Source organism: Nocardioides sp. NPDC101246 (genome assembly GCF_044767415.1).
In the GTDB taxonomy this organism is placed as follows: domain Bacteria; phylum Actinomycetota; class Actinomycetes; order Propionibacteriales; family Nocardioidaceae; genus Nocardioides.
In genome coordinates, this window is the sequence record NZ_JBIWNX010000001.1 from 283,604 (window position 1) to 339,758 (window position 56,155).

Sequence of the window (56,155 nt, forward strand, 5' to 3'; positions counted from 1 at the left end):
GGCCTGCGACAACAGCGGCCCGACCACGATCCAGACCACACCGAGAAGCCACAACCACCGCGACCGCAGCCCGAGGAACGGGATCGCGAGCAGGAACAGCATCCCGTAGTAGGTCAGGATGATCGCGATGTTGGTGCCGAGCGACCCGAGCACCAGCCCGAGCGCGGCGATCAGCACGGCCCGCGCGACCAGCCCCAGCGACCTCGACGCGAGCACCTGCCCGCGCACCGGCACCTGACGTCCGGTCATCAGCGCCAGGCTGACCCCGGCGAGCACCGCGAAGAGCGCCGCGGACCGGCCCCCGGCGACGGCCTGGATCCTGGTCAGCTCCCCGGACGCGTCGACCGGGTCGAGCACGTGCGTCGCCATCATCCCCAGCAACGCCAGGCACCGCGCCACGTCGACGCCGACGAGGCGCGTCGAGAGTCGATCGGACAGCGCAGACATCGCCCCCAGAGTAGAGATATCTCACGTACGCCGTGGCTTCACCCACCCACAACACCTGCTTTACCGTGAGAACGATGTCCGTCGATGCCTCCCTGACCCGCCCCTGGGTCGGGCACGATGCCGGCAGCAGCGGCTACCGCCGGATCCTGATCGGCCTCTTCGCCGCCGGGATCGCGACCTTCGGGCAGATGTACTCCACCCAGGGCATCCTGCCGACCGTCGCGCACGCGCTCGAGGTCAACGAGGCCTCCGCCGCGCTCACCGTCTCCACCGCGACCCTCGGCCTCGCGGTCAGCGTCCTCGGCTGGTCGTGGGTCGCCGACCGCATCGGCCGGGCGCCGGCGATGAAGATCGCGCTCTCGATCTCGCTCGTCCTCGGCCTGCTCACCCCGCTCGCCCCCGGCTTCACCACGCTTCTCGTCCTGCGCAGCCTCGAAGGTCTCGCGCTCGGCGGCGTACCCGCCCTCGCGGTCGCCTACCTGGCCGAGGAGATCCACGTACGCCACGTCAGCCTCGCCGCGGCCATCTACATCTCCGGCACCACGGTCGGCGGCCTCCTCGGCCGGGTCATCACCGGGCCGTTCGCCGACCTCGGCGGCTGGCGCCTGGGCGTCACCGCCGGCGGCGTCCTCTCGGCGATCGCCGCGGTCATCGCGATCACCCTGATCCCGCGTGCGCAGGGCTGGGTCCGACCGGTCGGCAGGCCGACGACGTCGGTACGCGAGGGGGTGCTGGCCAACCTCCGCGACCCGGGCATGCTCGTCCTCTACGGGCAGGCAGCGCTGCTGATGGGCGGGTTCGTGGCGACGTACAACTATCTGGGGTTCCGCCTCGAGCGCGAGCCCTTCGGGCTGCCGGTGGCGATCTCGAGCCAGATCTTCTTCGCCTATCTCGGCGGCACCGTCTCGTCGTCGGTCGCGGGCCGGCTGGCCGCCACCCACGGGCGGAGAAAGGTCATGCTGACCTGCGTCGTCATCACGATCGTCGGCGTCGTGATGACCTTCCCCGACAACCTCGCGATGGTCCTGACCGGCCTCGTCGTCCTCACCACCGGCTTCTTCGGTGCCCACGGCGTCGCGTCGGGGTGGGTCGGCGCCCGCGCGAAGGTCGGCAAGGCCCAGGCCAGCGCCCTCTACAACCTCTTCTACTACGGCGGCTCGAGCCTCTTCGGCTGGCTGCTCGGCTATGCGTACGTCGTCGGCTGGTGGGGCGTCGCCACCGCCGTCCTCGTCCTCGCCCTGACCTCGCTCACCTGGTCCTGGCTCGCCGCCCGCGACTGAGGCCCCGCCGGCTCGACCAGCAGTGACATCAGGACTCGAAGTGCTTGCGCGCGAACTCGAGCGACTCGCGGAGGTCGGCGACGCGCTCCTCGCGGGAGTGGGCGCGGCGGGTGCTGATCTCCAGCACGATCTCGCCGTCGAAGCCGGTGGCGGCGAGATGGCGCAGGAAGCGGTCGGCGCCCATGTGGCCGCGGCCAGGGACGAGATGCTCGTCCTTGGCCGAGCCGGTGCCGTCGGTGAGGTGGATGTGCCGCAGCCGCGGGCCGAGCCGCTTGGCCATCTCGATCACGTCGTCGCCGGCGATCGCGGCGTGAGAGAGATCGATGGTGGTGTTGGCGTACTCCTCGGTCGAGGGGTCCCAGTGGGGCAGGTACATCGGCGTCGAGCGCTTGGCCGCCCGCCACGGGTACATGTTCTCCACGGCGAACCGCAGCCCGGTCGAGCGCTCCAGCCTGGCGATCCCGTCCACGAACCCGGCCGCGTACTCGCGCTGCCAGCGGAACGGCGGATGTACGACCACTACCCCCGCACCGACCTCGATGGCCATCTCGGCCGACCGCTCGAGCTTCCCCCAGGGCTCGAAGCCCCACACCTGTTGGGTGAACAGCAGCGTCGGCGCGTGGATCGCGACGATCGGCAGACCGTGGTGCTCGGCGAGCTGCTTGACCGCATGGGTCTGCTGCGACAGCGCGTCGATGCCGACCATGATCTCGACCCCGTCGTAGCCCACCTCCGCGGCGTACCCGAAGGCATGAGCGGTCGACTCGGGATAGGTAGAGGACGTCGACAGCGAGATCATCGCGGGGCCTCCTAGTCGGGGCTTCCAGGATTGGAACTGCCGATGAAGGACAGGTGGTCGAGGCGGTCGAGGATCAGGCCCTCACGCAGCGCCCATGGGCAGATCTCGAAAGCAGGCAGGTCGAAGATGTCGAGGCAGGCCTCGGCGACCAGCGCGCCGGGCACGATCTGATGGGCCCGTGACGGGCTGACCCCGGGCAGCTCGGAGAGCTCCTCGAGCGACATCTCGAGCAGCTTCGGGATCCAGTCGCGCAGCTCGGCCAGCGGCAGCTCGCGGCGCACCCGCAGACCCTCACCGCTCGGCGCGGCTCCGCAGATGCGCGCCAGCGAGCGGAACGTCTTCGAGGTCGCCACCGCCATGTCCGGCTTGCCGTCGCGCAGTATCTTGCCCGCGTCCTCGGCGATCGAGGCGCGGATCGTCCGGCGCAGCTCCCGCATCTCCTCCTCCGTCGGACGGTCACCGAAGTAGCTGCGCGCGAGCCGGCCGGCTCCCAGCGGCAGCGACCAGGCGACGTACGGCTGCTCGTCGAGACCGGCCGCGATCTCCAGCGAACCGCCGCCGATGTCGAAGACGGCGAGCCGTCCGGCGGACCAGCCGAACCAGCGGCGTACGGCCAGGAAGGTCAGCCGCGCCTCGTCGTCGCCGGGCAGGACCTCGATCTCGACCCCGGTCTCGGCATGTACGCGGTCGAGCACCTGCTGCGAGTTGCCGGCATCGCGCACCGCCGAGGTCGCGAACGCCAACATCTCCGAGACGCCCTTCTCCTCCGCGACCGCCACCGATTCGCGGGTGAAGGCCTTCAGCGCCTCGATCCCGGCCTCGGTCACATCTCCGGCCTCGTCGAGGTGCTCAGCCAGCCGCAACGGTTGCTTGAACGAGTACGCCGGTAACGGGGCCGCCCCGCCGTGGGCGTCGACCACGAGCAGGTGTCCCGTGTTCGATCCGATGTCGAGTACGCCCAAACGCATAGGTTCGACTTTAGTGGCTCGCCATCGCCCACGCGGAACTCCTCTCCAAGCAAGAGATACGCAGGAGGATGACCCCATGAAGGAACTCGACCGGATCCGCCGAGAGATCGCGGCCCATCCGAGCAACGCGTGGGCCGTCGAGGCCGGATACGAACCCCTCTACGTGGCCCATCCGGATGCCCGGTGCCTGATCATCGGTCAGGCACCGGGCATCAGGGCTCAGCAGAGCGGCATCCCCTGGAACGACGCGAGCGGGCAGCGCCTCATCGGGTGGCTCAGCGTCGACGAAGCCACCTTCCGCGACCCGGCGGCCTTCGCGATCCTGCCGATGGACTTCTACTACCCGGGCAAAGGCACGACCGGCGATCTGCCGCCGCGAGCCGACTTCGCGCCGACCTGGCACCCCCGCCTGCTCGAGCTGATGCCACAGATCAGCCTCACCCTGGTCGTCGGCGACTACGCCCAGCGCCACTACCTCGGCGGGAAGAGCTCGCTGACCGAGCGCGTACGCGGCTTCCGCGACTATCTGCCGGATCGGTTCCCGCTCGTCCACCCCTCACCGCTGAACTTCCGCTGGCAGGCCCGCAACCCGTGGTTCGTCACCGACGTCCTGCCCGAGCTGCGGATCCGGGTCGCCGAGGCGCTCAGCGGCCGGCCGTAGCCGCCTCGCGCTCGGGACTGGCGGCGACGGGCGCGGAGGGCTCCCCGATCCGGGCGTTGACCGCGCCGGCGACGACAACCACGAGCGCGGCAGCGGCGGGCAGCAGGAGCGCCGCCTCGGTGCCCCAGCGCTCGGCGACGTTCCCGGTGATCGCGGAGGCGAGCGACTGCCCGAGGATGACGGCGGAGCCGAGCATGGTCATCACGGTGGCGGACCGGCCGACGGGGCTGCGACGGGCACCGAGGCCGTACTGGGTGACCAGGGTCGGCCCGATACCTAGGCCGACGACGAGCAGCGCGAGCACCATCCCGGTCACCGAGGACACTCCGGGCAGGGCCAGCGCGCCGACGAGCATGACCCCGCCGAAGACCAGCCAGCGTGCGGCCGAGGTGAAGCCCGCCGGGAAGAGGGCGACGCCCATCGCCAGCGCGGCCGACCCGACGCCCATCGCGGCGTAGACCAGGCCCGCCTCCTCGGGACGCCCGTGGTCGCCCATGAACGCGGTCAGCGAAGTGAGCATCGAGCCGAAGAAGAGGCCGACGCCGAGGATGCCGACCACGATGACGACCACACCCGGGCGGGCGAGCTCACGCACGGAGCCGGCAGCCGGCGTACGTCCGGCAGCGGCCTGCGCCGCCGCGGCGCTGGGGTGGAGCGCGAAGGCGGAGACGAAGACCAGGGTGAGTGCCGCGGCGGCGACGACCGGGGCCCACGGGTCGATCGTGACGGCGAGGACGCCCGCGACGACCGGGCCGACGATGAAGACGATCTCGTCGGCCGCCGACTCGTAGGCCATCGTCGAGTCGAGCACCCGGACGCGGCGTGCCGGCGGGATGCACGCCGAGATGATCGCGACCAGCCGGGACCGCGACAGCGGCGCGATCTGAGGCGCGGTCGCACCGACCAGGAACGCCACCGCCAGCACGGCCGCGTCCGGCAGCGGGCTGTAGACCACCCAGGCCATCGCGCCCAGCGCCGCGCTGCTGGCGACGCTGATCACCAGCAGCACGCGGCGCTGGCCGAACCGGTCGACGGCGGCACCGAGAAGCGGGCCGCACGTCGCGGCGCCGATCCCGACCATCGCCGAGTTCAGACCCCCGAGCGCCAGCGAGTCGCGGCCCGCGACGACGAGCGTCAGCACGCCGACGACCATCATCGCGTACGGCATCCGCGCGACCAGCGCGAGCGGGAAGTACGTTCCTCCGACGGCGCGCACCAGACTCTGCTCGCGCTGCTCTGACATCTCTTTCGAACCTCCCGCTGCGAACCGCGGCTCTGTGCCGCCTTGGTCCGCCGGCGGGGCCAGCGCGAGGTGATACACGATGGATACGAAGCAGTCGCTTCGCACCTACAAGAATACGCCGCCCGCACCGGCCATCCGGAATCGCCGAGACGTCATCTCCGTCACGGTTCGAGGTCGGTCACCCCGTTGCCACTGAGGATGTCGAACGGCACCGAGACCTGGTCGTGGACGATCCTCCAGGTGCCGTCGATCCGGCGCAGCCCGTAGGTGACCCGGACCCACATCCCGGTCGTCGCGACCCCGTTCTTCATGGTTCCGCTGAGCCGGCCGAAGGCGTACCCGAACGCGACGTCCCCACCGATGGTGAGGGTCAGGTCCCGGAGCTCGTAGTCCACCTTCTCGAAGACCTCGAAGACCCTCGCCCAGTTCGCGAGCTTCGCCTCGATCCCGACGTGCTGGAGCGGCGGCTCGACGTCGAAGGAGACGACGTCGGGGGCGTACGGCTCCCGGAGGACGTCGAGGTCCTTGGCGCGCAGCCCCTCGATGACCTTCCCGATCTGCTGCCGGATCGCGGCCTCCTCGACCGCGCTCATGACCGACCTGCCTCGGCCCCGACGAGGATGTCCTCACGCAGCGGCGCGAGCGCGGTGCTCCACGAGACGACCTGGTCGAGCGTGGCGGTCAGCGCGACTGCGTGCCGGTCGCCGGGCACGAAGGTGGCGTGGTTCTCGAAGTCGGTGAACAGCGAGAGCTCCACCGGACGGCTCACATCGGCCATGCCCAGCGTGCCACACACCGTACGCAGCTGGGCGACCGCGCGAGCGCCGCCGCTGACCCCGTACGAGACGAACCCGACCGCCTTGTTCGTCCACTCCGCACAGGCGTGGTCGATGGCGTTCTTCAGCACCCCGGGCATGCCGCCGTTGTACTCCGGGGTCACGATCACGAACCCGTCGAACGGGGCGATCCGCTCGGCCCAGTCGCGGGTGTGCTGGTTGGCCGAGGGCCCGAACATCGGCGGCACGGGCTCGTCCAGGTGCGGGAGCGGATGGTCGCGCAGGTCGATGAGCTCGAAGGTCGCGTCGTCACGGCGCGAGGCGAGATCATGGACCCAGTGAGCGACCTGCGGGCCGTTGCGGTTGGGACGGGTGCTGCCGAGGATGATGCCGATCCTGATCATGTTCCGGACTCCTTGAAGCTGTCGTGGGTCTGTTGTCCCTCCGACGAAGCAGGCGTACGGAATGTCAGGCGGGTCTCACAGATCGGGTCGCTGTTTCGTCGGATCGGTTGTAGACATGCAGACCGAAGGAGCCGCCATGACCGACCCGCACCTCTCCGAGGTGATCGGCGAACGCCGCCAGCTGATCAACCTCGCCTACCGCCTGCTCGGCTCGCTCGCCGAGGCCGAGGACGTGACGCAGGAGACCTACACCCGCTGGTACGCCCTCTCCGATCGGCAACGGGACGCGATCGAGAACCCCGGCGCCTGGATGACGACCGTCGCCAGCCGGATCTGCCTCGATCTGCTCGGCTCGGCGCGCGCTCGGCGCGAGCAGTACGTCGGCGACTGGATCCCGGAGCCGGTGCCCGGCGGCTGGCTCGACGGCTCCGCTCCGGCCGATCCCGCCGACCGGGTCACCCTCGACGAGTCGGTCAGCATGGCGTTCCTGGTGGTCCTCGACTCGATGACCCCCGCCGAGCGGGTCTCCTTCGTCCTGCACGACATCTTCCGCTACACCTTCAACGAGATCGCCGACGTCGTCGGGCGCACCCCGGCCGCCTGCCGCCAGCTCGCCTCCCAGGCACGCCGCCGCATCGACACCTCGCGCGACCACTCCAGCACCGAGCGGGAGGATCTCGTCCGGAGCTTCAAGCAGGCGTGGGAGGCCCACGACATCGAGGCCCTCGTCAGCCTGCTCGACCCGCAGGCGGTCGCGACCGCCGACGGCGGCGGCCTGGCCCTGGCCTTCCTCGAGCCGATCAGCGGCGCCGAGCAGATCGCCGGCGCCTGGATGGAGATCGCCTCCCGCGCCCCGGCGGTGACCCTGCGGGAGTGCGAGGTCAACGGCCAGCCCGGCCTGATCGGCGAGCTCGACGGCACCACCGTCTCCGTCTACGCCTTCGACATCGCCGACGGCCGCATCACCCGCATCTGGGCCGTACGCAACCCCGAGAAGCTGCGTCCGTGGGGCGTCGCCTGAGCATCGGGGCGTCGATCGACAACGTAGGCTTGCGAGGTGCCCGAGGTACCCCTGGATTTCCCGCGTGCGTGGGTGGAGTTCGTCAATCCCGACGACACCGACGAGCGGATGCGATGTGACCTGACCTGGTTGACGTCGGCGTACTCCTGCATCTTCGGCGACGGCTGCCCGGGGATGTTCAAGAGCTCGCCGGACGTGGGGTGCTGCACGCTGGGGGCGCACTTCGCGGACGAGGAGGACGAGGCGCGGACGGCGGGGTTCGTCGGCAAGCTGACGCCGGAGATCTGGGAGCAGCACCCGGGGCGCGAGGTGGAGACCGACGACTGGGTCGAGCTCGACGAGGACGGCGAGCGGAAGACCCGCGTAACGGAGTTTCGTGGGCAGGAGTCCTGCGTCCTGGCCAACCGGCCGGACTTCGCCGGCGGAGCCGGATGCGCCCTCCACATCCTCGCGCAGGCCGAGGGCCGCGAGCACTTCGAGACGAAGCCGGACGTGTGCTGGCAGCTGCCGATCCGGCGTACGTTCCGTGACGTCGAGCTCACCGACGGGACGACCTACACCGAGGTGACGATCACCGAGTACGACCGGCGCGGCTGGGGCCCGGGAGGCCACGACCTGGACTGGTACTGCTCCGGCAACACCGAGGCCCACGTCGCCGTCGAACCCGTCTACCTCACCAACGCGGCCGAGCTGACCGAGCTGATGGGCAAGGCGGCGTACGCCGAGCTCGTCCGCCACTGCGAGGCGCACGTCCGGTCGAGGTCCGCCCTGGCCCTCCACCCGGCCTCCCCACACTGACGGCCTGAAGAGGTCAGGCCCAGGCCTCGAGCAGATCGGCAGCGGTCCACACATGGTCCAGGACGCCACCTTCGGCTCCGGCCGGGCACACTCCGACCGCGGTTACGCCGGGCTCAACACCCGGAATCGACAGCGCATCGGCCTGCAACTGAGCGGCGTCGCGGGCAGTGAGGGGCTTGTCCGGCCGCCACTTGATGGTGCCGACGAAACCGATGTTCTTGGCCGGACGGGCATCGGCGCCGACGAGGTCGATCTCGGGACGATTCGTACGCGGCCACCAACCGCCGACCTCGGTCACCTGCGACCAGGCACTTCCCGGCATCAGCCGCCAGACGGCCTCGCGGACGACCGGCTCGATGGCTCGACCGCGCCACCGCGAGAAGTCACGTACCGCCGCCGCCTGACCGATGTCGCCACGACCCGCGTCGATCGCGCCGAGATGCGGCTCGACATAGGCAAGCCAGAACCGCAGCGCGGGATCGTCGATCCGATAGCGGCGGTCTTTGGTCGACGACTTCATCGAAAGCGGCTCGTCGGCAGCGACGACTCGCTTGTCCCGAAGCATCCCGAGCGTGCGCGTCAACGAGGTCGACGAGATCGGATCAGCCCCGGACACTGCCTGCTGGATCGCCGTGAACGTGCGTTCCCCGCGGCCCCCGATCGCGGTGAGTACCCGGCGCGCCAGCGAGGTCTCGCTGAACTCAGAGTCCAGGATCCGAAGCCCATTGACGACCATGGCGGTCGTGGAGTCCTCGTATTGATCGCGCAGGAAGTCCGCCAGATTCATCCCTGCCTCCCACGTTTCGGCCACGAGCGGCTGACCGCCCGTCACCAGGTGAGCATCGAAGGCATCGACTCCGCTCGTCCCGGTGAACTCGGCGATCTCGCGGGGATTGAGCGCGCCGAGCACCAGCTCCACAGCCCTGCCGTGGAACGGCTGGTCGTGTCGCGTCAGGTTCTCCATCATCGCCAGATCGCTCCCGAGGAGCAGGAGCAGAACCGGCTTACGCGAGAGTGTGTGGTCCCAGACCCGTTGAAGCTCCCCTGATCCGCCTGCGAAACCTTCGAGGAGCCACGGCAACTCGTCGATCACGACGATCGACGGCGAGTCGTCGGGGATCGCGAGGGCAAGCAGTTGCAGCGCCGCGGTCAAGGTGGTCGGAGCAGCCTCGGGCACCGCGGAGGCATTCGGTAGGTCCGAGGCGGCGGCCACGTCCCGGAGATGACTCAACTCCTCGATCTGTGGGGCATTCCTGGACGCCTGGAAGTGCAGATGAGGCAGTCCGGCGCGGCGTACGAACTCTCCGGCGAGACGCGACTTCCCAACCCGTCGACGGCCGCGGATGATCACGGCGACCCCCTTGTCGAGCCGGCGACCACGGCGCACCCGGTCCAAGTGCTTGTTGAGAATCGACAGCTCCCGATCCCTGCCAACGAATGTCACGGCGACTCCCTGTCACAGGCCCAGTAATGTTAGTGCCAATTTTGGTAGTAACATTCTTGGCACCAAAGTCTGGAGGACGCAAGGCGACTCGCAGGATGGTGTTTCTCTCGACATCAAGAGATAGTGACCCTGGATTGGTCTCCCTCTCAGCGAGAGTTCAGAATCGTTACATGCGCCTGGACCATGTTTCGTACGCTGCAGGACCCGATGGCTTGGTACAGACCGCCAAGCAGCTCGGCGAGCTGCTCGGCCAGGAGTTCGTCGACGGCGGCGTCCACCCCCGCTTCGGCACCCGCAACTACATCCTCCCGATGCGTGGCGGCCTCTACCTCGAGGTCGTCGAGGCACTCGAGCACCCGGCCAGCGACAAGGCCCCGTTCGGGCAGGCCGTCAAGGCCCGCTCGGCCCTCGGTGGCGGCTGGATCGGCTTCGTGATCGGCGTCGACGACATGACCCCGATCGAGGAGCGGCTCGGCCGCAAGGCGGTCCCCGGCAACCGTCACCTCCCCGACGGCCGCGAGCTCCACTGGCAGCAGATCGGCATCAACGGCCTGATCGCCGACCCGCAGCTCCCCTACTTCATCAAGTGGGAGACCCCCGACCTCCACCCCGGCAACGCCGGCTCCGACATCACCCTCACCGACCTGGAGATCTCCGGCGACCCCGAGCGGGTCAAGGACTACCTCGGCGATGAGCTGAAGGAGCGGGTCGACCCGTGGACCGGCAAGCCCGCCGAGAACGTCCACATCGACTGGGTCGCCGAGCACGGCACCCCCGGCCTGCTGGCCGCGAAGTTCGTGACGCCGCGCGGCGAGGTCCGGATCTGACCAGGCTCGACCTGCCGGGGGCGACGGGAGCGATCCCGAGCCCCAACATCTGGAACCACACCGCGACGTACGAGATCGAGAACCGCGCCCTCGACCCGCACGGGCGGCTCTGGGCTGCCATGGCCGAGACCGCGCCGTGGGCCGGGCGCGACGTGCTCGACCTGGGCTGCGGGACCGGTTTCTACCTGCCGAAGTTCGCCGAGACCGCCCGCAGCGTCACCGGGATCGAGCCCCATCCGGATCTGGTGACGTTGGCCCGGCGGCGTACGAAGCGACTCCCGAACGTCACCGTCCACAACGGGATCGCGCAACAGCTCCCGCTGCCGTCGGCCTCCGTCGACGTGATGCACGCCCGCTGGGCCTACTTCTTCGGTCCGGGCTCCGAGCCCGGGCTCGGCGAGCTCGACCGGGTGATGCGCCGCGGCGGCGTGGCGATGGTGATCGACAACGACGGCTCCCGGTCGAGCTTCGGCGCCTGGTTCCGCCGCGGCTACCCGAAGGTCCCGCCGCCGGAGGAGCAGGAGCGGTTCTGGTCGATGCACGGCTGGACGCGGGTCCCGGTCGAGATGGACTGGTCGTTCGCCTCCCGCGCGGACCTGGAGGCGGTCGTACGCATCGAGTTCGACCCCACCACGGCCGCCACGATCCTGGCCGAGCACGAGGGGACGTACGTCGACTACGCCGTCAACCTCTGGTGGAAGACCTTCTGATCAGCAGGGCTAGAGCCGGGTCGCGGTCCGGACGAGGGCGGCCAGGGCGAGCGAGCGGCTGTGCGGCGGCCAGGCGATGACCGTGGTGACCTCGGGAGCGTCCAGGACCGGGACGGTGGCGATGCCGTGGTGCTGCTCGGCACGCGCGGACTCCGGCAGGATCGCGTACGCCCGGCCGAGCCCGATCAGCTGGTAGAGCTGCGTCGAGTCGCGGACCTCCGGACCGGGACCGCCGGCCGTGTCACCGCCCGAGGGCCAGCGCATCGGCGGGACGTCGGGGATGTCGTCGAGGTCGGCCAGCCGCAGGTGTGAACGGGTCGCCCACGGGTGATTGGAGGGCAGCACGGCGACCTGGCCCTCGGTGAGCAGGTCCTCGCTGTCGAGCCCGTCGGTCGAGTCGAACGGTCGGTGCAGCAGAGCCACGTCGGCGCGGCCGTCGCGCAGGTGCGGCCCCTGCTCTCCGATGCCGCAGAGGGTGACCTCGACCTTCACCGAGCCGGGCTCGGCGGCGTACGCGTCCAGCAGCTTGGTCAGCAGCTCGGTCGCGGCGCCTGCCTTCGAGACGAGGACCAGCCCGGGCTCGTCGTCGCTGCCCGCGGCCCTGCGGGTGCGGCGCTCGGCGGCCTCGACCGCGTCGAGCGCGGCCCGGGCCTCGGCCAGGAGCACCCGACCCGCATCGGTCAGCGAGACGCCGCGGCTGTTGCGCTCCAGCAGCGGCCCACCGAGGCGCCGCTCGAGCTGGCTGATCGCGCGCGACAGCGGCGGTTGGGCGATCCCCAGACGCGCCGCCGCACGGCTGAAGTGCAGCTCCTCGGCGACCGCGACGAAGTAGCGAAGCTCCCGGGTCTCCATGGCTTCAACCCTACTCCGACCAGGAAACATACCTGATCGGTATAGGCGGCCACCGAGGTGATATTGGAGTGTTCCGCGGTCGCTGGCCAGGCTGGAGACATGAGCGAAAAGACGATCGCGCTGGTCACCGGCGCCAACAAGGGAATCGGCTACGAGATCGCCGTGGGCCTCGGCGCACGCGGCTGGAAGGTCGGCGTCGGCGCCCGCGACGACGGCCGCAGGGAGGCCGCGGTGGAGAAGCTGCGGGCGAACGGCGTCGACGCCTTCGGGGTGCCGCTGGACGTGACCGACGACGCCGGTGTCGAGGCCGCGGCCCGGCTGATCGAGGAGGAGCACGGCCGCCTGGACGTACTCGTCAACAACGCCGGTGTCACCGGCGGCATGCCGCAGAACCCGACCGAGGTCTCGATCGACCAGATGCGGGTCGCGGTCGAGACCAACGTCTTCGGGGTGGTCCGGGTCATCAACGCGATGCTGCCGCTGCTCCGGCGCTCCGCCTCGCCGCGGATCGTCAACATGTCCAGCGGCGTCGGCTCCCTCGCCCGGCAGACGGCGTCGGACGACCCGCTGGCCGTGGGGCCGATCTCGGGGGCGTACAGCCCGACGAAGACCTACCTCAACGCCGTCACGATCCAGTACGCCAAGGAGCTGCGTGACACGAACATCCTGATCAACCTCGGCTGCCCCGGGTTCGTGGCCACCGACCTGAACGGCTTCCGCGGCGTACGCACTCCCGAGGAGGGCGCCCGGATCGCGATCAGCCTCGCGACACTGCCCGACGACGGCCCGACCGGCGGTTACTTCGAGGACGCCGGCCCCATTCCCTGGTGATTACATTCACGCGAAATCCAAGTACACGACGTCAAAGAAGGCCACTCTAGGGAGCGACTCGGGTCCTCTCGGACCTCTCGGAAAGATAAGGAGCTCCACAGATGCGCCTCACATCACGTCCCGGGCGTCGCCTCGGCACGGTCATCGGTTCTCTCCTCGTCACGTTGGCGACCAGCCTGGTCGCCATCACCTCCACGGCCGCCCCCGCCCACGCCGACGCCTGCTACACCTGGAGCGGCACCCTGCAGCAGGGGGCCACGGGCAACGCGGTCACCCAGCTGCAGATCCGCGTCGCCGGATGGGCGGCCTCCGGCACGATCTTCTCGATCGACGGGTCCTACGGCCCGGCGACGACCACCGCGGTCCGCAACTTCCAGGCCGCCTACGGCCTCTCGGCCGACGGGGTCGCGGGGACGAACACGTTCAACAAGATCTACGCGCTCCAGGACGACGACTGCACCCCGATCCACTTCGCCTGGAGCGAGGTCGACGACGTCTGCTACGGCGGCTGGCCCACGCCGATCTCCGGGGTGACGGTCGCCCAGGTCAAGGCCAACCTCATGCAGGCGATGTGGCGGGCCGAGGCCATCCGGCACCGGCTCGGCGACAACCCGCTGCGGGTGACCTCGGCCTACCGCTCGAGGGCGTGCAACGACGCCGTCGGCGGCGCCTCCAACAGCAACCATCTCTATGGCCGGGCCATGGATCTGGTGCCCGGCAGTAGCGCGACGACCATGTGCGGCATCGGGCGTGCCTCACGCCAGTCGTTCCCGCAGGTGCTCGGGCCGGGCTACCCCGACCACAGCGACCACATCCACCTCGGCATCCAGTCGAGCGTGTTCCACAGCGCCTCGCAGTGCTTCTGATCCGCTGACCAGGACCTAGCGGTTCAGGACATATCGGTGAGCTGGTCGGGATCGGCATCGGTCCCGACCAGCTCGCGGAGCCTGTCGTTGACGTCCCAGATCCCGACGTTCATCCCGGCGGTGACGGTCGCACCGCGCCGCCAGTAGGCGATGAACTCGTCACCCTCGGTGTTACCGCGGAGCAGCACCTCGTCCTCGGGCGCGGAACGGCCGACGTACTCCATCGAGAACTCGAACTGGTCGGTGAAGAAGTAGGGCTGCCAGTCGTAGGCGCCGTCCTGGCCCAGCATCGACCGGGCCGCCAGCCGGCCCTGCTTGATCGCGTTGTCCCAGTGCTCGACCCGCAGCGGGCCGAGCACTGTGTGCTTCGCGAGCGCGACGTCGCCCGCCGCGAAGACCCGAGGGTCAGACGTACGCAGCCGCTCGTCGACCACGATGCCGTCGCCGACCTCGAGGCCGGCGTCAGCGGCCAACTCCGTGGCCGGTGCCGCACCGACGGCGACCAGGACGATGTCGGCGGGGATCTCGCCTTCGCTGGTGCGTACGGCTCCCGGCTCGATCGACTCGACGGTCGTCCCGGTGTGGATCTCGACGCCGTGGCGGACGTGGAGGTCGGCGACGTGCTCGGCGAGGACCGGGCCGAGGACGTTGAGGAGCGGCTGCGCGGCCGCCTCGAGCACGACCGCCTTCCCGCCTAGCGCGGTCACCGACGCGGCGACCTCGAGCCCGATCCAGCCGCCACCGACAGCGACGACCCTGGTGCCGGGATCGATCGCGTCCTTGAGGCGGCGGGCGTCCTCGACGGTGCGGAGGGTCGTCGCATTCTCGATGCCGGGGATCGGCGGCGTCTTCGGCTCGGCGCCGGTCGCCAGGAGCAGCGTGCCGAAGGACAGCTCATCGCCGTTGTCGAGCGTGACGGTCCCAGCGTCCAGGTTCAGGGCGGTCGCGGTGGTGCCGGTGAGGACGGTGACGTCCTTCTCGGCGAACCACGCCTCGTCGTGGGAGAGCTTGAACTCCTTGGCGCCGGAGAGGAAGTCCTTGGAGAGCTGTGGTCGTTCGTAGGGCAGCTCCGGCTCCTTCCCCACCAGGGTCAGGCGGCCGGCGTACCCCTCGTCGCGGAGGGTTTCGATGGCGCTGACCGCTGCGAGACCAGCACCGATGACGACGATGTTCTCAGTTCCCATGACGCCATCGTCGCGCGGATCGGCGCTTCTATGAAGACCCTCGCACCGTCAGGACGGGTTTCAGCATCACCCCGGGCGCGGCGTAGGACGGGGTGGCGAGCAGCTCCTCGAGCGCCTTGACCAGCTCGCGCGCGGCCTCCTCCAGTGGAGGACGTACGGACGTGATGCCCGGCGGCACCGTCTGAGCGACCTGGGAGTCGTCGAAGCCGACGACCGCGATGTCCTCGCCGAGCCGCAGCCGCCGCTCGAAGAGCGCGTGGAGCACGCCCATCGCGAGCGTGTCGGAGGCGCAGACGAGCGCGGTGGGCTCGGTCTCGTCGAGGATCGCGTCGGCGGCGGCCTTGCCGGAGCCGATCGAGTCCTCGGTGCGCGAGGCCAGGCCGGTGGTCGAGAGGCCGTGGGTGTGCATCGCGTGGATCCAGCCGCTTCTTCTCTCCTCACCGAGGAGCGAGTCCTTGTGCCAGCCGATCCAGGCGATCTTCGAGTGACCGCGCTCGATCAGGTGCTCGGTGGCGATCTCGGCGCCGTAGGCGAGGTCGACGTCGACCCAGGGATGCTTGGCGTCGGGCTGGGTCCACGGACGCCCGAAGGAGACGAACCGGGCACGCCGCGACTGCAGCCAGGTCGTCTGCTGGCCGCCGAGGTGGGTGTCGGTCACGACGAACGCGTCGACCGCGGTCGACCGGAGCAGCTCGTCGTAGCCGTCGAGCGGGTCGGCGGGGTCACCGTAGAAGAGGAGTACGTGGTAGCCGGTCTCGGCCGCGGCCTCGACGAAGGTGTGCACGAACCGGTCCATCATCGCGTTGGCCGTGCCCTCCTGGAGGGCGGGCATCCGCAGGCCGATCAGGTGGCTCGCTCTGGTCCGGAGGCTCCGGGCGGCGCGGTTGGGCTGGTAGCCCAGCTTGTCGATCGCGTCCTGCACCCTGGCCAAGGTGTCGGCGCGCAGCAGATCGGGGTTGTTGACCGCGTTGGAGACCGTCTGGCGGGACACGCCGGCCAGCTCAGCGACGTCCGCCAGCGTCGGCGGAGCGGCCGAAATATGACCGCCGGAACGCGGCACCGCCACGCTCTGCCTCCCTTGATGCCGACGTGGAACTCTGGATCGTTCCAAGCCATGGTAACGACTGCCGGTCGCTTGGGATGCTTTCGCCCCTATATCGGTCTCGACCCGCTCGGTGGGGACGATCCTCGAAACCTACCCGGGTCTCGACCCGCTTCGCGGGTTCGCTTCGCTCACCCGGCTGCGCTCGCTCGACCTTCTCCCGTTGCGCCCCCGCTCGTACCTCGCGGGGACGCAGGCTCGAATGTCGGTGCCGTGCTCTAGGTTGCTGGCCATGGCTACCGCTCGTTCGTCCAAACGCGCCACCTACCGCTGCTCCGAGTGCGGATGGGAGACCGGGAAGTGGGTCGGTCGCTGTGGCGAGTGCCAAGCGTGGGGTTCGGTCGCCGAGGCGGCCACCCCGATCGGACGTACGCAGGCGGCCCCCGTCTCGACCGCGGCGGTGCCGATCGGGACCGTGTCGGTGACCGAGTCGGAGCGGCGTACGTCGGGAGTGCCGGAGCTCGACCGGGTCCTCGGCGGCGGGCTGGTGCCGGGAGCGGCGATCCTGCTTGCCGGCGAGCCGGGCGTCGGGAAGTCGACGCTGCTGCTGGAGGTGGCGGCGCAGACCGCGCGCTACGGGCGCCGGGCGCTGTACGTGACCGGCGAGGAGTCCGCCTCGCAGGTGCGCCTCCGGGCCGATCGGACCAACGCGATCCAGGACGAGCTCTACCTCGCCGCCGAGACGGATCTCGGTGCCGTGCTCACCCACATCGAGGAGACCCGGCCCGACCTGATCGTGGTCGACTCCGTGCAGACCATCGGCGCGTCCGGTGTCGAAGGCGTTCCCGGTGGGGTGACCCAGGTGCGCGAGGTGGCGGCGGCGTTGATCCGGGTGGCCAAGACCCGCAACATCACGACCGTCGTGGTCGGCCACGTGACCAAGGACGGGGCGATCGCCGGGCCGCGGGTGCTGGAGCACCTGGTCGACGTGGTCCTCCACTTCGAGGGCGCGCGCGACTCACGGTTCCGGATGGTGCGGGCGATGAAGAACCGCTTCGGCCCGGTCGACGAGGTGGGCTGCTTCGACCTGTCCTCCGACGGCATCGTGGCGGTCACCGACCCCTCGGGACTCTTCGTGGAGACCCATCACGTCTCGGTCCCCGGCACGTGCGTCACCGTGACGATGGAGGGTCGCCGGCCGCTGCTCGCCGAGATCCAGGCGCTGACCGTGCTGGGCGCGGAGGAGCGGGCGAAGCGCACGACCTCGGGGTTGGACGGCTCCCGGCTCGCGATGATCCTCGCCGTGCTGCAACGCCACGCGAAGGTCGGCCTCTCCGGTCGCGACGTGTTCGCCTCGACCGTCGGCGGGGCCCGGATCAGCGACCCGGCCGCCGACCTGGCGATGGCGCTCGCGGTCGCCTCGAGCCACACCGGCACACCGACGCCACGCGGGGTGGTCGCGCTCGGCGAGATCGGTCTCGCCGGCGAGCTGCGTCGGGTGCGAGATCTCGACCAGCGACTCTCCGAGGCGGCGCGGCTCGGGTTCACCGTCGCCGTCGTCCCTGCCGACCCAGGGGCACCGGTGCCCAACCGCCCCAATGAGCGCGAAGTCGACGGGATGCGTGTCTTTGAGGTGCACAGCATCAGTGCTGCGCTGGAATTCCTGCGCTTGGTGTGATCGGCTTGGTGACTCGTGGCCGAACGTTCTCGGCGTTACGGTTGGATCCACGGCTAGAATCGCCCCATCCCACTCCGAAAGGTATCCCGTGCCCGCCGACCGCACCGCGGACTCCATCCGACTGCGCGAGACGCTTGCTCTGATCGCGCCCGGAACACCGCTGCGTGACGGGCTCGAGCGGATTCTCCGCGGCCGCACCGGCGCACTGATCGTGCTCGGCTACGACAAGATGGTCGATGAGATAGCGACCGGTGGCTTCACTCTCGAGGTGCCGTTCACCTCCACCGGCCTGCGTGAGCTCGCCAAGATGGACGGGGCGATCATCGTCGACGACTCGCTGAGCCGCATCGTGCAGGCTGCCGTCCACCTGATGCCCGACCACACCATCCCCTCGACCGAGACCGGCACCCGGCACCGCACCGCCGACCGGGTCGCGAAGCAGACCGGTCACCCGGTGATCTCGGTGTCCCAGTCGATGCAGATCATCGCTGCGTACGTCGGGGAGACCCGCCACGTCCTGGAGGACTCCGGCCAGATCCTCTCCCGCGCCAACCAGGCTCTGGCGACCCTGGAGCGCTACAAGCTTCGCCTCGACGAGGTGGCCTCCACCCTGTCGGCGCTCGAGATCGAGGACCTGGTGACCGTGCGCGACGTGGCCGTCGTCGCCCAGCGCCTGGAGATGGTCACCCGCATCGCCCGCGAGATCGAGGACTACGTGCTCGAGCTCGGCACCGACGGCCGGCTGCTGTCCCTCCAGCTGGAGGAGCTCATCACCGGCGTCGACGCTGAGCGCGAGATGGTCATCCGCGACTACCTCCCCCGCGGCCGGCGCGCCCGTTCGCCCGAGGAACTGCTCGCCGAGCTCGAGGCGCTCAACTCCGCCGAGCTCGTCGACCCCGCCGCCACCGCCCGGGTCCTGGGCCTGACCACCTCGGACGCGTTGGACGGCGCCGTAGCCCCGCGCGGCTACCGCCTCCTCGCCAAGGTCCCCCGCCTCCCACCCGCCGTCGTCGACCGCCTCGTCGACCACTTCGGCACCCTGCAGAAGCTCCTCTCCGCCAGCGTCGACGACCTCCAGGCCGTCGAAGGCGTCGGTGAGCTCCGCGCCCGCTCCGTACGCGAAGGCCTCTCCCGCCTCGCCGAGTCCACCATCCTCGAGCGCTACGTCTGACCCTGCCGAGGCGTCAGCCAGGTCGGCCGAGTCGGCAGTTACGTCGGCCGAGTCGGCAGTTACGTCGGCCGAGTCGGCAGTTGCGTCGGTCGAAGCGTCAGTTACGTCGACCGAGTCGGCAGCCTGTGGCGTCTCGGCCGACGCGAGTGACGCCTCGGCCGACGGGGGTGACGTCTCGGCCGACGGGGGTGACGCCTCGGCGTCTAGTTGGCCGGGGAGTCGGGTTCCGTACGCGACAGGGCGGTGCCCGGCTTGTAGAGGCCGAAGGTGGCCGATGACGGTTCGCCACCGAGGGCGGCGGCGACGATCACGAAGAAGTTCGGCTTCACCCACGGGCCGTGACCGGTGCACTCGCCCGCGACGACACGTCGGCCGCTCCAGGTCAGGGGCAGCGTGGTGACGACGTCGCGGCGTACGACGATCTCCCTGGTCGGCACAGCCTTGGGGCAGTCGACCGTCGACCAGACCAGGTCGCCGCCCTTCTGCGAGATCCGCACCTGGAGCGCGTCAGCGGACAGCTTCCAGGTGCACGCAGACGCCTTCACGGTGCGCAGCTGCAGCGGGATGGTGACGTTGTCGTAGGAGTAGGCGTCGGTGACGGCCGGCTCGACGATGATGTCGGAGGGTGCGCACTCGCCGGTCGGCTCCGGCGGCGCGCTGCTCTTCGGCTTCTTGGGCTTGTCGGGCTTGTCGCCGCCCGCGTTGCCTGCTTCCTTCGACGGCTTCGCACTGGGCGTCGGCGTGACCGTCACGGTCGCCGTGGGTTCGTCGGCCACAGGTGTTGCGGTGTCGTCCGCACCATCGGAACCGCTGAAGAAGAACCGCGAGATCCCGACGATCAGGAGCAGGACGATGCTGAGCACCGCCAGCCGCCGGCGCCAGTAGACCGAGGCCGGCAGCCGTCCTCCAGTCCTTCGCGAGCGGGCCATAGGCGACACCGTAATGATCAGGTGCGCAGGTTTCGGGGTGCCACTCCGTGGCAATACCTGTCGCACGGCACAATCTGGGTGTGACAGTTCTCCACGACGCCGTCCTGGACTGGTACGACGCCAACGCCCGCGACCTCCCCTGGCGCTCCGCGACCGCGACACCGTGGTCGGTGATGGTCAGCGAGTTCATGCTCCAGCAGACCCCGGTCTCCCGCGTGCTCCCGGTCCACGAGGCCTGGATGGAACGCTGGCCGACCCCGGCAGACCTGGCCGCCGAGCCGACCGGCGAGGCCGTACGCGCCTGGGGCCGCCTCGGCTACCCGCGTCGGGCGCTCCGGCTGCACGCGGCCGCCACCGCGATCGTCGAGCACCACGGCGGCGAGGTGCCGGCGATGTATGACGAGCTGATCGCGCTCCCGGGCGTCGGCGACTACACCGCGGCGGCGATCGCCACCTTCGCCTATGGCAAGCGCCACGTGGTCCTCGACACGAACGTACGCCGCGTCTTCGCCCGGACGCTGGGCGGCGTCGAGTTCCCCGCACAGTCGGTCAACAAGGCCGAGCGCGAGCTCGCCGCCGGCGTACTCCCGCAGGACGAGCCGACCGCCGCGACGTGGTCGGTCGCGGTCATGGAGCTCGGCGCCCTCGTCTGCACCGCGGCCAACCCGTCCTGCGCCCGATGCCCGGTCGCCGACCAGTGCGCCTGGCGCGCCGCCGGCCACCCGGCGTACGACGGCCCTCCTCGTAAGGTCCAGACCTGGGCCGGCACCGACCGCCAGTGCCGCGGCCGCCTCATGGCCGTTCTCCGCGACGCCGACTCCCCCGTCCACCGCAGCCGTCTCGACGTCGTCTGGTCCGACGAAACCCAGCGGCAACGTGCCCTGGAAGGCCTCCTGAAAGACAACCTGGCCACCGAGGTGGAACCAGACTTCTTCGCCCTCCCCTAACCACCCGCCGAAACCGCAGAAATGGCGGACGAAACTCTACTTTCGTCCTCCACAACTAACGACTCGGCCGCCAATTCGACCTTCTCGGAAAAGGCAGCGCCCCGGCCGCTACGGCCGGGGCGCTGCTTTGTTGCTTTGTCGGACTACTCGGAATCCGGCTTCGACTTCTCGATGTTCGTCGGCTCGTCCTGGTCGGGGAGCTCGATATCGGAGACGGTCGCACCTTCCAGCGGAGGTACGTCCGGGATGGAGGAGCGCTTCTGGCCGGTGAAGGTGAACTGCGCGGCAGGACCCTCGCCTTCGACGTCGACCAGCACGATCTCGCCGGGGCCGATGTCGCCGTAGAGCATCTTCTCGGCGAGTACGTCCTCGAGCTCGCGCTGGACCGTGCGGCGCAGCGGACGAGCACCCAGGACCGGGTCGAAGCCGCGCTGGGCGAGCACCTTCTTCGCGGCCGTGGTGAGCTCGATGCCCATGTCGCGGTCCTTGAGACGGACCTCGACGGCCGCGATCATGTTGTCGACCATCGCGATGATCTGGTCCTGCGACAGCGGCGGGAACACGATGACCTCGTCGACACGGTTGAGGAACTCAGGCCGGAAGTGCTGCTTGAGCTCGTCGGAGACCTTGGCCTTCATCCGGTCGTAGGAGCCCGCGGCGTCGCTGGCCTGGGAGAAGCCCAGGTTGACCGACTTCGCGATGTCCCTCGTGCCGAGGTTGGTGGTCATGATGATGACGGTGTTCTTGAAGTCGACCACGCGGCCCTGGGAGTCGGTCAGGCGACCTTCCTCCAGGATCTGCAGCAGCGAGTTGAAGATGTCCGGGTGGGCCTTCTCGACCTCGTCGAAGAGGACCACGGAGAACGGCTTGCGGCGCACCTTCTCGGTGAGCTGGCCACCCTCCTCGTAGCCGACGTAGCCCGGAGGCGAACCGAAGAGCCGCGAGACGGTGTGCTTCTCGCCGAACTCCGACATGTCGAGCTGGATCAGCGCGTCCTCGTCGCCGAAGAGGAACTCGGCGAGCGTCTTGGACAGCCAGGTCTTACCGACACCGGACGGACCGGCGAAGATGAACGAACCGCCGGGGCGCTTCGGGTCCTTCAGACCGGCACGGGTGCGTCGGATGGCACGGGACAGGGCCTTGACCGCCTCGTCCTGGCCGATGACGCGCTTGTGGAGCTCGTCCTCCATGCGCAGCAGTCGCGCGGACTCCTCCTCGTTGACCTGCACGATCGGGATGCCGGTCGCGACGGCGAGGACCTCGGCGATGAGCTCCTCATCCACCTCGGCGACCTCGTCCATGTCGCCGGCACGCCAGGCCTTCTCACGCTCGGCCTTCTTGGCGATGAGCTGCTTCTCCTCATCGCGCAGACGGGCCGCCGCCTCGAAGTCCTGGCCGTCGATCGCGGCCTCCTTGCGCTGGCGCACGTCGGCGATCTTGTCGTCGTACTCCCGCAGGTCGGCGGGGGCCGTCATCCGGCGGATGCGCAGGCGCGAGCCGGCCTCGTCGATCAGGTCGATCGCCTTGTCCGGCAGGAACCGGTCGGAGATGTAGCGGTCGGCCATGGTGACCGCGGCGACCAGGGCCTCGTCGGTGATCGTGACCCGGTGGTGGGCCTCGTAACGGTCGCGGATGCCCTTGAGCATCTCGATCGCGACCGCGATCGTCGGCTCCGGAACCTGGATCGGCTGGAAACGACGCTCGAGAGCGGCGTCCTTCTCGAGGTACTTCCGGTATTCGTCCAGCGTCGTCGCACCGATGGTCTGCAGCTCACCGCGAGCCAGCATCGGCTTCAGGATGCTCGCCGCGTCGATCGCGCCCTCGGCTGCACCGGCACCGACGAGCGTGTGGATCTCGTCGATGAACAGCACGATGTCGCCGCGGGTCTTGATCTCCTTGAGCACCTTCTTCAGGCGCTCCTCGAAGTCACCGCGGTAACGCGAACCCGCCACCAGCGCGCCCAGGTCGAGCGTGTAGATCTGCTTGTCCTTCAGCGTCTCGGGAACGTTGCCCTTGACGATGTCCTGGGCCAGCCCCTCGACGATCGACGTCTTGCCGACGCCGGGCTCGCCGATGAGGACCGGGTTGTTCTTCGTACGCCGCGAGAGCACCTGCATCACGCGCTCGATCTGGCCTTCGCGACCGATGATCGGGTCGAGCTTGCCCTCGCGGGCGTCCTGGGTCAGGTTGCGGCCGAACTGGTCGAGCACGAGGCTGGAGGACGGCGCCTCGGTCGAGGTCGTGCCGGTCGACGCGGTGGCGCCGGAGGTGCCGGCCTGGCCCTCCTTGCCCTGGAATCCCGAGAGCAGCTGGATGACCTGCTGGCGGACCCGGTTGAGGTCGGCGCCGAGCTTCTGCAGCACCTGGGCGGCGACGCCCTCGCCCTCGCGGATGAGGCCGAGCAGGATGTGCTCGGTGCCGATGTAGGAGTGGCCGAGCTGCAGCGCCTCGCGCAGGGACAGCTCGAGCACCTTCTTGGCGCGCGGCGTGAACGGGATGTGCCCGGACGGTGCCTGCTGGCCCTGGCCGATGATCTCCTCGACCTGGTTGCGCACCGCCTCGAGCGAGATGTCGAGGGACTCGAGGGCCTTGGCAGCGACGCCTTCGCCCTCGTGGATCAGGCCGAGCAGGATGTGCTCGGTCCCGATGTAGTTGTGGGAGAGCATGCGGGCCTCTTCCTGGGCCAGCACGACCACCCGGCGGGCTCGGTCAGTGAACCGCTCGAACATGTACGCATCTCTCCTAAGAATTCTGGGGCGTCACCAAGATTCAACCCCGCAGACAGCCTACGCGTTCCCGACAACACAACGCGATCCGTGCGCTGAGAGCGAACACGCGTTCCGAAGGCCGGACAGACGCCTCTGCAGAGCCGACCTCACACAAAGGCGGCTGCCGCGCCCCGGAGGGCGCGGCAGCCGGACGTTCGGTGCGGTCAGACCAGTTTGTCAGTGGGCCGCTTCGAAAGCCGCACGGACGTCGGCCGGAATGCGACCACGGTCGGGAACGGTGTAACCGTTGGCCTTCCCCCACTCGCGCATCACCTTCGGGGTCGAGCCACCGGCGGCGGGCGCCTTCTTGGCACTGCCGCGACGGCCGCTCACCTTCTGGGCGTGACCGACGAAGAGCGCGAGAGAATCACGAAGCTTTGCCGCATTGGCATCGCTGAGATCAATCTCGTAGGACGTGCCGTCCAGGGCAAAAGACACCGTCTCCGCAGCTTCCGAGCCATCGATGTCATCCTCGAGGAGGATCTGAACCTTCTTAGCCATGTTCCTACCTTCACTGCTCTTCACCCGGAAACGGGTCGAATATCGCCATCGCCGTAAAGCGAGATGCCCATAGCATTACATACGATCCGGATGAATCAACAGGTCGCCATACTGAAATGACTAACGAATGGCATTTCGCTGGAATATGAGTTCCAGTCCTTGCATCGTCAGCCACGGAGAATGCAACGAGAAACATTTACTCTCGTCGAGAACGAACTCCGCCAGATAGCCGGTCGCAATCACCGTCACTTCGTCGGTGGAGACACCCAGCTCGGCGATGATCCGAGCGACCAGACCCTCGACCTGCGCGGCGACTCCGTAGACCATTCCGGACTGCAGCGCCTCGACCGTGTTCTTGGCGATCACCGACCGCGGGCGAGCGAGCTCGACCTTGCGCAGCTGCGCACCACGCCGCCCCAGAGCCTCCAGCGACAGCTCGATCCCGGGCAGGATCGCGCCACCGACGTACTGTCCGGCGGCGTTGACCACGTCGAAGGTCGTCGCCGTGCCACGGAAGTCGACCACGATCGCCGGACCACCGTGGAGCGCCACGGCCGCGACGGCGTTGGCGATCCGGTCGGTGCCGACCTCGCGCGGGTTGTCCATGAGGATCGGGATGCCGGAGCGTACGCCCGGCTCGACCACGACGCTCTCGACCGAGTCGAGATGGCGGGCGAGCATCTCGCGCCACTCGTGCAGGACCGAGGGCACCGTCGCACACACCACGACACCGGAGACGCCCGCCACCAACGAATCACCCATGGTCCCCCGCAGCAGTGCCCACCATTCGTCGGCGGTGCGGTGCTCGAGCGTGGAGACCTTCCACTCCGCGGACACCACGCCATCGGCGATCAGCCCGAGACCCGTGTGGCTGTTGCCGATGTTGACGGCGAGCAGGGACATGGTGGGCCGCCTCAGCCCTCGGACAGGTCGAAGCCGATGTCGAAGACCTTCACCGAGTGGGTCAGCGCACCGACGGAGAGATAGTCGACACCGGTCTCGGCGACCTCGCGAGCCCGGTCGAGGGTCAGTCCACCGGAGGCCTCGAGCACGGCACGTCCGGCGGTGATCTCGACGGCCTCCTTCATCGTCGCGGTCGACATGTTGTCGAGCATGATCCGGCCGCACCCGGCGTCGAGCAGCGAGGTGAGCTCCTCGAGCGTGGTCACCTCGACCTCGATCGGCACGTCCGGGTAGGCGAACTTCACGGCCTCGTAGGCCTGCACCGCGCCACCGGCGGCGACGATGTGGTTGTCCTTGACCAGCGCCATGTCGGAGAGCGACATCCGGTGGTTGGCACCACCGCCGCAGCGCACGGCGTACTTCTCCAGGGACCTGAATCCCGGAAGCGTCTTGCGGGTGTCGAGGACCTGCGCGCCGGTGCCCTCGAGGGCCTCGGTCCAGGCCGCGACACCGGTGGCGACGCCGGAGAGGTGGGAGGCGTAGTTGAGCGCCGTACGCTCCGCGGTCAGCAGCCCGCGGGTCGGCCCGGCGATCTGCATGATGACGTCCCCGGCCTTCACCTTGGAGCCATCCTTGACGCGGTCGGTGACCGTGACGGAGTCACCCATGACGTACGCGAAGACGAGCTCGGCCACGCCGAGGCCGGCCACGACGCCGTCCTCCCGAGCGGCGAAGACGCCGATCCCGGTCGAGTCGGGGGCGATGGTCGCCACCGAGGTGACGTCCTCGCTGGGCATCTCACCGGGTGCGGACGTGGGCAGGTCCTCGTCGAGAGCGAGTTCCACGGCGTCGTAGACCTCGCCGGCGTCCAGGCCGGCCTTGGTCAGCTCGTCGCGCAGAGACTGCGGGATCTCGTCGAAGGGCACGCGTCGGATGGTCATCAGGCTCCTGCCATGGTTGTGGTCTTCGGGTCTGTCGCCGGGGCCGGGGTGAAGCTGGCGACAGTCTCGCCGTCCCGGAGTCTCAGGTCGAAATGGCCGGCGAACCCGGCGTCGTCACGCTCGGCGAAGTCTTCGCGCCAGTGGGACCCGCGGGTCTCCTCTCGCAGCAGCGCCGACTTCGCCAGCGCGAGCGAGACGGTCAGCAGGTTGGTCGCCTCCCAGGCGGCCGGGTCGATCTCGGTCGCCGGGGTGTCACCGAGCTGCTCGAGCTCGTCGATCGCCTCGGCGAGGCCGGTCGCGTTGCGGAGGACTCCGACCTTGGTCGTCATCGTCTCCTGCAGCTGCTTGAGCGCTGCGCCCGGGACGAGCGGGCGCCCGGCACCGAGACCAGGGGCCGGATCCTCCAGCTGACGCAGCTCGCCGGGCAGGACCTCGGCGATCCGGCGCGAGAAGACCAGCCCTTCGAGCAGCGAGTTGGAGGCGAGCCGGTTGGCGCCGTGGACGCCGCTGCAGGCGACCTCGCCGGTGGCGTAGAGGCCGGGCACGTCCGAACGGCCCCACAGGTCGGTGCGTACGCCGCCGGAGGCGTAGTGGCACGCCGGGGCGACGGGGATCAGGTCGACGGAGGGGTCGACGCCGTGCTGCTCGCAGGAGGCGAGGATGTTGGGGAACCGCTTCTCCCAGAACTCACGACCGAGGTGGCGGGCGTCGAGCCACATGTTGGGGTGTCCGGTCTCGAGCATCCGCTTCATGATCGCCTTGGAGACGATGTCGCGCGGAGCCAGGTCGCGGAGCTCGTGGACACCGTCCATGAGCCGAGCCCCGTCCCAGTCCACCAGGAAGGCGCCCTCGCCGCGTACGGCCTCGGAGATCAGCGGCTGCTGGCCGCGGGAGTCTTCACCGAGGTACATCACGGTGGGGTGGAACTGGACGAACTCCAGGTCGCGCAGCGTCGCACCGGCCCGCAGCGCGATCGCCATCCCGTCGGCGGTGGCGACGGCGGGGTTGGTGGTCTGGGAGAAGACCTGGCCGAGGCCGCCCGAGGCGAGGACTACAGCCCTCGTACGCACGATCCCGACGCCGTCGGCGTCGCCCTCGCCCATCACGTGGATGGTCAGGCCGGCCACGCCGCCGTCGGTGGCGGTCAGCAGGTCGACGACCATGGCGTGCTCGAAGACCAGGATCTCGGGGGCCCGCCGGACCGCCTCCATCAGCGCACGCTGGATCTCGGCGCCGGTCGCGTCGCCGTCGGCATGCGCGATCCGGTCGCGGCGGTGGCCGCCCTCGCGGGTGAGCGACAGGTTGCCGTCGGGGTCCTTGTCGAAGTCGGCGCCCCACTCGATCAGCTCACGGACCGCCTCGGCGCCCTCGCCGACCAGGACGCGTACGGCCTCCAGGTCGCACGCACCGGCGCCGGCCACGAGGGTGTCGACCTCGTGCTGAGCCGGGGTGTCACCCTCGCCGAGAGCCGCAGCGATGCCGCCCTGGGCCCATTGCGTCGACCCGGCCTTGAGCTCGTCCTTGGTGACGACGGCGACCCGCTCGACCTGGTCCTTAAGCCGTAGTGCCGCGGTCAGTCCGGCGATCCCCGAGCCCACCACGATCACGTCTGCCCACTCGGTCCAGCCCGGATCGCGGGCAGACAGGAGCTCCAAGTTCATGACCGCACGCTACTGCGTGAGAACGAGCGGTCCACGCATCTGGTCGGTTCCTGGAACCGGCTCGCTCCGGTCGGAGCCGAGCGCGATGATGTGGTTGGCCTCGTCGACGTGGACGACGTGCGGCTCGAAGGCCTTCGCCTCCTCGGTGGTCATCTGCGCGTACGCGATGAGGATGACCAGGTCCCCCGGGTGGACCAGGTGGGCGGCGGCGCCGTTGATACCGAGTACGCCGCTGCCGCGCTCGCCCGCGATCGTGTAGGTCTCCAGGCGGGCACCGTTGGTGATGTCGACGATGGAGACCAGCTCGCCCGGGAGGATGTCCGCGGCGTCGAGGAGGTCGGCGTCGACGGTGACCGAGCCGACGTAGTGGAGGTCTGCCTGGGTGACCGTGGCGCGGTGGATCTTGCCGGTCATCATGGTGCGCAGACGAGTCATCGGGATGCTCCGATCGTGAGGCTCATGTTGTCGATGAGTCGGGTCGTGCCGACCCGGGCGGCGATGAGGATCCGGGCTTCGGTGGCCGGCTCCGGGTGGGTGGACAGCTCAGCGAGCGCAGGGTCGGTGACCACGAGGTAGTCCACGTCGACCCCCTTGGCCCGGCGCAGCTCGGAACGGGCCGCCTGGAGCGCGGCCTCGACACCGTGCGCTGCCTCGCGCTGCGCGGCGTAGAGCGCCTGCGACAGCGTCGTCGCCTCCTCCCGCTGCTCGGGCGGGAGGTAGCGGTTGCGCGAGGAGAGGGCCAGGCCGTCGGCCTCGCGCTGCGTCGGTGCGCCGACGACGTCGACGCCGAGGCACAGGTCGGCCGACATCCGGCGGATCAGGGCGAGCTGCTGGTAGTCCTTCTCGCCGAAGACGGCGACGTCGGGCTTGACCAGCCCGAACAGCTTCGCGACGACGGTGAGCACACCACCGAAGTGGCCCGGCCGGGTCTTGCCCTCGAGCACGTCAGCGAGCGGCCCTGGGGCCACGGTCACCTGCGGCAGCCCACCGGGATAGACCTCGTCCACCGACGGCGCGAAGACGACGTCGACGCCCTCCCGCTCGCAGACCTCCAGGTCCGCCTCGAGCGTGCGCGGGTAGCGGTCGAGGTCCTCCCCCGCGCCGAACTGCAGCGGGTTGACGAAGATCGACACCACGACAGGGCCCCCGCCGACCCGCTCGCGGGCGACGCGCATCAGCGACGCGTGTCCCTCGTGGAGAGCGCCCATCGTCGGTACGAACCCGACGCTCTCGCCTTCGCGGCGGGCGGAGTCGAGGAGCTTCGCGAGCTCCTCGCGAGTGCTTGCGAGGTGGGTCATCACTGGTTCCAGAGGTGGATCGGGCGCGGAAGCGGCTGCACGGCAGCCCGGTCGGCCTCGTCGAGCAGGTTCTTGATCTTGAGCGCCCGGATGGGCAGCAGCCGCCCGTCCGAGACGGCCCGGTCGAGCGTGGCCCGCGCCATCGAGACGTACGACGCCAGGGTCTGCGGAGCGTTGGTGCGGATGTCGTCGAGGTGGGCGGCCACGGTGCCGACGTCGCCGCGGACGATCGGGCCGGTCAACGCGGCGTCGCCGTGGTCCAGGGCGTTGTCGAGGGCGGCCGTCAGCAGCGGCCGCAGGGTGCCCGCGGGGTCGGTGGCGCCGGCGGCGGCGAGGATCTCCATCGCCTCGGTGACCAGGGTGACCAGGTGGTTCGCGCCGTGGGCGAGCCCGGCGTGGTAGAGCGTCCGCATCTCCTCGGGCACCCACATCGGCTTCCCGCCGAGGTCGAGCACCAGCGACTCGGCGAAGGCCCGGTCGGCAGGGGTCGCGGCGGTGAGCCCGAAGACGCAGCCGGAGAGTCGGGCGAGGTCGACCGAGGTGCCGGAGAAGGTCATCGCCGGGTGGACGGCCATCACGTGGGCGCCGATCGCGGCGGCCGGCTCGAGGATCGCCAGTCCGTGGCGGCCTGAGGTGTGCGCGACGTACATCCCGGGCCGGATCGCACCGGCGTCGGTCATCGTCTTGACGACGTTGCCGAGCATGTCGTCGGGGACGGTGAGGAGAAGGAGGTCGCACGCGCGAGCGACGGCGGTCGGCTTCTCGACCGGGACACCCGGGAGAAGCGAGGCGATGCGTGCGCGAGAGGCGTCGGACTCTCCGGCGACCGCGACGATCTCATGACCGGCGGACCTGAGGGCTGCTGCAAGGACGGCCCCGACGCGACCCGCGCCGACGACGCCCACCCTGAGTGGGTTCATGGTTGTAGACCTTTCGTTCCAGTCCCTCCGACCACTCCCCCGTGTGAACGGAGCCGGGATGGGTACCAGACGTTGTGCCTGCCTGCTCGGCCACCGTGACCGAGCTGAAACAAAGGTACGCCGCCGGTCACTCTTCCGAAACATCAAGCTGACGTGACTGCGATCACACGGGCGCGGATCACACCTCGGGGCAACGGCTGGGTATCACCTCGTCCCCAGCATTGGAGTCCGCAGCGCGCATCATGGAAGAATCCGCTCCCTCCTCGTCATCTATCAAAGGGTCAGAGTTCAGTGCTTCGTAACGTTGCCGTGCTGCTTGCCGGCGGTGTGGGCTCCCGCGTGGGTCTCGACATCCCGAAGCAGCTCATCAAGATCGCCGGGATGCCGATCATGGAGCACACCCTCGGCGTGCTCGACCGCCACCCGCAGATCGACGAGATCATCATCCTGATGGCCCCCGGCCACCTCGACGCCGTGCACGCGATGACCCGCGACGGCCGCTACCCGAAGGTCTCCAAGATCCTCGAGGGCGCCGACACCCGCAACGAGACGACCAAGCGCGCCCTGGCCGCCCTCCCCGAGGGCGAGGACTGCAACGTGCTCCTCCACGACGCCGTACGTCCGCTGCTCAGCGAGGACGTGATCACCGACTGCTTCAAGGCGCTGGTGACCTACCAGGCCGTCGACGTGGCCATCCCGTCCGCGGACACGATCATCGAGCTCAACGACGACAACACCATCTCGCAGATCCCGGACCGCTCGCGGCTGCGTCGCGGCCAGACCCCGCAGGCCTTCCTCGCCTCGACCCTGAAGCGGGCCTACGAGATCGCCGACCAGGACCCGGAGTTCAAGGCGACCGACGACTGCAGCGTCGTGCTGAGGTACCTGCCCGACACCAAGATCTGGGTGGTCGACGGTCACGAGCAGAACATGAAGGTCACCGAGCCGATCGATGTCTACATCGCCGACAAGCTCTTCCAGCTCACCGCTCACCAGCAGTTCCCGCAGAAGGCCGAGGCCGACTACCGGGCCGCCCTCGAGGGCAAGAACATGGTCGTCTTCGGCGGCAGCTACGGCATCGGGGCCGACATCGCGGAGCTGGCCGAGTCCTACGGCGCCAACGTCGCCTCCTACAGCCGCTCGGCCACCAGCACGGACGTCGCCAAGCGGGCCGACATCGTCGCCGCGGCGGCCGACGCCGGCAAGCGCTTCGGCTCGATCGACTTCGTGGTCAACACGGCCGGTGTGCTGCCGCGCGGCGAGCTCGCCACCGTCTCGGAGGAGACGATCTACAACGCGACCGAGATCAACTACATCGCGCCGGTCCTGATCGCCCAGGAGTTCTTCCCCTACCTCGCCCGGGCGAAGGGCTCGCTGCTCTTCTTCACCTCGAGCTCCTACACCCGCGGTCGCCGCGGCTACGCGCTCTACTCCTCCGCGAAGGCGGCCACGGTCAACCTGACCCAGGCCCTCGCCGACGAGTGGGCCGACCAGGGCGTACGCGTCAACGCGATCAACCCCGAGCGCACCGCCACCCCGATGCGCACCAAGGCGTTCGGCCAGGAGCCGTCCCACACGCTCCTGGAGTCGAAGGCGGTCGCGCGGGCGTCGCTGGACACCCTGATCGCGTCGAGCACCGGCCACGTCATCGACCTGCGCCGCATCGACCCGATCCAAGAGGCCCTGGACGCCGCGGCGGGGAACTGACCCGATGACCAGCGCTCCCACGGTCTCCGAGGACACTGCCCCCGCGTCCACCGCCGCGCCCGCGCCGAAGAAGGCCGTACGCCGCTCCCGGCTCGGCGCGCTGGACGCGCTCCGCTTCATCGCGGCTGCGGTCGTCGTGGGCTACCACCTCACCGGCATCGCGACCCCGTACTGGGGCCTCGACCCCCGGGAGGTCTTCCCGACCCTCAACCACGTCACCCGCTACGGCTACCTCGGCGTGGAGCTCTTCTTCATCATCAGCGGCTTCGTGATCCTGATGACCGCGTGGGGTCGCGACCTGCCCCGCTTCGTCTCCTCCCGGGTCGCCCGGCTGTTCCCGGCCTACTGGATCGCTGTGATCATCACGCTGGTCCTCCAGGCCTACTGGAAGGGCGGGCGTGACCAGGGGTTCGTCGGCGGCCTGATCAACCTGACGATGACCCAGGACGGCTGGAACGTGCTCAGCGCGCAGGGTGCCTTCTGGACGCTCTGGATCGAGCTCAAGTTCTACCTGCTGATCGGGGTCTTCCTGCTCGTCGGGATCACCAAGCAGCGCGTCATCGCGGTGGTGTTCCTGTGGCCGCTGCTGGCCCAGATCGCCCGGGCGACCGACTCCGGCGTGCTCAACTCGCTCCTGTTCGCCGAGTACGCCCCGTTCTTCGCCATGGGCATGGCGCTGTTCCTCATCTACCGGTTCGGCAACTCGTTCATCGCCTGGCTCGCGGTGGCCTACAACGTGATCCTGGGCATCCGCCAGGCGACCGAGTACGCCGACCGTGCCACCGAGCTCGTCGGCGCCACCGTCTCGCCGGCGGTCACCGGCTGGGCGATCGTGGGGTTCGCGGCGCTCGTCTGGCTGGTCTCGGCCGGCCCGCTGGGCCGGGTGGAGGCGCGCTTCCTGACGACGCTCGGGGCTCTGACCTATCCGCTCTACCTGATCCACGCGCAGTTCGCGTTCTGGGTGATCGACATGTTCCACGGCCGCTACGACGAGTACGTCGTCCTGGCTGCTGCCGTCTCGACCGCCCTCGTGCTGGCCATCGCGCTCCACTACCTCATCGAGCGCCGCCTCCACGACCCGGTGCGCGACGCCGTCTTGCGTGGTTTGCGGGAGACTCCGCTTCAGGGGCGCTAATGTCGCTCCATGTGGCCCAGAGGCCGGCAGGATCGCGCTAGAACGGTTCAGCCCCGGCACATCAATCCATCCCGCGTACGTCTCCGTCAGGAGATGGCGCGCTTCGCCAAGGGCACCAAGCGTGGCATGCGCGTGCTCGACGCCGGCGCGGGTCGCTCGCCCTACCGGAAGCTGTTCAAGCACGCCCGCTACGAGGCGGCCGACTTCGCCCAGCTGAGCTCGGCGTACGCTCCCCTCGACTACGTCTGCGACATCACCGACATCCCGGTCGATGACGGCAGCTTCGACCGGGTGATCTGCAACCAGGTCCTCGAGCACGTACCCGAGCCGGAGAAGGCCATCGCCGAGCTCTACCGGGTGCTCAAGCCGGGCGGGCGGATCTTCCTCTCCGCGCCGCTGTTCTTCGCCGAGCACCAAAAACCCTACGACTTCTTCCGCTACACCCAGTTCTCGCTGCGGAAGATGTTCGAGGAGGCAGGCTTCGAGATCGCCCGGATGAACTGGCTCGAGGGCTACTTCGGCACGGTCGCCTACAGCTACCAGATGATGGCGAAGAACCTTCCCGCAAGCACCGGTGAGCTCCGCGGGCGGGGCCTGCGCTGGAAGCTCGCCTACGTCGCCCCGATCGTGCTCCTCAACCAGAAGCTCGCGGTCCACCTCAGCCGCCTCTACGCGCGGCTGGAGGTCTCCGGTCGCCGCCTCGAGCGAGGGATGCCGAAGAACTACGTCGTGGTCGCACGCAAGCCCGCCGACGGGATGCCGCGCGCGACGAAGCGGCCCGAGGCAGAGACGAAGACATCTCCGACCACCGCTGAGCTCCAGGCCGAGGTCGAGCGGCTCAGGACGGAGACCGTACGCACCCGGGAGTCCGTACGCGACCCACTGGTCGACCTCGCGCTCCCCGCCGAGGTCCGCACCGTCCTCGACGCCGTCCGCGCCGAGCACCTCACCTACCTCAAGCCCGAGAACCTGCAGGTGCTCGCCCGCCAGGTGCTGGACGCCGACATCCAGGACCGGCCCGGACTGATCATCGAGACCGGTGCGGCGCTGGGTGGCTCCGCGATCGTGATGGCGGCGGCGAAGGACCCGAAGCGGCCGATGCGGGTCTACGACGTCTTCGGGATGATCCCGGAGCCCTCCGAGCGCGACGGCGAGGACGTGCACCAGCGCTATCGGAAGATCGTCAGCGGCACCTCGAAGGGGATCGGCGGGGAGACCTACTACGGCTACCGCGACAACCTCTACGACGAGGTGGGCGACTCATTCAGCAGGCACGGGATCGACCCGGCGCAGCACAACGTCGAGCTGGTCCAGGGCCTGTTCCAGGACACGCTGAAGATCGACGAGCCGGTCGCCTTCGCCCACCTCGACGGCGACTGGTACGAGTCGACGATGACCTGCCTGGAGCGGATCGCCCCTCACCTGGTCGTGGGTGGACGGATCGTGCTCGACGACTACTTCCACTACAGCGGGTGCCGCGACGCGGTCGACGAGTACTTCAAGGACCGTCCCGGCTTCCGGCTGGAGCGGCGTACGAAGCTCCACGTCGTCCGCACGCCAATCCTGACGACCGCCGGTCAGCGCCGCTGCAGGTGAAGGACGTCGTTCGGGCCGAACGACACCTCGAAGTTCGGGCGGACCTCGCGGGGCCGGCCGAGCCTGGTCTGCCAGTTCCAGTTGTGGACGGTGAACCGGAGCCGCAGGTCGAGGTTGCGCGCGTCCTCGGAGAACTCCTCGAAGACCTCAGCGAGGTCGAACCTCGAGGCGAGCCGGAACTCGCCCCGGCCCCCGGGTGAGACGTCGAGCGGCAGCGCGGCCACCTCGCCGGTCTCGTTGCAGACGGCGTCGAGGGTGACGATGCGGTCGGCCATCACGCCCTTCGGCCACTCGCCCATCACGTTGAGCGTGGCGTCGAAGCGGAGCGTACGAGAGTCACGGAAGGCGGCAGAGCTCGCCTGGGTGCGACCCAACCGGCCGGCGGGACCCGGCAGGCGGGTCGCGACGCCCTCGGGCATCGGGCGCGCCCAGCCGAGGGCGTGCACGTCGAGCCGGGCACGTGCCTTCTCGATCCGGCCCGGCCGCTGCGCGACCGCACCCTCGAAGGCGACCCGCCAGTCCTCGAGGAACGCGCGCCAGTCGTGCTTGCTCGCCTTCTCCAGGGCCTTGCGGGACATCTCGGCCACCTTCGCCGGGTCGTCGATCATCTGGATGCAGCGCTCGGCGACCGCGTCGATGTCCTCGGCCTCGACGATGAAGCCGTCGACGCCGTCGGCGATCTGCTCGCGCGGACCGTAGTTGATGTCGTAGCTGATCACCGGGCAGCCGAAGGAGAGCGACTCGAGGGTGGCGAGGGGGTAGCCCTCGTTGACGCTGGTCATGATGAAGCCGGTGGCGTGCAGCAGCGCTTCCTTGGCTCGCGGGTCGTGGCCCATGAGCTGGACGTTCTTGCCGACGTCGAGGGTCTCGATCAGGTCCGCGAGCGGCTTGTAGAGCTTGCCGTCGCCGTAGATCTGGAACTTGGCCTCGGGCCGCTTCTCGATCACCTTCGCGAAGGCCTTGATGGCGTGCTCGAGGCGCTTCTGCGGCTCGAGGCGAGCGACGGTGACGAACGTCGCCGGCTCCCGCTCGGGCATCGTCTCGGGCAGCTCCGGCAGCTCGACCGGGTTGGGCACGACGAACCGGTGCGAGGTCGAGCCGTAGCGCATCGCGAGGTGCTCGGACTGACGATGGGTCAGGTTGACCAGCGCGTCGTACTCGTGGATGTTGTCGAGCAGCGGCGCGTACTTGCCCGAGAGCTGCGAGTTCCAGCGCCGCTCCTTCACGACATGGTTGTTGTGCATGAGGTGGAGGAAGTAGAAGCGGTCGTCCTGGCGGGGCATGACGTCGCGCAGCGCGAACCGGGAGTCGGTCACGAAGAAGACCCGCTCGGCGTCGCCGGCGAGCAGCTCGAGCCAGTGCCACAGCCAGCCGCCCACGGTCTCCCACGACCGGATCGGGAGCCCCTCGGCGTCGGTGAGGATGTAGGGCACCCGGGACGCGGCCGGGGCACCCGGACCCGGCGCCCGCAGGTAGATCGACCCGTCGGCGCGACGGTAGTCGCGCGCCAGGTCCTTCCCGGACTGCGAGTGGGCGGTGTAATAGACGGTGCCGTCGGGGTGGAGTACGTCCGAGGTGGTCGTGCCGGCGACCTCGGCCAGCCGGCCCCCGAGCGCGGCCACGGACTCGTCCGGCGCGTCGGTCGGGGTGTTGTGGCGGTACCACTCGTAGAGGTTGAGGAGGTCCATGCCCTCGACCAGCTGGCCCGAGTCGCGCAGCACCTGGCGCACCTCGTCGTAGACGGGCTTCGACTCGGTGGTCAGCAGCGTGGTCGGGATCCCGGTGTGCTGGGTGATCAGGCGGTTGCGCATGATCATCGCCCGCGTCTGTCCGCCGAACTTGGTCGCGATCTCGTTGCACATCGTGAGGTAGCGGCCCTCGGGGAACGCGACCTGCTCGTGGGGGTTGGGGATCGGCATGCGCAGAGATTAGTCGGCGTCTTTGGGGATTGCCGATTCTTCGGGCAGGATATCCGGCCTGGATCATAGGGGGAAACGTGTGAACGGACCGCGAACATCGCGGCTCCGCCCGACGACACTGCGTCGAACCATCAATGAAGGAGTCCCATGGCCAGCCCAGCTCGACGACTCGCTCGCCAGCTGCTTCCCGAGCGCCTGCGTCAGAGCCTGACCGCTCGCGTCCCGTCCATCTCGGAGGGCGCACCGCAGGCGGCGGACTCGGCCGGCAAGCCGGCGCCGATCTCCATCGAGGTCGAGCCGCTCGTCGTCGCTGCTGACCTCGACGGTGCCGTGAACGCCGCCGGTGGCGGCTTCTACGAGCGCGCCTGGGCTCTCTTCCAGGGCATCCCGGTCGAGGAGTGGGCCGCCAAGGCCGCCGACGAGTACGTCATGTCCGGCCTCCACGTCGACCCCGACGCGACCCGCGCCGCCCTGCGCGACCTCGCCGAGTCCGGCGCTGCGTACGTCCCGGGGCGGGCATGGCTCGCGATGACCAGCCGTGTCTTCGGCTTCGGCGACCAGGAGCTCGCACGCAGCCTCTACGCCCGGCTCGACGAGGCCATCGGCGACGGCACCAACGGCGACACCAAGTGGACCGTCGAGAGCCGTGACTGGCTGCGCTCGTGGGTGGCTGCCGACAACGACGAGCCCGACGCCCCGGCCGCGCCGGAGGGCACCGTCTCCTACGCCGTCGTCGACTACGGCCACCCCGGCCGCTCCCGTGCCTCGGCCAACATCGGCGACCACGTCCAGACCGTCGCCTCCCTCGGTCACGTGGTGCGCCACAAGGACCTCGAGTTCACCGGCGAGTCCGAGCTCGACGACCTGGCCAACCGGCTGCGCGACCGCGTCCGCCCCGAGCGCGTCCGCGAGGGCCTCTCCGCCAAGGTCCAGCTGATGACCCTGCAGCGCGACGCGTCGATGTACCAGCCGGTCCCGAAGGACACCTGGATGCTCGGCTTCGGGTGGTACATGCACCCCATCTTCGAGATGCGCTACGGCATGCCGTTCCACAAGAACCTGCGCCCAATCTTCGTCTCGTTCCACTGCAGCACCCGCGCGATGATGACCGACGAGACGATCGAGTACCTCAAGAAGTACGCCCCGATCGGCTGCCGCGACTGGACGACCGTCGACATCCTGCTCTCCGTCGGCGTGCCCGCCTTCTTCTCCGGCTGCCTCACCACCACGGTCTCGACGGTCTTCCCGGACGCCGAGGAGCTCCCCGGCCCGGACGCGCCGGTCGGCTACGTCGATGTCTTCGACGGTTCCATCCCCGAGGGCGCCCCGACCTACGCCCAGGGCGGCCTCGACGAGGTCCGGTTCCGGCCGTTCGTGCAGAACATCGACGACGCGATCTCGATGCTCGAGGGCTACCGTCGCGACCACCAGAAGCTGGTCACCAGCCGCCTGCACTGCTACCTGCCCGGTCGCAGCATCGGCATCGACATCGACTTCCGCCCCAAGAACCTCTCCGACCCGCGCTTCGCCGGGCTCAACCCGCTCACGCCGGACGAGTTCGACGGCATCCGGGAGGGCATGAACGACCGGCTCGAGACGATCCTCACCAAGATCTTCTCCGGCGCCGGCGTCGAGGAGGTCTACACGCTGTGGCGCGAGATGAACGCCGCCGACGTCGAGATCGCCCGTGAGCGCCGTGCCGGTGCCCGCAAGGTGGGCGAGCTGGTCAGCTCGATCGCCGAGGACGTACGCAGCAACCCGGTCAGCACCCCGGAGCAGGTCCCGGCCGACGCGATCCACGTCGCCGTCTCGGCCCGCCCGAAGCAGCGCCCGAAGCTGCGCCGGCTGATCAAGTCCATCGCCGCCCACTCGTCCCGTCCGGTCCACCTGTGGGTCCACACCGGCGGCACCGACCTGCGGCTCGACGAGCTCGCCCGGCCGGGGATCACGCTCAGCGCGCTGGACGTGTCCGGCTTCGACGGCATCAAGCAGCCCGACGGCAGCACCCTGCCGATCGGCCAGGTCGAGCGGCTCGTGGTCGCCGACCTGCTCCCCGACGTCGACAAGCTCGTCGTCCTCCCGGTCTCCGCCGTGCTGACCGAGGACATCGCCGGGCTCGCCGACACCGACCTGCAGGGCAACCTGCTGGCTGCCGCCGACGTCGTCGGCACCCGTGCGGTCAGTGGTTTCCAGCAGATCCACGCCGCCGCCAACAAGCAGGCCGAGCGCACCACCGAGGCGGCCGACCTGCGTCGTGACGGCCACCAGCGGCACGCCTTCGACTTCGACGCCTTCGACACCGACGTGCTCGTGCTCGACGCCGCTCAGTGGCGTGCGAAGGACCTGCTCGCCTCGCTGGCGCCCTACGTCGAGACGTACGGGATGACCTACCGCAACGTGGTCCTCCTCGAGGTCGGCCCGCACCGCGCGGTCCTGCCCGAGCGCTGGAACGCGATCCCCGACAAGACCTCGGTGGCCAAGCCGGCTCTCGCCCGGCTGCCATGATCTAGCAGGAAAGCGATGGCGCCGCCCCTACGGGGACGGCGCCATCGTTGCTTTGTGGACCCCGATCAGGGCTTGTCGAAGAAGGCCTCGACGACCCGCTCGGTCGCCTTGCCGTCCTGGGTGTACTGGTACTTGGCGTTGAACTCCGCGATCCGGTCGCGGTGCTCCGCCTCGAGCCGATCCAGGTCGGACAGGGCCGCGACGACCTCCTCGGCGGTGTCGAGCATCGGCCCGGGGGCGGTGTCGGCGTAGTCGTAGAGGAAGCCGCGGATGCCGCCCGTGTAGTCGGACAGGTCTGGCACCAGGAACACCATCGGCCGCCCGGTGAGGGCGAAGTCGAAGCGCAGGCTGGAGTAGTCGAGCACCGCGGCGTCGGAGGCCAGGATCAGGTCGTTGATCTCCGGGTAGTCGGTGACGTCGATGATCCGGGCGGTGCGCTCGCTGCGCTCGCTGCCCTTGGAGTTGAACCGGTGACCGCGCAGCAGGATGACGTACTCGTCACCCAGGGCCTCGCTGGCCGCGACCACATCGAGGTGCTCGACCATCTTCGCCGAGCGGTAGTTGAGCGCCAGGTGGTCGCGCCAGGTCGGGGCGTAGAGGACCACCTTCTGGTGGGGGCCGATGCCGAGCAGGGTGCGCGCACGCTCGCGATCCTCCGCCGCCGACGGGCCGACCAGCGCGTCGTCGCGCGGGTAGCCCTCGCTGTGGATCGGGCCGTCGTAGGCGTACTCCTCGCGGTAGTAGCGGTCCATCTCCGGCGTCGGGGTGAGGATCAGGTCCCACCCGGCGGTCGTACGGTCCAGCTCGGCCTCGCAGCGCAGCGGCGAGAACATCTTCGCGCGCCACATCCGCAGGCCCATCGACTTGGCCGGGTAGCCGTGGAAGGTCTGCAGGAAGCGCTGGCCCTCCCGCTTCTTCCACCAGCGGTCGAAGTCGATGTTCTGGACGAGGTATTTCGCGGTGCCGATGACCCGGTACCACTCCGGGCTCTGCAGCACGACCGGGATGCCGCCCTCGGGGACCCGGGAGGCGTGGTCGGCGACGCCCCAGTAGAGGGTGAGGTCGGGCCGGGTGCGACGCAGGTGCTCGTGGATCGCGAGCTGGGAGTCGGTGCCGGTCGAACCGGCGTAGGTCGAGAGATAGACCGCGGACTCGTCGATCGGCTCCTCGGCCGCCAGGACGCGCTCGCGGGCGAGGTTGTGGGCGTAGCTGCCGGCGTGGTCGACGGGGATCGGCGGCTGCAGGGTGACCCCCGGGCCGTTGCCGTTGACCGGACGCAGCCGGACCTCGTCACTGGTCTGGAACTCGGCCTGGTGCTCGAGGAACGCGCCGGTGTGGCGTACGTTGCCGCTGCGCTTGGCCCCGCAGGTGAGCTGGAACTGGTAGATGCCGCTGGGCAGGACGGACTCGCCCAGACCCCACTCGTCCCAGCGCAGCGTGAAGACGACCTCGAACTCGGCGGAGCTGCCATCGCCGGTGTCGATCTTGACGGTCTCGCTGTGCCGCGAGCCGGAGAGGGTCAGCCGGGCGTGCTTCGGGATCGAGCTGAGCCACTCGCCCCGCACGGTGATCCGGCCGTCGCCGAGCTCGACGCGGTCGATCGCGACGGTGTCGGCCACCTCGATGACCTGGGCGTAGCCCCGGCCGTCTCGCGAGGCCAGCACGCTGCCGCCGCGTTGGCCGGTCCACGGCTCACCGACCGCGTCGGTCCAGACGATCCGGCCCGAGGTGCCGTCCTGGAGGGTCTCCAGCCGCCAGGCGGCGGGCACACCGGGCTCGACAGCTCCATGGGCGGGGAGGCTGAGCGTGACCGTGGCGTCCTTGACGGGCGCCTCGATGTGTACGCCGCCACCGATCGCCCGCACGGCCTGCGGAAGCTGACCGGCGAGGGTGAGCGAGATGCTCCGGCCCTCGACCCGGACCTGCTCCACGGTGGTGGTGGTCGTCGTCGGGACGGCGCGGAAGCTGAGCTGGTCCTCGAAGCGGTCGCAGGCCACGGACAGGCCGGCGGAGGTGTGGACCCGCGGCCGGTAGCGCGTGGCCAGGTTGCCCGCCGGGCCGCGGGTGTCGACCTGGACGTCGCTGGTGGTGCGGACGACGCCGTCGACGGCGACGGTGACCTCGAGGTGCCAGCGCCCGGCGGTGAGCCGGGTGAGGTCGATCTCGGTGCGGCAACCGGCGGCGCGGTAGTCCTGGTACTTGTGACCGATGGTCATGTTGGCCTGCGCGTCGCGCCGCGGCGTGACGGTCAGGTCGATCGGGTCGGGCAGCACCGTGTCGGGGTCCGACGCGAAGCCGTCCTCGTCGTCCATGTCGACCAGGTCCGGCACCAGGCGTGCGGTGAAGAACGGGGTCGTCTCGGCGAGGTCGACGAGCTCGATCCGCGCCACCAGGTCGACCACGACCCGGTCGGAGTCGAGAGGACGTACGTCCCGCACCAGCACCCGCGCCGGGGTCTCGTGCTCGTTGAGCGTGGTCACGGCCGTGGGCAGGTCCGTGTCGGGGAAGATCCCGTGGACCTGGCCTCCGGCGACCCGCGTACGCAGGTTGCCGCGCTCGAACCAGCGCGACGCGACGAACGCGGTCAGCTCCTCGCGCCGGTCGGCAAGGAGGTAGGACAGCCGGGCCCGCACCTCGACCGGGAGCTTGAGCCACACCTCCGGAGCGACGTCACGCTCGATCTCGACGACGAGGTCGCGCAGGGCGGTCCACTGCTCCGCGCCCATCCGCTCGACGTCACCGAGGATCGTGTTGGCACGGCCGGCGAGCCCGCCGAGCGCCCAGTGGTCACGCAGGCCCGAGGCCAGCTCTCCGATCGCGACCCACGTCGACCGGGTCTGCTCGATCCACTTCTCCATCCCGAGGGTCTGGTCGTGGAGCTGCTCGACCGGGGTGCCGTCGGCACGATCCATGTCGACGCACACCGGCGCCGTGACCACGTCGAAGCGGTTGGCCTTCAGGTAGCCGTCGAACCCGACCGCGTCGGCGCCGCCACGGCCGCCGAAGCTGAAGCCCTGCCGGCGCCAGAACGAGGTGCGGAAGAGCCGGTTGCTCACCCCGACGTCGCTCAGCGCCACCGGGAACTCGTCGAGGGTGAGGCCGGAGCGGTTCTCGGCGTGCACGAGGTCGTAGGCCGGCACCACCGGCGGGGAGAGCCGCTGGCGGCTCTCGATGCGACCGACCGCGAGATCCGACCCGCTCCCCTCCAGGGCGGTGACCAGCGTACGCATCGCGTTCGGGGTGAGGAGGTCGGCGGCGAGCAGGAAGCAGACGTAGGCTCCCCGCGCCGCGCGACCACCGCGGTCGCGGGCCTCGGCCTGCGTCGCGGAGCTGTCCAGCAGCCGCAGGCGGTAGTCGTCGGGGAGGTCGGCGAGGATCTGGTCGCTCACCACGCTGGCCTGGCCGTAGGGAGCGATCAGGATCTCGAGGGACGTATGGGTCTGCTCGCGCACGGAGAGGAGCGACTCGGCCAGGTATTGCTTGTCCTGGTCGGTCACCGTCACCACGACCGAGACGAGCGCGCCACGCTCGTGCCCGAGAACGCGATGCCCGGCGTCACGAGCCAGTCGACGGACACCCTGAGGCATCCTTCGTTCGGCGCGACGCAGGACGTCGACGATTCCCTGACCCATGCACAATCCCTCTCGGTTCGGGGTCGTCCCGAATGACGCTCCCGCGAATCTGATCGAACTCAGAGGTTACAGGCGAACGAACAGTCTCCCGCACTCCGGCCGATACCCCTCAGGGAACCTTCGGCAGGGACTCTGCCGATCGAGACGACGATCCCGCCCCGCAGACGCAGGGTGCTCAGGCGTACGTCGGCGCTGGGCTCCTCGCCCGCCATCAGGGCCACGATGTCGACGACGCCGCGGCCGGTGAGCTTCACGACGCACTCGGCCCGAGTCCATCGCTCCCAGAACCCATCGGTGCCGAACCGCCTCGCGAGAGCCTCCGGGACCGTACGCTCCACCTCGGCGTCGACCGCCACCGGGACGTCGTCGGAGCTCGCCCAGGCGACCACCCGGCCGTCGTGGAGGTGGCTGCGGGCGCGATAGCCGGCGAGCTCGGCGTCGCTGCCGACCAGGAGCCGGCCGCCGGGCATCAGATCGAGCCGCCGCCGTCGATGACGATCGACTGGCCGTTGATGTTGGCCTGCTCGAGCAGCAGCATCCGGACGGTCGGCACGACGTCCTCCGGTGTGGTCATCGCACCCGAGGGCGTACGCCGCGCGATCGACTCGAGCTGGTTCGCGCCGAGCACCGCGGACATCTCCGAGGCGAAGAACCCGGGAGCGACCGCGTTGACCAGCACCCGGCCGCCGAGCTCGCGGGCCAGCGAGCGGGTCGCCGCGTCGAGACCTCCCTTGGTGGCCGAGTAGGCCACCAGGCCCTGGTAGCCGCGCTGGCCACAGATCGAGGTCACGTTGACGACCCGGCCCTTGAGGCCCTTGCCGATCAGGCGCCGCAGCACGAACCGGGTCAGCACCAGGGGCGCGGTCAGGTTGGTCTCGATGATCTGCGCGATCCGGTCCGACGAGGTGTGCACGTGCAGCGAGTCCTGCCCGATCGCGGCGTTGTTGACCAGTCCGTCGATGACGCCGAGCCTCGCCTCGACCTCCTTGACGAACGCCTGGGCCGCCTTCTCGTCGGTCACGTCGACCGAGCCGACGTGGGTGTCCTCGGGGTACTTCGAGGCCAGCGCCTCGAGCTCGGGGGTCACCGTGCGCGCGAAGGCCGCGACCTTCACCCCGCGCTCGAGCAGGTCGGTGACGATGGCGAGACCGAGGCCGCGCGAGGCACCGGAGACCAGCACGACGGATACAGGTGGGAAGGGTTGGAAATCAGACATCGCTCTTCAGCGTCTCCTTGGCCGGGATCTCGGCGAGCATCTTGATGCGCCGCGGCACGGCGTACTCGGGCAGTCGCTCGGCAGCCCAACGGGTCAGGTCGTCGGCGGTCACGCCCGAGTCCTGGCCGGCGACCACGTCGGCGACGACCATGGTCCCGACCAGGGGCGCCTTGCGACCGCGTACGGCCGCCCAGGCGATCGCGGGATGGGACTGCAGCAGGTCGCGTACGGCACCGGCCGACACCTTGGAGCCGCCGACGTTGAGCTCGTCGCGGTCCAGGCGACCGGTGACCAGGACCCGGTCGTCTTCGATGCGGGCGGCATCGCCGGTGCGTACGGCGCCGGCCATCTCCGCACCCGAGGCGTCGGTGCCGTGGTGGGGCGAGGTGATCACCAGCTCCCCGTCGACCACTGAGAGTCGCGGACGACCGGGGACGTCGAGGTCGAGCCACTGCGTCGGAAAGCCCGCGCGACCGTCGTGGACGACGATCGAGGCACCGACCTCGGAGGAGGCGTAGATCCAGGACACCCGCGCGTCCGGGAAGGCCTCGCCGAGCTGCGAAAGCACCGCCTGGTCGACCGGTTCACCGCCGAGCGTGACCTGCTCGAGCGCGAGCTTCTGCAGCTCGGCGCCGTGACGCATCAACGTACGTCGCCAGAACGTCGGGGTCCCGGACACCGCGGTGACGCCGTGCTCGAGCGCGGGCGTCACCCAGTCGTCCAGGTCGGCAGGGTCGACGAGCACCAGGTCCTGACCGGGTACGCCCAGCCCGAGCGTGATCACCTGCCACCATGCGTAGGTGCCGGGCGAGTAGGGGCACAGCCAGGTGCGCGGCGCCAGCTCGCCGGTCACGGTCGAGAGCGACTCCAGGGTGTGACCGACCCGCTTGGGCCGGCCGGTCGACCCGGAGGTGAGCAGCCAGACCCGGCCGTCCTCGGCCGCCCGGGGGCTGGTCGCCGCCTGGATGTCGTCGCCGGCGACGAGGTCGAAGCCGGCCCCGCGCAGCTCCGCGCGGAGGGCCTCGTCGAGCCGTCCGGCGGCGACGACGAGGAGCTCGCCGCCGTCCTTCAGCGCGGCGACCGCCGGCAGCGCATCGACGCTGTGCTCCACCACGCGGGCCGTCGGCTCCCGCCGTGGGCCGGCGGGCCGGACGAGCTCGCCCCAGGTGGCTCGCCTCCCCGTCCGGGCATCGACGACGAGGTTGTCGGCGATCACTGCCCCTGGATCTCCACGAGCAGGTCGAGCACGTCTCCGATCGTCTCGATCGAGCGCAGTCCGGCCGCCTCGAAGTTGAGCTCGTCGCCGATCTCGTCCTCGACCCGGAGCGCGAGCTCGGAGAAGTCGAGGGAGCGGAAGCCGATGTCGGACAGCTTCGCGGTGTCGTCAGCGGGCAGGGTCTTCCCCTGCACGGCCAGCACTTCGCCCATGAGCTTGCGGACCGCCGGTCGGTCGAGAGTCTCCATGGTCTCGGACCATATCGTGATGCCTATGAGGAGACCGATGTTGCGACGGGCGACCGACGCCGATCTGCCGAACATGCTCGCCTGGCGCAACCAGGACGCGAACCGCTCGGTGAGCATCAACCAGCACCTGATCGCCGCCGAGGAGCACGCCGCATGGTGGTCCCGGGTCGCCCAGGACGCGTCGCGCCGGGTCCTGATGTTCGAGTACGCCGGCCGCCCGCTCGGCGTGGTGACCTTCTTCGACCACGATCCCGTCGCCCGGTCGGCGTCCTGGGGTTTCTACCTCGACCACGACGGCACCACCGCCGACGGCACCGCGCTGCTGGCGTGGACCAAGATCATGCGCGAGGCCGTGGCGTACGCCTTCTCCCCCGAGCCCGACGGTCTCGACATCGACGTCCTCGAGGGCGAGGTGCTCCCCCACAACGAGGCCGTCCGCGCCATGAACCGCCGGCTCGGCTTCACCGAGGGCGAGCCCTACGAGCAGACCACCGACGACGGCCCGGTGACCGCCATCCCGGTCAGCCTGCGCCGCGAGGACCGACCCACCCGACGTTCCGGCAAGGAGCAGTGATGACCCACCACGAGATCACCGTCGGGGACCGCACGATCGGTCCCGACCACGAGCCGTTCGTGATCGCGGAGATGTCCGGCAACCACGGTGGTGACCTGGAGCGGGCACTCGACATCGTGCGGGCCGCGGGCGAGGCCGGCGCGCACGCGCTCAAGATCCAGACCTACACCGCCGACACCATCACCCTGGACGTCGACACCCCAGCCTTCCGGCTCTCGGCGGACCACCCGCTGTGGCCCGACCGCCGCCTCCACGAGCTCTACGAGGAGGCGCACACGCCGTGGGACTGGCACGAGCCGATCTTCTCCCTGGCGAGCGAGCTCGGGATGGTGCCGTTCAGCGCCGCGTTCGACCCGACGGCGGTCGACTTCCTGGTCGGGCTCGGCGTCCCGATGCTGAAGTCGGCCTCCTCCGAGATCACCGACCTGCCGCTGGTCCGCGCGATCGCCGAGACCGGGTTGCCGACGATCATCTCCTCCGGCACGGCGACGCTCGCCGAGATCGACGCGGCGGTGCGTACGGCACGAGCGACCGGCAACGACGATCTCGTCGTGCTGGCCTGCACCGCGTCCTACCCTGCTCCACCGGAGGCCTCCAACCTCCGCGGGATCCCGGTGCTGCGCGACGGGCTCGACGTCGCCGTCGGCCTCTCCGACCACACGCTGGGCATCGGCGCCTCGGTCGCGGCCGTCGCGCTCGGCGCGTGCGTGATCGAGAAGCACATCACGCTCTCCCGCGAGGACGGTGCCGTCGACTCCGACTTCTCCCTGGAGCCGGACGAGTTCGCCTCGCTGGTCAGCGAGACGCGGATCGCCTGGCGGGCGCTCGGCGAGGCCCGGATCGGCCCGAAGTCGGCCGAGCGCGAGGGCCTGCGATTCCGCCGCTCGCTCTTCGTCACCCGCGACGTGAAGGCCGGGGAGAAGGTCTCCCCCGACAACGTCCGATCCGTACGTCCCGCCGACGGCCTCCCGCCGGCCGACATCGACATCGTCCTCGGTCGTCAATTCACCCAGGACGCCGCCGCCGGCACACCTCTGAGCTGGGACCTGGTCTGACCCGACGCCGAGTCGGCTCGTCATGACGAGCCGACTCGGCGCGGCTTGTGGTCAGGACGCGCCGACTCGGCGGGTTCGGACCAGGGAGAGCAGGGCATCAGCGACGCGCGCAGCCCCTCGGCCATCCACCATGGCCCAGCAGGCTGCGCGCAGCCGCTCCCGCAGGCGTACGTCACCCAGGAGGTCACGCATCCGAGCCACGGCGTCCGCGGAGTCGCCGTCGAGCTCGGCCAGGGTGGCGATCCCGACGGCCAGCCGGTCCCGGTCCATCCGGACGTACGCATCCTGCTGGTTGTCGGCGACGCAGACGAACCCGACCGCCGCGCCGAGGCAGAAGAGCTCCCAGGCCGAGGTCCCGGCGGCGCTGAGGACCACGTCCGAGTCGGCGACGAGCTCGGCGAGGGTGTCGGTCGGCCCGATCACGTGGACGGCTTGGCCCGGTGCCGGCACGATGCCGGCGATCTCCTCGGCCAGCTCCGCGGTGGCCGCGACTGCGGTCAGCTCCACGGCGATCCCCGCTCGCGCGACCAGGCGTACGACTCGTGGGGAGACGCCGAAGGCGTCCGTTCCGCCGAAGAACGCCAGCACCCGCAGGGGCGTGTGCTCGTCGGCGGCGACCTTGGGCGCGCTCGGACGCTGCCGGACGATCTCACGTCGCTGCTGGGCGTAGTCGAGCCCACCGAGATGCCTGGCCCCCTCGGGGAGTGCCCAGGTGGAGGCCTCCGCGCCGAGGTTCTGGTCCAGGTACAGGTCGGCGGCCCGTCCGCGCGGATCGCCGTCGGTGAGCGCGAGCAGCGGCCAGCGATCCCTCAGGTCGGCATAGACCGAAGCCGGGAGGAGATAGGAGTCCACGACCACCGATGACGGCTCGAGGCGGGCGAGAACATCGCGAACATCGCCGACGTCGCCCGGGCCCGGCGATGCGATCTCGATCCCCCGGCGCCGCACCTGCTCCGCCGCCCACGGCACCCGGTCCAGGTCCGCGACCATCACGACGCGTACCCCTCGGGCGACGAGCTCCTCCCCGAGGGCCAGGCAGCGCATGACGTGCCCGATGCCGACATCGGGGCCGGCATCGCACATCATGGCCACGCAAAGGCCTTCGGCCTCGACCGATCCCACGGGCATGTATGCGCAACCTCTCGGATTCGTCCGTTTCGGCGGGCGGCACGGCAAGTGTCACCTTTTGCGCGCCGTGTCGTTGGCGCACCAGTGAGGCCCAGAGTAGAGAGCATCCCTGTGACCGTGCCCAATTCGGACGTTCGAGAGTCCGACGCCCCGACCGACCATCCTCTCGATGGCGCCAGCATCCTGGTCACCGGCGGGACCGGATCGTTCGGGAAGGCGTTCATCCGCCATCTCCTGGACAACCTCAACCCACGGCGCGTGATCGTCTTCTCGCGTGACGAGCTGAAGCAGTACGAGTGCCGTCAGCTGTTCGGCAACGACCCGAGGCTTCGCTGGTTCATCGGCGACATCCGCGACCGCGACCGCCTGCACCGGGCGCTCCACGGCGTCGACTACGTCGTACACGCCGCGGCGCTCAAGCAGGTCGACACCGGGGAGTACAACCCCTTCGAGTTCATCAAGACCAACGTCCTGGGTTCGCAGAACGTCGTCGAGGCCTCCATCGACGCCGGCGTCAAGAAGGTCGTCGCGCTCTCGACGGACAAGGCCTCCTCGCCGATCAACCTCTACGGCGCGACCAAGCTGACGGCCGACAAGATCTTCATCCTCGGCAACAACTACGCCTCCTCCTACGAGACCCGGTTCTCCGTGGTGCGCTACGGCAACGTGACCGGCTCGCGCGGTTCGATCATCCCGAAGTGGAAGGCGATGGCCGAGCGCGGTGAGGCGCTCGGGATCACCGACATGCGGTGCACCCGGTTCCTGATCACGCTGCCGCAGGCGGTGCAGATGGTGCTCGACACCTTCGAGATCATGCAGGGCGGCGAGCTGCTCGTCCCGCACATCCCCTCCCACAAGGTCGTCGACCTGGCGGAAGCGGTCGCGCCCGGGGCCAAGCTGGTCGACATCGGGCTCCGCCCCGGCGAGAAGCTCCACGAGGAGATGATCAGCCCGGAGGAGGGCCGCCGCGCGGTCAGCATCCGCGACGGGAAGTACTACGTGATCGAGCCCGAGAACCCGCAGTGGGGCTACAAGCCGATCATGGATGCCGTCCCGGTGCCCGACGGCTTCCACTGCGCCTCGGACAAGAACGACATCTGGTACGACGCCGAGGACCTCCGCAAGGTGCTGGAGTCGGGGATCTGAGCATGCTGCCCTACGGCCGCCAGTCGGTCTCCGAGGAGGACATCGAGGCAGTCACCGCGATCCTGCGTGGCGACTGGCTCACCACCGGGCCGACCGTCGCCGCGTTCGAGCAGGCGCTCTCCGACCTGGTCGGCGGGCACCGGGCGGTCTCGTGCACCTCCGGCACTGCTGCCCTCCACATCGCGTACGCCGCCGCCGGAGTGAGTGCCGGTGACGAGGTCGTCACCACGCCGATGACGTTCGTCGCGACCGCTTCGGGGGCCTCGCTGCTCGGCGCGAAGGTGGCCTTCGCCGACATCGAGGAGGACACCGCCCTCCTCGACCCGGCCGCGGTCGAGGCGCTCGTCACCGACCGCACCAAGGTGATCGCCGCCGTCGACTACGCGGGCCATCCGGCCGACTACTCCGCGCTGCAGCCGATCGCCGACCGGGTCGGCGCGCTGACCCTCGGCGACGCCGCCCATTCGATCGGTGGGTTCTCGGGCGGGCGCCCGGTCGGAGACCTGGCCGACCTGACCACGCTCTCGTTCTTCCCGACCAAGAACCTCACCACCGCCGAGGGTGGCGCCGTCGTCGCCAAGGATGCCGCCGTCGCGCAGCGGGCCCACGAGTTCCACTTCGTGGGGCTCATGCGGGACGCCGACCGGTTCCGGATCAAGGACGAGGGCCCCTGGCACCAGGAGGTCCACGAGTTCGGGCTCAACTACCGGCTCACCGACCTGCAGTGCGCCTTCGGCCTCTCCCAGCTCAAGCGACTGGCCGGGTTCAAGCAGCGGCGCGCGGAGATCACCGCCCGCTACAACGCCGCGCTCGCCGACGTCGACGGGCTGCGGCTGCCGGTCCGGCGGGAGGGCGTCGACCCGGCCTGGCACCTCTATCCGGTGCGTGTCCTCGAGGACCGTCGGCGCGAGGTGTTCGAGAAGATGCGGGCGGCCGGCATCGGCGTACAGGTCAACTACATCCCGGTCTACTGGCATCCGGTCTACGCCGACCTGGGCTACCGGCGCGGGATGTGCCCCAACGCGGAGGCGTTCTACGCCGAGGAGCTGTCCCTGCCGCTGTACCCGGACCTGACCGACGACCAGGTCGACCAGGTCGTCGAGACGCTGGTCGGAGTCCTGTGAAGACCGCGGTCATCACCCAGGCCCGCATGACCAGCACCCGCCTGCCCGGCAAGGTGCTGCGGGAGGCGGCCGGCGTCACCATGCTCGAGCATCACCTGGCCCGGCTCACCGCGGCCGGGCTCGAGGTGATCGTCGCGACCACCACCAACCTCGACGACGACCCCGTCGCCGTCCTGGCCGACAAGCTCGGTGCGGGGGTGGTGCGTGGCAGCGAGCCCGACGTGCTGTCGCGCTTCGCGCTGGCGGTGCGGGAGTTCGAGCCCGACGTCGTCGTCCGGGTGACCAGCGACTGCCCGTTGATCGACGGTGAGGTCGTACGCCGCGGCATCGACGCCTGGGCCGCCGCCGACGATCCCGCGCTCTATGCCAGCAACGCCCTGGAGCGCACCTACCCGCGAGGCCTCGACTTCGAGGTCTTCTCCGCTGAGGCGTTGCTGGAGGCCGACGAGCTCGCGACCGAGACGCCCCACCGCGAGCACGTCACCCCGTGGCTCTACACCGACGACGCCCGGCCCACGCTCAACCTGCCGTGGGAGCGGGACGCCTCGGCGTACCGGATCACCCTCGACACCCCCGAGGACCTGCGGCTCCTGCAGATCCTCATCGAGGACCACGACGCCCACCGGCTCGACACCGGTGGCCTCGTCGCCCTCCTGGAGACCCATCCCGAGCTGGTCGAGATCAACGCTCAGATCGAGCAGAAGAAGCTCGGCCAATAAGCCCCGGCGGGTAAGATCCGTGCCACGCGGGACGTCGCGCCGCACCCATCCCAGCAGCGACATTTGGAGCGGTGCATGCAGAAGACTCTGATCGTCCATTCCGGCACGTTCAAGACCGGGAGCACGGCGATCCAGACCTTCCTTGCCCGCGCGAGCCGCGAGGGAAAGCTGCCTCCCGAGGTCGCCTATCCCACGATCGGCCGAGGCACGCACAGCGTCCAGCACCAGAACCTCTACTCCCAGCTCCTCGGCGAGGTGCTCTTCACGCCCGCCCTCGGCACCTGGGAGCAGCTCGTCGAGTCGATCGCCTCGGGCAGCGCCGAGAACACGGTGATCTCGTGCGAGTCGTTCTCGCTGCTCAAGCCCGAGCACATCAGCGCGATCGCCGACTACGCGCGTCAGGCGGGCGCGAAGGTCCGTTGGGTCCATTACGTACGCGACCAGGCCACGTTCTACAACGCCTTCTACGTCGAGCGGCTGATGGTGATGCGGCCCGAGCACGCCGAGCTGGTCGATCTCCCCTTCGAGGAGTTCCGCGAGTGGTCACCGCTCGACATGAGCTTCCTGCGCTACGGGCAGTTCGTGGACACCATCACCACCGCCATCCCCGACGTCGACCTCCGGCTTCGCCCCTTCATCCGCAAGGAGCTCCTCGACGGGAACGCCGTCGCGGACTTCCTCCGCACCTGCGAGCTTCCGATCCAGGGCAGCGGGGCGGGTTCGAGCAATGTCGGGTCGGGCTGGCGGACCGTCGAGACCGCGCGCCACCTGGCGCCGATCGTGGCTGCGGCCCCGATGCGTGGTCGGCTCAGAGGTGTCGACTCCTGGAAGGCCACCCGGCTGAGGTGGATCCAGATCCTCCGCGGGGAGTTCGTCACCAGGGCCACCCAGCTCGGCTGGAACGCCTCCAGCGCGGTCTACATGACCTCCGAGTTCCGCCAAGAGCTTCTCGACGACTATCGCGAGGACAACCTCCTCATCGGCAAGCTCGGCGGCTTCTCCTTCACCGAGATGATCGAGCAGAGCACCTTCCCCGACTACAACATCGGCGACTACTCCGAGATCCCGGGCGACGAGGTGATGCAGGTCGTGAAGCTGGTCATGCAGGGCCTGCACACGATTCCGGAGGAGATCCAGCAGGAGGTCGAGGACGCCCGCGCCCGCCGCAGGGAAGCGGCACCGCCCTCGCGACGGGAACGGCTCCGCGCCATCCTGCGCCGCTGACCTGTCCCCCAGCGCCTAGCGCAGGTCGAACACGGAGTACAGCCCACCCTTGAAGCGCGGCTGACCGAGCTCGCGGCGCAGGCCGGGAAGATCGGCCTGATAGCGGCGATCGACGACGAGCCAGTCGACCCCGTGCTCGTCGCGCAGCGTGGCGATCGTCTCCGGTGACGGGTGCGTGATCGCCGCGTCGTTGGCCTCGAGCAGCTCCGGGTCCCAGAAGGGCAGGTAGGCCGAGTTGTTGAGATCGGTGGAGGGCAGGCCGACCACGAGCGGGTCGATGTAGGCCCATCCTTCGACCAGGACCCGCCGTTCGGCGTACGCCGCGATCCAGAAGTTCCGGCGGTCGCAGTCGGGCACGGGCAGCCCGATGCAATGCGCGTTGGTCGCGATCAGGTCATCGGTCTGGGAGTGCTCGCGGACGAACCGTGCGGCGGCGACCCCACCCGGGCCGATGATGTCGGTCGCGGCGGCCCGAGGAACCGACGGGCCGGTGACTGCGAGAGCGACGGTCTGCGGTGCCCCGGCGAGCACGACCCCCAGCATCAACGCCACGACGGCCGGGAGCGTCGCGATCGTCGAGCGCCTGGCGTACACGAGCACGACGGCGACCGCCACCGCGAGCACGAGCAGGCCGATGGCGAGCTGGGTCAGCAACGTCGACGTGAAGACCTCGCCGCTGGCCGGCATCTCGCTGCCGACCATCAGCCTCACGGCCACGACCACGAGCCCGCCGAGAGCGGCGCAGCCGACGATCCGGACGCCGTCGCGCCACGACAGGTCGACGGGGACGATGTCCGACAACGAGACGGCCATGACCACGGCGAGGAACCCGCTGGCGCCCAGGAGGAAGTAGGCCTGGCTCAGCGCCGGATGGCTCAGGACCATGAACGCGCCGGCACCGGCAGCCGAGGTGCCCGCCAGGAACAAGAAGTCGGGCCGTCGCCAGCCGCCACGCACCAGGGCCACGATCACCGGCACGGCGAGGAGGACGAACCCGACCGTGAAGGAGACCCAGATCGCCAACGGCGCGGACCCGGGCAGGGTCTCGCCCTCCGGCAGCATCAGGATTCCCAGCCGCTGGACGGTGCTCCCGTTGAGATCGATCCCGGTCGCCCGGGTGCCGCCGCCGTAGAACAGCTGCTGGGCGACCAGGAAGACGGCGAGAGCCGATCCGAGCAGGACGCCGAGGGTGCGGACCATCCGCATGCGACGCAGCACGGCCGAGACCACCAGCGCCAGGAACAGGCCGGCGATGATCGTAGGCAGGGCGGACGACTTCGCGCCGGCCACGGCGACCATGACGACCACGGTCAGCATCCACGGCCCCCAACGCCACCGCTCGCGCCGGATCATCTCCACCACCAGCACCATCAGGACCATCTGGAGCGGGATCACCAACGCGTGCGTCGGGCTGTCGAACGCGCGTGTCACGGAGTCGAAGGCCAGCTGCGCAGGGCTGACCAGGCTGGTCCAGCCGAAGAAGTCGGGGGTCGCCCCCGTCGCGAGGACGAGGGCAGCGACGAACCCGGTCCACTTCCGTCCCGTGAGACGGGTGGCCGCGGCGTACGCTCCACCGACCGCGAGCAGGACGAGCAGCGCGATCGACATGCTGCGCATGAGCACGATGAGCTCGATGTGCGTGACCGTCGCCGCCGACGCCAGGTGGACGTAGACGAGCCAGTGGTAGAAGAGCGGGGTGCCGTCCACCCACGGCATCTGGGCGGGAAAGTGGTGCAGCAGGTCGCCGGCGATCGCGAGGTGGAAGGGCTCGTCGACGTACGGCGCCCGCAGGGCGTCGACCGGTCGCTGCGTCCACACCTGGTTCGCCACCAGAAGAATCTGTACGGCCGCCACCGCCGCACCCGCCCACGACCACGCGCTCGCCCGTCCGATCACCACCGGACCGACCCGTCGGCGGCGCCAGACGACGACCAGCGCGCCGACGAGCACCGCTACCGGATACCCGTAGATCAGCTCGGTGAGATCGAAGAGCCGCAACAGCACGTAGAGCGGAGCCTCGAGGACGAGCCCGAGGATCGTGCCGAGCACCAGGTCGTTGCCGAGGCTCGGTCCCGGCTTGGCGACCGCTCGCCACACCACGGTGCCCGGGAAGGTGAGGAACGCCAGGACGTACCCGGTGAAGAGCAGCGCGTCGCCGAGGTCGACCCCGGCGACGCGGATCGCGAGCACCAGCGTCACGCCCACGACCAGCACGCCCGGGAGCAGCCCGGACCAGGAGCCGGCGGAGAAGACGCGGTCCGAGAGCGTGCGGTCCGAGGAAGGCTTCGCGTCAGGTGCGGCGCCTACGGTTGCCGGGTCTGCAGTCACGCGGGCGATCATGCCAACAAAACGCCTACACGGAGTACACCGAAGCCCCTCCGGATGCGCTATTTTCCTAGCGATGTCCCTCACCCACACCGTCTCCGTCGTCATCCCGGTCTACCGCGGTGCCGAGACGCTTCCGGAAGTGGTGAGCGAGGTCGCCGACCTCGCGGAGCCGTTCGTCACTCCGGACGGGCACCAGGGACGTGTCACCGAGATCCTCCTGGTCCACGACCACGGCCCGGACGCGTCCGATCTCGCCATCCGGCAGCTCGCCGAGAAGTACGACATCGTTCGCCCGATCTGGCTGAGCCGCAACTTCGGCCAGCACGCCGCGACCCTCGCCGGCCTGGCCTCCTCGGGGTCGGACTGGATCGTCACGATGGACGAGGACGGCCAGCACGACCCGGCGTACATCCGGCCGATGCTCGACACCGCGCTCAGGGAGCGCGCCGCCCTCGTCTACGCCCGCCCCACCAACGCGGCGCCCCACGGTCCGCTGCGCAACCTGACCTCGCGCGGCTCGAAGGTCGTCATCGACCGCCTCATGCCCGGTGGCAGCGCCCGGCAGTTCAACAGCTTCCGGCTGATCCTGGGCGAGTACGGCCGGAGCGTGTCCGCCTACGCCGCCAACGGGGTCTACCTGGACGTCGCACTGAGCTGGGTGATCTCGGACGTGGCGACGTGCCCGGTGAAGCTGCGCGAGGAGGGCGAGCGGCCCTCCGGCTACAACTACCGCTCCTTGATGTCGCACTTCTGGCGGATGGTGCTCACCGGCGGCACCCGTCTGCTGCGGGCGGTCAGCATCTGCGGAGCCCTGCTCGCCGCCGCCGGCATCGTCCTCGCGGTCGTGCTGGTCGTCGCTCGTCTTGCCGGCGGGGTCCCGGTCCAGGGCTGGACCTCGTTGATGGCGGCCGTGCTGGTCTGCTCCGGCACCATCATGCTCACCCTCGGCGTGATCGCCGAATACCTCGGTGTCTCCGTCAACATGGCCATGGGCAAGCCGCTCTACGTCATCGTCAGCGACCCCGCGAACGGCCCGCTTCGCGAGACGCCCCAGCCGGGTCACCCCGAGTGACCGGCGCTCAGCGCCCGTCCCGACCGCCCACGCTCGTCGTCGGTGGTGGCGGTCTGCTCGGCCGCCACGTCTGCAGCGCGTTCGAGCGCTCCGGGGCGTCCGTGCGGACGACGAGCGTGCCCTGGGATGCCCCGGCCGCCGCGCGCGCCGTCCTGAGGTCCGAGCTCGCCGCATTCCTCGGCTCGTCCCCGGACGGCCGCGTCAACATCGCCTGGTGCGCCGGCGCGGGCGTGGTGGCCACCCCGGCGGACGAGCTCGAGACCGAGGTGACGCTCTTCCGCGGCGTACTCGAAGACCTGCGTGCAGCCCTGCGGCCCACGAGCCGGCTCGCGTTCTTCTTCGCATCTTCGGTGGGTGGCGTCTACGCCGGTTCGGCCGATCCCCCGTTCACCGAGCTCTCCGAGCCTCGACCGCTGGTGGCGTACGGCAGGGCCAAGCTGGCCATGGAGGAAGCCCTGGCCGCATTCTGCGTCGAGACCGGATCGGTGGCGCTCATCGGTCGGATCACCAACCTCTACGGGCCCGGCCAGAAGCTCTCCAAGCCGCAGGGCCTCGTCTCTCAGCTGTGCCTGGCCCAGCTGCGCGGTACGCCGCTGCCGGTCTGGGTCTCCTTCGACACCATCCGCGACTACCTCTATGTCGGCGATTGCGCGGAGATGGTCGTCGACGCCCTCGACGGTCTCCACGAGCACGTCCGAGGCACCGGGTCGAACGCCGTCGTCAAGATCCTGGCCACCGGCA

At 69.7% G+C, this 56,155-nt stretch carries 50 protein-coding genes (2 of these 50 cut by a window edge); 23 read left to right on the forward strand and 27 right to left on the reverse strand.

Annotation, left to right across the window (positions count from 1 at the left end; translation table 11 throughout):
- Window positions 1–447, reverse strand: partial view of a heparan-alpha-glucosaminide N-acetyltransferase domain-containing protein gene (locus ACIRON_RS01330; protein WP_402987939.1) — the 5' portion only. 744 nt of this gene lie to the left of the window's left edge; the window shows 447 of its 1,191 coding nt (coding positions 1–447); its start codon is at window positions 445–447; its stop codon lies off the left edge, out of view.
- Window positions 448–521: 74 nt separating this feature from the next.
- Between ACIRON_RS01330 and ACIRON_RS01335 the strand changes: the two genes are divergently transcribed.
- Window positions 522–1,727 (forward strand): MFS transporter, encoded by a 1,206-nt coding sequence (locus tag ACIRON_RS01335; RefSeq protein WP_402987942.1) that lies wholly within the window; start codon window positions 522–524, stop codon window positions 1,725–1,727.
- Window positions 1,728–1,755: 28 nt separating this feature from the next.
- Here the strand turns inward: ACIRON_RS01335 and ACIRON_RS01340 are convergent, their stop codons facing one another.
- Together ACIRON_RS01340 and ACIRON_RS01345 are read right to left on the reverse strand one after the other, a co-directional pair.
- On the reverse strand, window positions 1,756–2,526 hold the full coding sequence (locus ACIRON_RS01340; protein ID WP_402987945.1) for a sugar phosphate isomerase/epimerase family protein: 771 nt from the start codon (window positions 2,524–2,526) through the stop codon (window positions 1,756–1,758).
- 11 nt (window positions 2,527–2,537) lie between these two features.
- Window positions 2,538–3,494: a Ppx/GppA family phosphatase gene (locus ACIRON_RS01345; RefSeq protein ID WP_402987948.1), complete on the reverse strand. Its 957-nt coding sequence runs from the start codon at window positions 3,492–3,494 to the stop codon at window positions 2,538–2,540.
- Window positions 3,495–3,570: 76 nt separating this feature from the next.
- On the opposite strand from ACIRON_RS01345, the gene ACIRON_RS01350 reads away from it, so the two are divergent.
- Window positions 3,571–4,155: a uracil-DNA glycosylase family protein gene (locus tag ACIRON_RS01350; protein ID WP_402987950.1), complete on the forward strand. Its 585-nt coding sequence runs from the start codon at window positions 3,571–3,573 to the stop codon at window positions 4,153–4,155.
- Here ACIRON_RS01350 and ACIRON_RS01355 read toward each other — a convergent pair.
- From ACIRON_RS01355 to ACIRON_RS01365, 3 genes are all read right to left on the reverse strand, one after another.
- Window positions 4,139–5,398 (reverse strand): MFS transporter, encoded by a 1,260-nt coding sequence (locus ACIRON_RS01355; RefSeq protein WP_402987952.1) that lies wholly within the window; start codon window positions 5,396–5,398, stop codon window positions 4,139–4,141. The genes ACIRON_RS01350 and ACIRON_RS01355 overlap by 17 nt on opposite strands.
- 161 nt (window positions 5,399–5,559) lie before the next feature.
- On the reverse strand, window positions 5,560–5,991 hold the full coding sequence (locus tag ACIRON_RS01360; RefSeq protein WP_402987955.1) for a YybH family protein: 432 nt from the start codon (window positions 5,989–5,991) through the stop codon (window positions 5,560–5,562).
- Window positions 5,988–6,578 carry an NADPH-dependent FMN reductase gene (locus ACIRON_RS01365; RefSeq protein ID WP_402987957.1) on the reverse strand — a complete coding sequence of 197 codons (591 nt, stop codon included), beginning with the start codon at window positions 6,576–6,578 and terminating at the stop codon, window positions 5,988–5,990. The genes ACIRON_RS01360 and ACIRON_RS01365 overlap by 4 nt, the downstream gene beginning before the upstream one ends.
- A 136-nt stretch (window positions 6,579–6,714) precedes the next feature.
- Here ACIRON_RS01365 and sigJ point away from each other — a divergent pair, with 136 nt between their 5' ends.
- Both sigJ and ACIRON_RS01375 read left to right on the forward strand, forming a co-directional pair.
- The gene (gene sigJ, locus ACIRON_RS01370; protein ID WP_402987959.1) at window positions 6,715–7,599 is read left to right on the forward strand and encodes an RNA polymerase sigma factor SigJ; all 885 of its coding nucleotides are present in this window, start codon (window positions 6,715–6,717) and stop codon (window positions 7,597–7,599) included.
- A gap of 36 nt (window positions 7,600–7,635) precedes the next feature.
- On the forward strand, window positions 7,636–8,397 hold the full coding sequence (locus ACIRON_RS01375; RefSeq protein ID WP_402987961.1) for a hypothetical protein: 762 nt from the start codon (window positions 7,636–7,638) through the stop codon (window positions 8,395–8,397).
- 13 nt (window positions 8,398–8,410) lie between these two features.
- Here ACIRON_RS01375 and ACIRON_RS01380 read toward each other — a convergent pair whose 3' ends face one another.
- Entirely contained in the window at window positions 8,411–9,841 is a 1,431-nt protein-coding gene (locus tag ACIRON_RS01380) for an ATP-binding protein (protein WP_402987963.1), read from the reverse strand.
- A 170-nt stretch (window positions 9,842–10,011) separates the two neighbouring features.
- Here ACIRON_RS01380 and ACIRON_RS01385 point away from each other — a divergent pair, with 170 nt between their 5' ends.
- Together ACIRON_RS01385 and ACIRON_RS01390 are read left to right on the forward strand one after the other, a co-directional pair.
- The gene (locus tag ACIRON_RS01385; RefSeq protein WP_091045019.1) at window positions 10,012–10,668 is read left to right on the forward strand and encodes a VOC family protein; all 657 of its coding nucleotides are present in this window, start codon (window positions 10,012–10,014) and stop codon (window positions 10,666–10,668) included.
- Window positions 10,557–11,378: a class I SAM-dependent methyltransferase gene (locus ACIRON_RS01390; RefSeq protein ID WP_402987966.1), complete on the forward strand. Its 822-nt coding sequence runs from the start codon at window positions 10,557–10,559 to the stop codon at window positions 11,376–11,378. The genes ACIRON_RS01385 and ACIRON_RS01390 overlap by 112 nt, the downstream gene beginning before the upstream one ends.
- Window positions 11,379–11,387: 9 nt before the next feature.
- Here ACIRON_RS01390 and ACIRON_RS01395 read toward each other — a convergent pair whose 3' ends face one another.
- Entirely contained in the window at window positions 11,388–12,230 is an 843-nt protein-coding gene (locus ACIRON_RS01395; protein WP_402987968.1) for a LysR family transcriptional regulator, read from the reverse strand.
- Window positions 12,231–12,329: 99 nt separating this feature from the next.
- Between ACIRON_RS01395 and ACIRON_RS01400 the strand changes: the two genes are divergently transcribed.
- Both ACIRON_RS01400 and ACIRON_RS01405 read left to right on the forward strand, forming a co-directional pair.
- Window positions 12,330–13,061, forward strand: a complete 732-nt coding sequence (locus ACIRON_RS01400; RefSeq protein ID WP_402987970.1) for an SDR family oxidoreductase — start codon at window positions 12,330–12,332, stop codon at window positions 13,059–13,061.
- Window positions 13,062–13,162: 101 nt separating this feature from the next.
- Window positions 13,163–13,927, forward strand: a complete 765-nt coding sequence (locus tag ACIRON_RS01405) for a D-Ala-D-Ala carboxypeptidase family metallohydrolase (RefSeq protein WP_402987973.1) — start codon at window positions 13,163–13,165, stop codon at window positions 13,925–13,927.
- Window positions 13,928–13,950: 23 nt separating this feature from the next.
- On the opposite strand, the gene ACIRON_RS01410 is transcribed toward ACIRON_RS01405, so the two are convergent.
- A complete protein-coding gene (locus ACIRON_RS01410) occupies window positions 13,951–15,111 on the reverse strand; it encodes an NAD(P)/FAD-dependent oxidoreductase (RefSeq protein ID WP_402987975.1) in 1,161 nt (386 codons plus the stop codon).
- Between the two features lie 28 nt (window positions 15,112–15,139).
- Window positions 15,140–16,177: a LacI family DNA-binding transcriptional regulator gene (locus tag ACIRON_RS01415; RefSeq protein WP_402987977.1), complete on the reverse strand. Its 1,038-nt coding sequence runs from the start codon at window positions 16,175–16,177 to the stop codon at window positions 15,140–15,142.
- A gap of 268 nt (window positions 16,178–16,445) precedes the next feature.
- Here ACIRON_RS01415 and radA point away from each other — a divergent pair, with 268 nt between their 5' ends.
- Together radA and disA are read left to right on the forward strand one after the other, a co-directional pair.
- Window positions 16,446–17,831: a DNA repair protein RadA gene (gene radA, locus ACIRON_RS01420; RefSeq protein ID WP_091045006.1), complete on the forward strand. Its 1,386-nt coding sequence runs from the start codon at window positions 16,446–16,448 to the stop codon at window positions 17,829–17,831.
- Window positions 17,832–17,919: 88 nt separating this feature from the next.
- Entirely contained in the window at window positions 17,920–19,002 is a 1,083-nt protein-coding gene (gene disA / locus ACIRON_RS01425; RefSeq protein ID WP_402987980.1) for a DNA integrity scanning diadenylate cyclase DisA, read from the forward strand.
- 203 nt (window positions 19,003–19,205) lie between these two features.
- Here disA and ACIRON_RS01430 read toward each other — a convergent pair whose 3' ends face one another.
- Window positions 19,206–19,931, reverse strand: a complete 726-nt coding sequence (locus ACIRON_RS01430) for a hypothetical protein (protein WP_402987983.1) — start codon at window positions 19,929–19,931, stop codon at window positions 19,206–19,208.
- Between the two features lie 74 nt (window positions 19,932–20,005).
- Here ACIRON_RS01430 and ACIRON_RS01435 point away from each other — a divergent pair, with 74 nt between their 5' ends.
- Entirely contained in the window at window positions 20,006–20,878 is an 873-nt protein-coding gene (locus ACIRON_RS01435; protein ID WP_402988810.1) for an A/G-specific adenine glycosylase, read from the forward strand.
- Between the two features lie 143 nt (window positions 20,879–21,021).
- On the opposite strand, the gene ACIRON_RS01440 is transcribed toward ACIRON_RS01435, so the two are convergent.
- The 8 genes from ACIRON_RS01440 to ACIRON_RS01475 all read right to left on the reverse strand — a co-directional run bounded on the left by ACIRON_RS01440 (window position 21,022) and on the right by ACIRON_RS01475 (window position 29,870).
- Window positions 21,022–23,607: an ATP-dependent Clp protease ATP-binding subunit gene (locus ACIRON_RS01440; protein ID WP_402987985.1), complete on the reverse strand. Its 2,586-nt coding sequence runs from the start codon at window positions 23,605–23,607 to the stop codon at window positions 21,022–21,024.
- A gap of 216 nt (window positions 23,608–23,823) precedes the next feature.
- Window positions 23,824–24,147: an Lsr2 family protein gene (locus ACIRON_RS01445; protein WP_402987988.1), complete on the reverse strand. Its 324-nt coding sequence runs from the start codon at window positions 24,145–24,147 to the stop codon at window positions 23,824–23,826.
- 120 nt (window positions 24,148–24,267) lie between these two features.
- On the reverse strand, window positions 24,268–25,050 hold the full coding sequence (locus tag ACIRON_RS01450; RefSeq protein WP_402987991.1) for a type III pantothenate kinase: 783 nt from the start codon (window positions 25,048–25,050) through the stop codon (window positions 24,268–24,270).
- Between the two features lie 11 nt (window positions 25,051–25,061).
- Window positions 25,062–25,991, reverse strand: coding sequence for a carboxylating nicotinate-nucleotide diphosphorylase (gene nadC / locus ACIRON_RS01455; RefSeq protein ID WP_402987994.1), 930 nt, complete (start codon window positions 25,989–25,991; stop codon window positions 25,062–25,064).
- Window positions 25,991–27,652: an L-aspartate oxidase gene (locus ACIRON_RS01460; protein ID WP_402987997.1), complete on the reverse strand. Its 1,662-nt coding sequence runs from the start codon at window positions 27,650–27,652 to the stop codon at window positions 25,991–25,993. The genes nadC and ACIRON_RS01460 overlap by 1 nt, the downstream gene beginning before the upstream one ends.
- A 9-nt stretch (window positions 27,653–27,661) precedes the next feature.
- Complete coding sequence (gene panD, locus ACIRON_RS01465; protein WP_292650997.1) at window positions 27,662–28,087, reverse strand: aspartate 1-decarboxylase; 426 nt, start codon at window positions 28,085–28,087, stop codon at window positions 27,662–27,664.
- Window positions 28,084–28,950 carry a pantoate--beta-alanine ligase gene (gene panC, locus ACIRON_RS01470; RefSeq protein WP_402988002.1) on the reverse strand — a complete coding sequence of 289 codons (867 nt, stop codon included), beginning with the start codon at window positions 28,948–28,950 and terminating at the stop codon, window positions 28,084–28,086. Before panC ends, panD begins: the two co-directional genes overlap by 4 nt.
- Window positions 28,950–29,870, reverse strand: a complete 921-nt coding sequence (locus tag ACIRON_RS01475; RefSeq protein WP_402988005.1) for a Rossmann-like and DUF2520 domain-containing protein — start codon at window positions 29,868–29,870, stop codon at window positions 28,950–28,952. The genes panC and ACIRON_RS01475 overlap by 1 nt, the downstream gene beginning before the upstream one ends.
- A 291-nt stretch (window positions 29,871–30,161) precedes the next feature.
- Between ACIRON_RS01475 and ACIRON_RS01480 the strand changes: the two genes are divergently transcribed.
- Genes ACIRON_RS01480 through ACIRON_RS01490 form a run of 3 tightly spaced genes read left to right on the forward strand, consistent with a single transcriptional unit; the run spans window position 30,162 to window position 34,308 of the window.
- Window positions 30,162–31,577: an SDR family NAD(P)-dependent oxidoreductase gene (locus ACIRON_RS01480; protein WP_402988008.1), complete on the forward strand. Its 1,416-nt coding sequence runs from the start codon at window positions 30,162–30,164 to the stop codon at window positions 31,575–31,577.
- A gap of 4 nt (window positions 31,578–31,581) precedes the next feature.
- Entirely contained in the window at window positions 31,582–32,712 is a 1,131-nt protein-coding gene (locus ACIRON_RS01485; protein ID WP_402988011.1) for an acyltransferase family protein, read from the forward strand.
- Between the two features lie 9 nt (window positions 32,713–32,721).
- Complete coding sequence (locus ACIRON_RS01490; RefSeq protein ID WP_402988014.1) at window positions 32,722–34,308, forward strand: class I SAM-dependent methyltransferase; 1,587 nt, start codon at window positions 32,722–32,724, stop codon at window positions 34,306–34,308.
- Here ACIRON_RS01490 and ACIRON_RS01495 read toward each other — a convergent pair.
- Window positions 34,290–36,227, reverse strand: a complete 1,938-nt coding sequence (locus ACIRON_RS01495) for a glycosyltransferase (RefSeq protein WP_402988017.1) — start codon at window positions 36,225–36,227, stop codon at window positions 34,290–34,292. The two genes, ACIRON_RS01490 and ACIRON_RS01495, sit on opposite strands and share 19 nt — an antisense overlap.
- A gap of 147 nt (window positions 36,228–36,374) precedes the next feature.
- Between ACIRON_RS01495 and ACIRON_RS01500 the strand changes: the two genes are divergently transcribed.
- Window positions 36,375–38,732, forward strand: a complete 2,358-nt coding sequence (locus ACIRON_RS01500; RefSeq protein WP_402988019.1) for a hypothetical protein — start codon at window positions 36,375–36,377, stop codon at window positions 38,730–38,732.
- Between the two features lie 65 nt (window positions 38,733–38,797).
- On the opposite strand, the gene ACIRON_RS01505 is transcribed toward ACIRON_RS01500, so the two are convergent.
- From ACIRON_RS01505 to ACIRON_RS01525, 5 genes are read right to left on the reverse strand one after another with little or no spacing between them, the layout of a single operon-like run.
- Window positions 38,798–42,364 carry a CDP-glycerol glycerophosphotransferase family protein gene (locus tag ACIRON_RS01505; RefSeq protein ID WP_402988022.1) on the reverse strand — a complete coding sequence of 1,189 codons (3,567 nt, stop codon included), beginning with the start codon at window positions 42,362–42,364 and terminating at the stop codon, window positions 38,798–38,800.
- Window positions 42,365–42,423: 59 nt separating this feature from the next.
- Window positions 42,424–42,834 (reverse strand): hypothetical protein, encoded by a 411-nt coding sequence (locus tag ACIRON_RS01510; protein ID WP_402988025.1) that lies wholly within the window; start codon window positions 42,832–42,834, stop codon window positions 42,424–42,426.
- On the reverse strand, window positions 42,834–43,580 hold the full coding sequence (locus ACIRON_RS01515; RefSeq protein ID WP_402988028.1) for an SDR family NAD(P)-dependent oxidoreductase: 747 nt from the start codon (window positions 43,578–43,580) through the stop codon (window positions 42,834–42,836). The genes ACIRON_RS01510 and ACIRON_RS01515 overlap by 1 nt, the downstream gene beginning before the upstream one ends.
- Complete coding sequence (locus ACIRON_RS01520; protein ID WP_402988030.1) at window positions 43,573–44,796, reverse strand: AMP-binding protein; 1,224 nt, start codon at window positions 44,794–44,796, stop codon at window positions 43,573–43,575. Before ACIRON_RS01520 ends, ACIRON_RS01515 begins: the two co-directional genes overlap by 8 nt.
- Window positions 44,793–45,044, reverse strand: a complete 252-nt coding sequence (locus tag ACIRON_RS01525; RefSeq protein WP_402988032.1) for a phosphopantetheine-binding protein — start codon at window positions 45,042–45,044, stop codon at window positions 44,793–44,795. Before ACIRON_RS01525 ends, ACIRON_RS01520 begins: the two co-directional genes overlap by 4 nt.
- Before the next feature lie 25 nt (window positions 45,045–45,069).
- Here ACIRON_RS01525 and ACIRON_RS01530 point away from each other — a divergent pair, with 25 nt between their 5' ends.
- Together ACIRON_RS01530 and pseI are read left to right on the forward strand one after the other, a co-directional pair.
- Window positions 45,070–45,618 carry a GNAT family N-acetyltransferase gene (locus ACIRON_RS01530; protein WP_402988034.1) on the forward strand — a complete coding sequence of 183 codons (549 nt, stop codon included), beginning with the start codon at window positions 45,070–45,072 and terminating at the stop codon, window positions 45,616–45,618.
- On the forward strand, window positions 45,618–46,673 hold the full coding sequence (gene pseI / locus ACIRON_RS01535; RefSeq protein WP_402988036.1) for a pseudaminic acid synthase: 1,056 nt from the start codon (window positions 45,618–45,620) through the stop codon (window positions 46,671–46,673). The genes ACIRON_RS01530 and pseI overlap by 1 nt, the downstream gene beginning before the upstream one ends.
- 51 nt (window positions 46,674–46,724) lie before the next feature.
- Here pseI and ACIRON_RS01540 read toward each other — a convergent pair whose 3' ends face one another.
- Window positions 46,725–47,801: a PseG/SpsG family protein gene (locus ACIRON_RS01540; protein WP_402988038.1), complete on the reverse strand. Its 1,077-nt coding sequence runs from the start codon at window positions 47,799–47,801 to the stop codon at window positions 46,725–46,727.
- A 111-nt stretch (window positions 47,802–47,912) separates the two neighbouring features.
- Between ACIRON_RS01540 and pseB the strand changes: the two genes are divergently transcribed.
- The 4 genes from pseB (at window position 47,913) to ACIRON_RS01560 (ending at window position 52,014) form a co-directional block, all read left to right on the forward strand.
- Window positions 47,913–48,947, forward strand: a complete 1,035-nt coding sequence (gene pseB / locus ACIRON_RS01545) for a UDP-N-acetylglucosamine 4,6-dehydratase (inverting) (protein WP_402988040.1) — start codon at window positions 47,913–47,915, stop codon at window positions 48,945–48,947.
- A gap of 2 nt (window positions 48,948–48,949) precedes the next feature.
- Window positions 48,950–50,071 (forward strand): DegT/DnrJ/EryC1/StrS family aminotransferase, encoded by a 1,122-nt coding sequence (locus ACIRON_RS01550; RefSeq protein WP_402988042.1) that lies wholly within the window; start codon window positions 48,950–48,952, stop codon window positions 50,069–50,071.
- Window positions 50,068–50,790, forward strand: a complete 723-nt coding sequence (locus ACIRON_RS01555; protein ID WP_402988044.1) for a cytidylyltransferase domain-containing protein — start codon at window positions 50,068–50,070, stop codon at window positions 50,788–50,790. The genes ACIRON_RS01550 and ACIRON_RS01555 overlap by 4 nt, the downstream gene beginning before the upstream one ends.
- A 75-nt stretch (window positions 50,791–50,865) precedes the next feature.
- Complete coding sequence (locus ACIRON_RS01560) at window positions 50,866–52,014, forward strand: hypothetical protein (RefSeq protein WP_402988046.1); 1,149 nt, start codon at window positions 50,866–50,868, stop codon at window positions 52,012–52,014.
- Between the two features lie 15 nt (window positions 52,015–52,029).
- Here ACIRON_RS01560 and ACIRON_RS01565 read toward each other — a convergent pair whose 3' ends face one another.
- Window positions 52,030–54,342 (reverse strand): hypothetical protein, encoded by a 2,313-nt coding sequence (locus ACIRON_RS01565; protein ID WP_402988049.1) that lies wholly within the window; start codon window positions 54,340–54,342, stop codon window positions 52,030–52,032.
- Between the two features lie 73 nt (window positions 54,343–54,415).
- Between ACIRON_RS01565 and ACIRON_RS01570 the strand changes: the two genes are divergently transcribed.
- Window positions 54,416–55,414: a glycosyltransferase gene (locus tag ACIRON_RS01570; protein ID WP_402988052.1), complete on the forward strand. Its 999-nt coding sequence runs from the start codon at window positions 54,416–54,418 to the stop codon at window positions 55,412–55,414.
- Window positions 55,411–56,155, forward strand: partial view of an NAD-dependent epimerase/dehydratase family protein gene (locus tag ACIRON_RS01575; protein ID WP_402988054.1) — the 5' portion only. Its footprint extends 260 nt past the window's final position; the window shows 745 of its 1,005 coding nt (coding positions 1–745); the start codon lies at window positions 55,411–55,413; its stop codon lies off the right edge, out of view. Before ACIRON_RS01570 ends, ACIRON_RS01575 begins: the two co-directional genes overlap by 4 nt.

Excerpts from the sequence above, each read along its gene's own strand:
- ACIRON_RS01335 (WP_402987942.1), top strand. The coding sequence starts at position 522 with ATGTCCGTCGATGCCTCCCTGACCCGCCCCTGGGTCGGGCACGATGCC.
- ACIRON_RS01395 (WP_402987968.1), bottom strand. The coding sequence starts at position 12,230 with ATGGAGACCCGGGAGCTTCGCTACTTCGTCGCGGTCGCCGAGGAGCTG.
- ACIRON_RS01490 (WP_402988014.1), top strand. The coding sequence starts at position 32,722 with ATGTGGCCCAGAGGCCGGCAGGATCGCGCTAGAACGGTTCAGCCCCGG.
- ACIRON_RS01570 (WP_402988052.1), top strand. The coding sequence starts at position 54,416 with ATGTCCCTCACCCACACCGTCTCCGTCGTCATCCCGGTCTACCGCGGT.
- ACIRON_RS01350 (WP_402987950.1), top strand. The coding sequence starts at position 3,571 with ATGAAGGAACTCGACCGGATCCGCCGAGAGATCGCGGCCCATCCGAGC.
- ACIRON_RS01360 (WP_402987955.1), bottom strand. The coding sequence starts at position 5,991 with ATGAGCGCGGTCGAGGAGGCCGCGATCCGGCAGCAGATCGGGAAGGTC.
- nadC (WP_402987994.1), bottom strand. The coding sequence starts at position 25,991 with ATGACCATCCGACGCGTGCCCTTCGACGAGATCCCGCAGTCTCTGCGC.
- ACIRON_RS01530 (WP_402988034.1), top strand. The coding sequence starts at position 45,070 with ATGAGGAGACCGATGTTGCGACGGGCGACCGACGCCGATCTGCCGAAC.
- ACIRON_RS01400 (WP_402987970.1), top strand. The coding sequence starts at position 12,330 with ATGAGCGAAAAGACGATCGCGCTGGTCACCGGCGCCAACAAGGGAATC.
- ACIRON_RS01355 (WP_402987952.1), bottom strand. The coding sequence starts at position 5,398 with ATGTCAGAGCAGCGCGAGCAGAGTCTGGTGCGCGCCGTCGGAGGAACG.
- ACIRON_RS01445 (WP_402987988.1), bottom strand. The coding sequence starts at position 24,147 with ATGGCTAAGAAGGTTCAGATCCTCCTCGAGGATGACATCGATGGCTCG.
- ACIRON_RS01525 (WP_402988032.1), bottom strand. The coding sequence starts at position 45,044 with ATGGAGACTCTCGACCGACCGGCGGTCCGCAAGCTCATGGGCGAAGTG.
- ACIRON_RS01560 (WP_402988046.1), top strand. The coding sequence starts at position 50,866 with ATGCAGAAGACTCTGATCGTCCATTCCGGCACGTTCAAGACCGGGAGC.
- ACIRON_RS01385 (WP_091045019.1), top strand. The coding sequence starts at position 10,012 with ATGCGCCTGGACCATGTTTCGTACGCTGCAGGACCCGATGGCTTGGTA.
- radA (WP_091045006.1), top strand. The coding sequence starts at position 16,446 with ATGGCTACCGCTCGTTCGTCCAAACGCGCCACCTACCGCTGCTCCGAG.
- ACIRON_RS01515 (WP_402988028.1), bottom strand. The coding sequence starts at position 43,580 with ATGTCTGATTTCCAACCCTTCCCACCTGTATCCGTCGTGCTGGTCTCC.
- ACIRON_RS01340 (WP_402987945.1), bottom strand. The coding sequence starts at position 2,526 with ATGATCTCGCTGTCGACGTCCTCTACCTATCCCGAGTCGACCGCTCAT.
- ACIRON_RS01410 (WP_402987975.1), bottom strand. The coding sequence starts at position 15,111 with ATGGGAACTGAGAACATCGTCGTCATCGGTGCTGGTCTCGCAGCGGTC.
- ACIRON_RS01495 (WP_402988017.1), bottom strand. The coding sequence starts at position 36,227 with ATGCCGATCCCCAACCCCCACGAGCAGGTCGCGTTCCCCGAGGGCCGC.
- panD (WP_292650997.1), bottom strand. The coding sequence starts at position 28,087 with ATGACTCGTCTGCGCACCATGATGACCGGCAAGATCCACCGCGCCACG.
- ACIRON_RS01550 (WP_402988042.1), top strand. The coding sequence starts at position 48,950 with ATGCTGCCCTACGGCCGCCAGTCGGTCTCCGAGGAGGACATCGAGGCA.
- ACIRON_RS01440 (WP_402987985.1), bottom strand. The coding sequence starts at position 23,607 with ATGTTCGAGCGGTTCACTGACCGAGCCCGCCGGGTGGTCGTGCTGGCC.
- ACIRON_RS01430 (WP_402987983.1), bottom strand. The coding sequence starts at position 19,931 with ATGGCCCGCTCGCGAAGGACTGGAGGACGGCTGCCGGCCTCGGTCTAC.
- ACIRON_RS01345 (WP_402987948.1), bottom strand. The coding sequence starts at position 3,494 with ATGCGTTTGGGCGTACTCGACATCGGATCGAACACGGGACACCTGCTC.
- ACIRON_RS01485 (WP_402988011.1), top strand. The coding sequence starts at position 31,582 with ATGACCAGCGCTCCCACGGTCTCCGAGGACACTGCCCCCGCGTCCACC.
- ACIRON_RS01500 (WP_402988019.1), top strand. The coding sequence starts at position 36,375 with ATGGCCAGCCCAGCTCGACGACTCGCTCGCCAGCTGCTTCCCGAGCGC.
- ACIRON_RS01510 (WP_402988025.1), bottom strand. The coding sequence starts at position 42,834 with ATGCCCGGCGGCCGGCTCCTGGTCGGCAGCGACGCCGAGCTCGCCGGC.
- panC (WP_402988002.1), bottom strand. The coding sequence starts at position 28,950 with ATGACCCACCTCGCAAGCACTCGCGAGGAGCTCGCGAAGCTCCTCGAC.
- ACIRON_RS01475 (WP_402988005.1), bottom strand. The coding sequence starts at position 29,870 with ATGAACCCACTCAGGGTGGGCGTCGTCGGCGCGGGTCGCGTCGGGGCC.
- pseI (WP_402988036.1), top strand. The coding sequence starts at position 45,618 with ATGACCCACCACGAGATCACCGTCGGGGACCGCACGATCGGTCCCGAC.
- ACIRON_RS01365 (WP_402987957.1), bottom strand. The coding sequence starts at position 6,578 with ATGATCAGGATCGGCATCATCCTCGGCAGCACCCGTCCCAACCGCAAC.
- ACIRON_RS01460 (WP_402987997.1), bottom strand. The coding sequence starts at position 27,652 with ATGAACTTGGAGCTCCTGTCTGCCCGCGATCCGGGCTGGACCGAGTGG.
- sigJ (WP_402987959.1), top strand. The coding sequence starts at position 6,715 with ATGACCGACCCGCACCTCTCCGAGGTGATCGGCGAACGCCGCCAGCTG.
- ACIRON_RS01540 (WP_402988038.1), bottom strand. The coding sequence starts at position 47,801 with ATGCCCGTGGGATCGGTCGAGGCCGAAGGCCTTTGCGTGGCCATGATG.
- ACIRON_RS01505 (WP_402988022.1), bottom strand. The coding sequence starts at position 42,364 with ATGGGTCAGGGAATCGTCGACGTCCTGCGTCGCGCCGAACGAAGGATG.
- ACIRON_RS01405 (WP_402987973.1), top strand. The coding sequence starts at position 13,163 with ATGCGCCTCACATCACGTCCCGGGCGTCGCCTCGGCACGGTCATCGGT.
- ACIRON_RS01450 (WP_402987991.1), bottom strand. The coding sequence starts at position 25,050 with ATGTCCCTGCTCGCCGTCAACATCGGCAACAGCCACACGGGTCTCGGG.